We start from the raw sequence: 56,908 nt of genomic DNA, 5'->3' as shown, positions 1-56,908 counted from the left end.
GAGCCGTTCGACCGGCGAGGTGAAGCCGGCCTGCGGGGCGAGCACGCCCAGCAGGCCGCCCGCGACGGTCGTGACGAACAGCACGCCGAGCATCCGCACCAGGGTGAGCTGCGGCAGCTCCCGCTCGGTCAGGTTGCCCAGGTAGAGCACCATGACCATCAGGGAGACGTAGAGGAGCAGGCGCATCAGGTAGCCGATCACCCGCCCGGCGCCGAGCTCGCCGTAGGTGCCCGGCGGCATCTCGCCGAGCATGAGCGCGCTGACCAGGTAGCCCGCCAGCAGCAGCAGCCAGAGGCCGGACCCGCGCGGCGCCCTGATCGGCCGCCGCCGCCACAGGACCAGCGCCATCGGCGGGGCCAGCACGATCACCGACAGCCCGCCGAAGCCCAGCGCCCACCAGAGGGGGTAGCCGACCAGGAGCGCGGCGACCGGCCAGGCCGCCGGGTGGAGGCCCCGCACGAGGGTCACGAGGGGAAGACCATCTTGTCGGCCGCGGGCGGGTGCGGCGGCAGCGGCGGCCGGGGGGCCTGGGCCGGGGCCGGCGCGGGCCGTCCCCCGGTGACGGGGTAGGCCGTCCGGTCTGAGGGGCCGGGAGCGACGGCGTGGGCCGTGCCGTCGGCGGAGGTGGAGACGGGAGCGGAGGCGGAGGTGGAGGTGGAGACGGGAGCGGAGGCGGCGGCGGGGCGGGTCCGGCCGGCCTTGGAGACCCGGCCGGACTTCCGGACCCGGCCGGGCTTCGGGGTCCGGCCGGGCTTCGGGGCCTTGCCGCTCTCCGCCGCCCGGTCGCCGGATCCGGCCGGCGGGCCGTCCGGCGGGGTGGCGACCGCGCCGATCACGGGGATCCCGCGCTCGCCCAGCCGCCGTACGGCCTGCGCCACGTCGCGCGAGGACGTCCCCGGCACGGTGACCAGCAGCACGGCGCTCCCCACGCCCGCCAGCTCGCCGATCTCCTCCCCGGTGACGAGGTCGAGGCCGGTCAGGCGCTTGACGTCGGAGCGCCCGCGGATCCTGGTGTCGAGCCGGTCGCGGAGCCAGGCGGCGCCGGTCCCGGCGAGCAGGCCGATCATGAGGCCGCTGCCGAGGTGGAGGGGCGGGCTGGGAGCGGTCGGCTCGGCCGGGGCGACCGCGTCGCTGATCACCGATCCCGGGGTGACGGCGATGGTCTTGAGCGCGTCGTATCTGAGGGTGAGGCCGGAGATCTGCCGGCTGAGCACGTTCTGCCGCTGCAGCGCGACGGTCCGTTCCGCCGTGCCCCTCGCCAGCGCGGGCAGCGTGTCCGCCACCGTGACCAGCGACGCGTTGACCTGCTTGAGCTTGGTGAGGAGTGCCTTGAGCTGGGCGTCCAGCGCCTGGGTGGCGGACTCGCCCCGGTAGGCCAGGTAGGCCCGGGCGTAGGCGCCGGCCCCCGCCGCGGCGGTGTGCGGGTCGGCGGCGGTGTAGGAGATCACCAGGACCGAGGTGTTGGGCGGCACGGAGACCTCGACGGGGCCCGGGGTGTTCTTGAGCGTGGCCCTGGCCTTCCCGGCGACCACCGCGGACTGGGCGATCTGGGCCTCGGTGTCGAGGTTGAGCGGCTCGCGCTGCCGGCTGGTGACCTGGTTGGTCTGCTCCAGCAGGCCCGTCGGGGAGACCAGCACCTGCGCGGAGGCGGTGTAGGAGGGCGGGGTGAGCCGGAGCAGGGCGGCGCCGCAGCCGGTCCCGGCCGCGAGGAAGAACAGCAGGATCGGCCACCTGCGGCGGATGAGGGAGGCGTAGTCCGCCAGCTCTCCGCCGGAGCGGTGGACCGGGGCGTCCGGCGGCAGGCTCATACGGTGAGGTCCCTTTCGGGCGGCATCGGCGCTTGAGAACCCTAGGAACTATAGGTCGGTCCGCCATTTCCCCGGTCCAATACACAAGATTTTCTTCAGATTGATCCAGCTAATCACGGCACGATAACTAGCGTTTATCCGATATTTCCCCCCACCTTTCGGGCGGGCTCCGGCACGGAGTGGCAAAGTGCGTGACGTGGCACGTCCAGGAGGTGGGAAAGTGGGCTCCGGGTAAAGTCGGGAAACCGTGCATGGGAGCATCAGTGAGGGACCGTTGCATCGGATAAATGCCGCTTTAGGGATATTGTCCCGCAAGGACAGAATCGCCGGTGCGGCGCTGGCGCTGGCCCTGGGAATGGGCGCGTGCGGCCGGCCCCCGGTGGTCTCCGAAGAGCCGTCCGAGCGCGTCACGGCCCGGACCGGCGGCCTGCCGGCCATCCGTCCGTCGGCGTCCGCCTGTGAGGTGACCGCCAAGCTCATACCCTCGTGCGGGGCGTGGTGGGGGGTCGCGCCGGAGATCTTCACCGGCCGGCCTCCCCGGCGGGCGCTGGAGCGGGCCGAGGAGCGCATGGGCCGTCCGGCCGGCATCATGCACCTCTATCACCGGGGCCCGGAGCTCTTCCCGACCCCGGAGGAGCGGAAGATCGCGCGCGACCCCGGCGGCCGCAGGCTCCTGCTGATCAACTGGAAGCCGTCCTCCGACCACACCTGGGCGGAGATCGCCGCAGGCGTGCTGGACCGGCGGATCGACCGGCTGGCCGGCCATGTCAGGAAGACCTTCCCCGAGAGGTTCTTCCTGACCGTCCACCACGAGCCGGAGGACGACGTGCGGGAGGACCCGGACTCGGGGATGACCGCCGAGGACTACTCGGCGATGTTCCGGCACGTGGTGCTGCGCCTGCGGCAGCGCGGCGTCACGAACGCGGTCACGGTCATGACCTACATGGGCGCGCCCAACTGGGCGGCCAGGCCCTGGTTCGAGCGGCTCTACCCCGGTGACGACGTGGTCGACTGGGTGGCGATGGACCCCTATGTCGACGGCCGGGTGCACACCTTCGACGGGCTGGTCAACAAGACCCGCGAGGAGTCCGCCGGGTGGCCCGGGTTCTACCGCTGGATGCAGTCGCGCTTCCCGGGGAAGCCCATCATGATCGCCGAGTGGGGCGTGTTCGAGCGCCGCGGCCAGCCCGGGTTCAAGGAGTCGTTCTTCTCCTCGGTCCGCCGGGAGATACGCGACTATCCGCAGATCAAGGCGCTGGTCTACTTCGACTCACCGCGTGCCCCGCGAGGGGACACCCGTTTCGACACCACCGCCGGCGGCCTGAGGTCCTTCTCCGACCTCGCCGGCGACCCCTACCTCCACGCCACCGCGGTCCCTGAGCAGTGACCATCCGGCGGCCCCGGCCGCCACGGCGCCGGCCAGGATCCAGAGCGTGGCGGTGTTGCCCACGCCGAGGAGCTTCAGCGCCGACGCCAGCAGCACCACCGCCAGCAGCGCCCGGATGACTCCGCCGGGCGCCCAGGCCGAGATCCGCGCGCCCAGATACACGCCGGGGATCGAGCCGGCCAGCAGCGAGGCGGTGACGTCGAGCTGGAAGTCGCCGAACAGCAGGTGCCCGAGCGCGGCCGAGACGACCAGCGGGACGGCCTGGACCAGGTCGGTGCCGACGAGCTGGTTGGCCTTCAGCGCGGGATAGAGCGCCAGCAGCGCCACGATGATCAGGGACCCCGAGCCCACGGACGAGATGCCGACGACCAGACCACCGACCATACCGACCAGTAAGGTCGGAAATGGGCGCACGACGATCTCACCGAGGTCCGCCGAGACGCCCCCTTCGCGGCGCGCGAGCCAGGCCTTGGCGACCAGCCCCGCGACGGCCAGCAGCAGCGCGACGCCCAGGGCGTATTTGATCGTCTGCTGGATCTGCTCGCCGTCGCCGAAGGCCCGGGCCACCAACACCCCGCTGAAGGCCGCCGGCACCGAGCCCGCGCACAGCCAGCCGACCAGCCGCAGGTTGACCGTGCCCCGCCGCATGTGGACGGCCCCGCCCACCGGCTTCATCACGGCCGAGGCGACCAGGTCGCTGGAGACGGCCGCCAGGGGCGGCACGTTGAAGAACAGCATCATCATCGGCGTCATCAGCGCGCCGCCGCCCATGCCGGTCAGACCGACGACGATCGCGACGAGGAACGACCCCGCGGCCAGGGGGAAGTCGATGTCCACGGGCCGTTATCCCTTCTCTTCTCGTCTCGCTCGCCGTACCGGTCTGTCATCTCGGCGGGCCCGTCTCCGCGACGGGCCCGTCGTCTCAGCGGGTCCGCCGCCTCAGCGGACCCATCCGCCCTGGACCAGGGGGTCGAGCACCTGCTGGACGGCCCGCTCCACGCTGATCGAGGTGGTGTCGATGACCAGGTCGGCGTCGTCGGGCTCCTCGTAGGGGTCGGAGACGCCGGTGAACTCGGGGATGAGCCCGGCCCTGGCCTTGGCGTAGAGCCCCTTGCGGTCGCGGCGCTCGCACTCGGCGAGCGGGGTGGCCACGTGGACCAGCAGGAAGTCGGCGCCGACGGCCTCGACCATCGCGCGGACCTCGTCGCGGGTGGCGGCGTAGGGGGCGATGGGGGCGCAGATCGCCAGCCCGCCGTGCCTGGCGGCCTCGGCGGCGACGAACCCGATCCGGCGGATGTTGAGGTCGCGGTCCTGCTTGGAGAAGCTCAGCCCCGCCGACAGCAGGTGACGGACCACGTCGCCGTCGAGATAGGTGATCGTGCGGCTGCCGCGCTCCAGCAGCGCGTCTCGCAGGCCGCGGGCGACGGTGGACTTGCCGGAGCCCGACAGGCCGGTGAAGAAGACCACCAGCCCCCGCCGGTGCGGCGGCCCGGGGAGCGTCACGGGCTCGGGGCCGGCCAGGTGCTCGGTCGCGCCGTAGGCCTCGGCCACGTGCTCGCGCAGCTCCAGGTCGATGCTGGGCTCCTCGCGGGGGGCGAGCGGCACCACGGCCACCACGGTGCCGTCGGGCAGCAGGTCGCGGGCCTTGAGCGCGGCGCGGACCACCGCGGGGCCGCCCTCGCCGAAGGCCAGCGGGAGCAGCAGGACGGCCGCGCCCAGCTCCTCGGCGGTCGCCTTGATCTCCGCCAGGTCGTCCAGCGGTCCGCGCATCGTGACCGCCAGCACCTCCCGGCCGGCCAGCTCCGCGCGGACCTCCGCCGGGGTGCGGCGCAGTCGGGCGAACGGCCCGTGCTCGGGCGCGTCGAGGGCCTCCACCGGGCCGGCGACGTGACCGTCGCGCCGGTCGGTGACGGTCAGCACGGCCAGTGCCGCGCCCTCGGGGTCGCGCAGCGTGATCCGGTCACCGGGGACGGCGGGGTGGTCGTCGGGCAGGGCGAACGTCACGGGCGCGGGCCACGGGGTGCCGTCGGCCAGGGTGCCGTGCTCGGCCACGGCGTGCGCGTCCGCCGAGCTCAGGAAGCCCGTCAGCGGTTGGAAGGCGCCAGAGAGCAGCAGCTCCAGATCGGCCAGCTCGCGCGCGTCGGGGGTCCACTCGAAAGGCGCCGTCATCTGCTCCACAATCCCGATCGAATTAGTCGGATTTCGTCAGCTTACCCACTCCGTCTCCCCCGCACCAGCCCGCCGACTCTCAGATCAGCCGGGCGAAGTGGCTGTGGGGTTTGCGGATGACCATGATGATCTCATCGTGCGAGGCGGGCCACCGCCCCCTGGAGAGGGTCTCCATCGCCGAGCAGGCGGCGCGGGCCAGCCTGCTCAGCGGCCCCCTCAGCGCCGGTCCGCTCGTGGCCGAGGTGTCGTCGGTCACCATGAGCCCGCGCGTCAGGCAGAAGGAGTGCATCCCCTCGCGCGAGGTGACCTGTCCGTAGAAGGGGGGCAGCGGGCCCACGGTGCCGGAGGGGGCGAACCTGTGCCACAGCGTGCGCCGCAGCGCGGCGGGCAGCAGCCGGTCGCACGCCCCGTAGGCCGAGGCCCGGTCGCGCATCTGCAGCAGCAGCAGCCCGCCCGGTCGCAGCCCGGTGAGCAGCCGGTCGAGCACCAGCTCGGGATGCTCGATCCGCTCCAGCAGGAACGACACGTGGACGATGTCGAAGGAGCGTGGCGGCACCGGCACCGACCGCAGGTCCCCCAGCGCCCAGGAGTCGAGATCCTTGCGCGCGGACGTGCTGGCCCGCAGCGCCGGCAGGTCCTCGTCGATCCCGATGACCCGCGCCTCCATCTGCTCCAGCTCCAGCTCCAGCGGCTCGGGCCACCCGCATCCGGCGATCAGGACGTCGAGTCGCCGGCCCGACTGGCCCGTCCACTGCTCACGGATCCGCCGGCTGAACATGTCGTCTCGCGCGACGACCGACCGTACCTCTGACATGTGACTAAGAGTAGTCAACTCAACACGATTCGTCGTGCATTTCCCCCTCCTCGCAGAAGTGATCTCCCTACGGGAGAGGGTCTCCGGGCAAGTAGCCTTGGGAGGTAACCCCCGTGCCTCACCGGCCGGGGGCCTGTCGTGTTGCCGTCGTGGGGCTGTGGGCGAATCTGATGAGCCTTTCCGGACTGCTGGACCTTGTCGCCGGGGAGCCGAAGCTGGCTTCCGTTCTTGAGGACGTCCGAGGGGGAGACTCCTCCGACGTGTCGATGATCGCGCCGCCCGCGCTGCGGCCGTTCGCCGTGGCCGCGCTGGCCCGGGAGGGGGCCAAGAACGGAGGCCGGGCCGTTCTCGCGGTGACCGCCACCGGGCGCGAGGCCGAGGATCTCGCCGCGGCGCTCACCAGCCTCCTCGACCCCGGAACGATCGCCGTCTTCCCGGCCTGGGAGACGCTGCCGCACGAGCGCCTGTCGCCGCGCAGCGACACCGTGGGCCAGCGGCTCGCCGTACTGCGCAGGCTGGCCCACCCGGTCGAGGGCGACGCCGCGGCGGGCCCGCTGCAGGTGATCGTCGCGCCGGTCCGGGCGGTGCTCCAGCCGATCGTGCGGGGCCTGGGCGACCTGCGGCCGGTACGGCTGCGCGCCGGGGACGACGCCGACCTCGAAGACGTCGTCCACAGGCTCGTCGAGAACGGCTACAACCGGGTCGACATGGTGGAGAAGCGCGGCGAGGTGGCCGTCCGGGGCGGCCTGCTGGACGTCTTCCCGCCCACCGAGGAGCATCCGCTGCGGCTGGAGTTCTGGGGTGACAGCGTCGAGGAGATCCGCTGGTTCAAGGTCGCCGACCAGCGGTCGCTGGAGGTGGCCGAGGAGGGGCTGTTCGCGGCCCCCTGCCGCGAGCTGCTGCTGACGGAGGAGGTCAGGGAGCGGGCGCGGGAGCTCGCCGAGCGGTATCCGGCGCTGGCGGAGATCCTGGACCAGCTCGCCGAGGGCGTCCCGATGGAGGGCATGGAGGCGTTCGCGCCGGTGCTCGCCGGGGAGATGGACCTGCTCGTCGACCACCTGCCGGCGCAGGCGGCGGTGTTCGTGTGCGATCCCGAGCGCATCCGCGGCCGCGCCGACGAGCTGGTGCGGACCAGCCAGGAGTTCCTGGAGGCGTCCTGGATCAACGCGGCCTCCGGGGGAGAGGCGCCGATCGACCTGGAGGCGGCGGCGTTCCGCACGCTGGAGGAGGTCCGCGACCACGCCCGGGAGCTCGGCCAGCCCTGGTGGTCGATCGCGCCGTTCGGCGGCGACGGCCCCGGCGACGGGCTGGTCCTGCAGGCGCGCGAGTCGGAGGCCTACCGCGGCGACACCCAGCGGGCCCTGGGCGACATCAAGGGCTGGCTGGAGGAGGGCAAGGTCGTCGTGCTGCTCAGCGAGGGCCACGGCCCCGCGGAGCGGATGGTCGAGCTGCTCAAGGGCGTGGACCTGCCCGCCCGGCTGGAGCGCGCGCTCGACCGGGCGCCGGACGCGAAGGTCGTCCACGTCAGCACCGGCCTGATCGAGCACGGCTTCGTCAGCCCCGGGCTGGCCGTGCTGACCCACCTGGACCTGGTCGGGCAGAAGGCCTCCACCAAGGACATGCGGCGGCTGCCCTCCAAGCGGCGCAACATGGTCGACCCGCTCCAGCTCAAGGTCGGCGACCACGTGGTGCACGAGCAGCACGGCGTGGGCCGCTACATCGAGATGGTGCAGCGGACCGTGCAGGGCGCCACCCGCGAATACCTGGTGATCGAATACGCCAAGGGCGACCGGCTCTACGTGCCGACCGACCAGCTCGACGAGGTCACCCGCTACGTCGGCGGCGAGTCGCCCACGCTCAACCGGATGGGCGGCGCCGACTGGGCCAAGGCCAAGACCAAGGCGAAGAAGGCGGTCAAGGAGATCGCCGGGGAGCTGATCCGGCTCTACTCCGCCCGGATGGCCTCGCCGGGGCACGCCTTCGGGCCCGACACGCCGTGGCAGCGGGAGATGGAGGACGCCTTCCCCTACGCCGAGACCGGCGACCAGCTGGAGGCCATCGACGAGGTCAAGCGCGACATGGAGCGCGGCGTCCCGATGGACCGGCTGATCTGCGGCGACGTCGGCTACGGCAAGACCGAGATCGCGGTGCGGGCGGCGTTCAAGGCGGTGCAGGACGGCAAGCAGGTGGCGGTGCTGGTGCCGACCACGCTGCTGGTCCAGCAGCACCTGTCCACCTTCGCCGAGCGGTTCTCCGGGTTCCCGCTGAACGTCAGGCCGATGTCGCGTTTCCAGACCGACTCCGAGGTCAAGGCGACGATGGAGGGGCTGCGCGAGGGCTCGGTGGACGTGGTGATCGGCACGCACCGGCTGTTCTCGCCGGAGGTCAGGTTCAAGGAGCTGGGCCTGATCATCATCGACGAGGAGCAGCGCTTCGGCGTCGAGCACAAGGAGGCCATGAAGCACATGCGGACCCAGGTCGACGTGCTGGCCATGTCCGCCACGCCGATCCCGCGCACGCTGGAGATGGGTCTGACCGGCATCCGTGAGATGTCGACGATCCTCACCCCGCCGGAGGAGCGGCACCCGATCCTGACCTTCGTCGGCCCCTACGACAACAAGCAGATCGGCGCCGCGATCCGGCGCGAGCTGATGCGCGACGGTCAGGTCTTCTTCGTCCACAACCGCGTCTCCAGCATCAACAAGGTCGCGGCCATGCTGCGCGAGCTCGTGCCCGAGGCCCGGATCGCCGTCGCGCACGGCCAGATGAACGAGCACCAGCTCGAAAAGATCATGGTGGGCTTCTGGGAGCGCGACTTCGACGTGCTGGTCTCCACCACGATCGTCGAGTCCGGCCTCGACGTGCCCAACGCCAACACGCTGATCGTGGACCGGGCCGACAACTACGGCCTGTCCCAGCTCCACCAGCTCCGCGGCCGGGTCGGCCGGGGCCGCGAGCGCGGCTACGCCTACTTCCTGTACCCGCCGGAGAAGCCGCTCACCGAGACCGCCCACGAGCGCCTGGCCACCATCTCCCAGCACACGGAGATGGGCGCGGGCATGTACGTCGCGATGAAGGACCTGGAGATCCGCGGCGCGGGCAACATCCTGGGCGCCGAGCAGTCGGGCTTCATCGCGGGCGTCGGCTTCGACCTCTACGTGCGGATGATGGCCGAGGCCGTGCAGGAGCAGAAGGCCAAGCTGTCCGGCGGCACGGCGGAGGAGGAGCGGCCGGAGGTCAAGGTCGAGCTGCCGATCAACGCGCACATCCCGCACGACTACGTGACCTCCGAGCGGCTGCGCCTGGAGGCGTACAAGCGGATCGCCGGGATCGACGCCGACGTCCAGATCACCGAGGTGCGCGACGAGCTCGTCGACCGGTACGGCAGGCCGCCCCAGGAGGTGGAGAACCTGCTGGAGGTCGCCCGCTTCCGGATCCGCGCCCGCCGGGCCGGGCTGACCGACGTCACGCTGCAGGGCCAGCACATCAGGTTCGCCCCGGTCTCGCTCAGGGACTCCCAGCAGGTCAGGCTCCAGCGCCTGTACCCGAAGGCGCTGCTGAAGCAGGCGAGCGGTACGTTGCTGGTGCCCGTGCCCAAGACCAGGCCGCTCGGCGGCCAGCCGCTGCGCGACCTGGAGCTGCTCAAGTGGTGCGGCGACCTGGTCCAGGCGATGTTCCTGGAGAACGTGCCGGTAAAATGAGCCGCGTTGTCGTGAAGGGATCGCATGTGAAGTCGACTCGAGTGCGTGTCATCCTGGCGGTCGCCGCCGCGGGTGTCGCGCTGACCGCCTGCTCTCCGGAGCAGGCCGGCGCCGCCGCCATCGTGGGCGGGGAGCGGATCAGCTCCAGCCAGCTGGACAGCAACGTGCGGGAGTTCGAGGCGGCGCTGGCCAAGGCCAACGTCTCCGCCTCGCAGCTGCAGTTCCCCGGCAGCGTCCCGCAGGTCGTGCTCTTCCAGCTGGCCACCGCCAAGCAATACACCAAGGTGGCCGAGAGCAAGGGCATCACGGCCACCGAGGCCGAGGTCGACCAGCTCATCACCTCCACCGGCGGCCTGGCCCAGTACGAACAGCAGATGCTCCAGCAGGCCGTGGCGCCCTCGCACCTGCGTGACTTCACCCGGGCGAAGCTGATGATCACCAAGCTGATGGCCAAATACGGCGGCGGCAGCGACCAGGCGGCCCTCCAGCGGGGCCAGCAGCAGGCGATCAAGGACCTGGAGTCCGTGAAGATCACCTGGAACCCGCGCTACGGCAAGATCAACGCGCAGCCGAGCCAGGAGCAGCCGAGCCTCTTCCTCGACAGCGGCCGCTTCGGCGCGAGCTCCGCCGTGGCCGCGCCGCAGCAGTAACCTCGGTGGCATGCCCCTGATCGTCGTCACCACCTCGCCCCGGGTCGCCCCGGGGCTGCTCAGCCGCCGCGCGTGGCAGGTTCTCGAGGAGGGGCCGGTGCGCACCGGGTCGGCCGGCCATCCGCACCTGCCCTACCTCGCCGAGGCCGGGGTCGCCGTCGAGGTCGTGACGCCGGATCCGGCCGCCCTGGTCCGGCAGGCGTGCGCCGGGACCGTCGTGTGGCTGGAGGCCGACGAGGCGCTGATGCGCTCCATCGGCTACGCGGCGGTGGCGCTTGAGGACCCGCCGGTGATCGAGGTCGTGCCGGGCTCCTACGACCTGCCGGGGGCGAGGCTGCTGGATCTGGTCGCGGTGATGGACCGGCTCCGGACCGAGTGCCCGTGGGACGCCAGGCAGACCCACGAGTCGCTGGTGCCCTACCTCCTCGAAGAGGCCTACGAGGTGCTGGAGACCATCGAGGAGGGCGACTACGCGGCCCTGCGCGAGGAGCTGGGCGACCTGCTCCTCCAGGTGGCCTTCCACGCGAGGGTCGCCCGCGACCGCGACGGCGGCTTCGACATCGACGACGTCGCCGAGGGGATCGTCGCCAAGCTCGTCCGCCGCCACCCGCACGTGTTCGCCGACACCCGGGTCGAGGGCGCCGAGGAGGTCAGCGACAACTGGGAGACCATCAAGGCGGCCGAGCGCGCGGCCAAGAACGACGGCGACTCGGGGTCGGTCCTGGACGGCGTCCCGATGGGCCAGCCCGCGCTCTCCCTCGCCGCCCAGCTCCTGCGGCGCGCCGAGCGCGCCGGAGCCCCCGCCGACCTCCCCTCCGGGCCGCCCGCCGAGGACCTGGGGGCGCGCCTGTTCGAGCTCGTACGGCAGGCGCGCGCGGCCGGTCTCGACCCGGAGGCCGAGCTGCGCGCCGCCGCCCGGGCCTACCGCGACCGGGTCCGCGCCTGGGAGACGGGCGGCGCCTCCTGAGGCCGCCGGGGCCGGGGCCCGGTCAGGCCAGGCGGCCGCTCACGAACTGGGTGAGCCCGTAGACCCGGTGACGGATCCCGGAGAGCCCGAGCCGGGCCAGGGCGTCGGTCACCTCGTGGTCGCCGAACATGCGCACCCCCGAGACGGCGCCCGCCACGTCGTTGAGCGGGCCGGCCAGCGGCAGCCGCCGGGTCGTCATGACGGCGATCCGGCCGCCGGGCCTGAGCGCCCGGGCCATCTCCGTGAGGGCGTCGAAGGGCCGGGCGAACAGGTAGAGCGCGGCCAGGCAGCACACCGCGTCGAAGCTCGCGGGCCGGAAGGGCAGGTCGACGGCGTCCGCGCGCACGTAGCCGACACTGCCCGACCTGGTGTCGCGGACCGCGCGGGCGAGCATCGGCGCCGAGGCGTCGATCCCCACGACCAGCCCGTCGTCGATGTCGCGGGCCAGGGCCCGGGTCACGTTGCCGGGGCCGCAGGCCACGTCCAGCACCTGGTCGGCGGGCCCGAGCGCGAGCATCCCCCGGACCAGCGCCACCTCCTGCCGGGTGTCGGGCCCGAGCGGGCCCTTCATCGCCCCGATCAGCGCGGGCCGCCAGACCCGCTCGTAGATCCTCGGCAGGAACCCCGAGCGCATGAGCCGCTGGGCCGGTGACGCGTCGACGCGCTCCTCGCCGAGCAGGTCCAGATAGCCGTGCTCGATGGAGGGCTCGGGCAGGGCGGGGTCCAGCAGCCCGCGGATCCGGTCGAGCGCGGTGAGATCGCTCATGCCTCTGATTGGATCACACGGCCCGCCCGGTGGGGACGGCGGCCGCCGTACCGACAGGTAGTCCTCGGTAGGCTTCTGAGGCAAACTGTCCTGCGACTTTAGGAGCGCTTCGTGGCTTCCATCGAGGGCGTCACCGCCCGCGAGATCCTTGACTCCAGGGGCAACCCGACGGTCGAGGTCGACATCCTGCTGGACGACGGCAGCGAAGGTCGCGCCGCGGTCCCGAGCGGCGCCTCCACCGGCCAGTTCGAGGCCGTGGAGCTGCGTGACGGCGATGAGCGTTACGGCGGCAAGGGCGTGGAGAAGGCCGTCCTCGGCGTGACCGACGAGATCGCCGACGAGATCGTCGGGTTCGACGCCGCCGAGCAGCGCAGCATCGACCAGGTCATGATCGACCTGGACGGCACGCCCAACAAGGCCCGGCTGGGCGCCAACGCCATCCTGGGCGTCTCCCTGGCCGTGGCCAAGGCCGCTGCCGAGAGCGCCGAACTGCCGCTGTTCCGCTACCTCGGCGGCCCCAACGCGCACGTGCTGCCGGTCCCGATGATGAACATCCTCAACGGCGGCGCGCACGCCGACACCAACGTGGACATCCAGGAGTTCATGATCGCGCCGATCGGCGCCGGATCGTTCCGCGAGGCCGTGCGGATGGGCACCGAGGTCTACCACGCGCTCAAGGCCGTGCTGAAGGAGAAGGGCTACGCCACCGGCCTGGGCGACGAGGGCGGCTTCGCGCCGAACCTGCCCTCCAACCGCGACGCCCTGGACCTGATCCTGGTCGCCATCGAGAAGGCCGGCTACGTGCCCGGCGAGGACGTCGCGCTGGCGCTCGACGTGGCCGCCTCCGAGTTCCACAAGGACGGCGTCTACACCATCGACGGCAAGGGCCTGTCGGCCGCCGAGCTGATCGCCTTCTACGAGGACCTGGTCGCGAGCTACCCGCTCGTCTCCATCGAGGACCCGCTGAACGAGGACGACTGGGAGGGCTGGAACGCCATCACCAAGGCGCTCGGCGACAAGGTCCAGCTCGTCGGCGACGACCTGTTCGTGACCAACCCCGAGCGGCTGTCCCGTGGCATCGCCGAAGGCACCGCCAACGCGCTGCTGGTCAAGGTCAACCAGATCGGCACCCTGACCGAGACCCTCGACGCCGTGGACCTGGCCCACCGCAGCGGCTACCGCTGCATGATGAGCCACCGTTCCGGCGAGACCGAGGACACCACGATCGCCGACCTCGCCGTGGCCACCAACTGCGGCCAGATCAAGACCGGCGCCCCGGCCCGCTCCGACCGCGTGGCCAAGTACAACCAGCTCCTGCGGATCGAGGAGCTCCTCGACGACGCCGCCCGTTACGCGGGTCGCGCGGCGTTCCCGCGTTTCCAGCGGTAGTTTCGCACCCTACGGCTTGCGCCCGATTCGGCCGGGCGCGAGCCGTACCGCGGAGGAGACCGCCCGGTGCCGGAGTCCGGGCCGCGGCACGGGGAAGCCCACCCGGTGGCAGCCGGCCGTGGCGCGGCCCCGGCCGGGCGCCCGGGCCGTCGCGTACTACGGCACGGCGGAGAGCACAGACGGGAGAGGCGCATGGCGAAACGGCCGCAGCTGACGGGGCGGGCCGCGATCCTGGCGATCGTGGTGTGCGCGATCGCGATGAGCCTCGCCTACCCGGTCAGGGAATACATCGCGCAGCGCCGCCAGATCGCCCAGCTCCAGCAGCAGCAGACCAGGGAGCTGGAGGCCATCAAGGCCCTCGACGACCGCCGCAAGCAGCTCCAGGACCCCGGCTACATCAAGCGGCAGGCCAGGGAGCGGCTCTACTACTGCGACCCCGGCCACAAGTGCTTCGTCGTCATGGGCAGGGAACCCTCGGCGGGTAAGGGCACGGCGGGGGAGAAGAAGGCGGTCGGGCCCCCGTGGTACGAGACGCTCTGGGAGTCGGTTGAGGCGGCCGACACCGGGAAGGGGCAGAAGGCGGCCGGAGCCGCGGGGTGACCCCGATAGCCTGGGTGTCGTCTTCTCAGGGGGTGTGTCACTAATGGTGGATGAGCGCGACGTGGCGGCGGTGGAGCGGCAGCTCGGCCGGACGCCGCGAGGTCTGCGGGCGGTGGCGCACCGCTGCCCGTGCGGGCTGCCCGACGTGGTGGAGACCGCGCCCCGGCTGCCCGACGGCTCGCCGTTCCCGACGCTGTTCTACCTGACCTGCCCGAAGGCCGCCTCGGCCATCGGCACCCTGGAGACCTCCGGGATGATGCGGCAGATGCAGGCGAGGCTCGCCGAGGACCCCGCCCTGGCCCAGGCATACCAGGCCGCCCACGACGACTACATCGCGCGCCGCGACAAGGCCGCCGCCGAAGACGGCCTGGAGCCGCTGCCGAGGGACATGCAGAGCACCGGGGGCATGCCCACCCGGGTTAAGTGCCTGCACGCCCTGGTCGGCCACGAGCTGGCGGTGCCCGGCGGCAACCCCTTCGGCCGCGAGGCCCTCGACGCGCTCGGTGAGTGGTGGGCCGACGGGCCCTGCTGCGCCGTCGGGACCGAGGAAAGACACGAAGAGGAGACCAAGTGACCCGCGTCGCCGCCATCGACTGTGGCACCAATTCCGTCCGCCTGCTCATCGCGGACATCGAGGCCGACACCCTGACCGACGTCGAGCGGCTGATGGAGATCGTCCGGCTCGGCGAGGGGGTGGACCGGACCGGCCGGCTGGCCCCGGAGGCCCTGGAGCGCACCTTCGCCGTGATGCGCGGCTACGCCGAGCTCATCGACCGCCATGGCGCCTCCGCGGTCCGCGTGGTGGCCACCAGCGCCACCAGAGACGCCGCCAACCGGCAGGAGTTCGTGGACGGCGTGCGCGAGATCTTCGGCGTGGAGCCCGAGGTGGTCACGGGGGCCGAAGAGGCGGAGCTGTCGTTCGCCGGCGCCACCCGCGATCTGGTCCGGCTCTCGCCCGAGACCGGCCTGCCCACCCCCGACGGCACCCGCCCGCCATACCTCGTGGTCGACATCGGCGGCGGTTCCACCGAGTTCGTGCTCGGGTCCACGCACGTGGAGGCCGCGCTGTCGGTGGACATCGGCTGTGTCCGGCTGACCGAGCGGCACCTGCGCGAGGCGGGCAGCCCGCCGCCGGCCGAGGTGGTCGAGGCCGTGGTCGCCGACATCGACGAGGCACTCGACCGGGTCTCCGGGGAAATCCCGGTGGAGCGGGCGCTCACAATGGTCGGTCTGGCGGGTTCTGTCACCACCGTCGCCGGAATGGCTCTTGACCTGCCTGGATATGATCCGGATAAAATTCATCACTCACGAATTCCGGCAAATCAGGTGCAGAAGGTTTCCGGGCGCCTACTGGAGATGACCCACGACGAGCGGGCGGCCATCGGGGTCATGCATCCGGGCCGGGTCGACGTGATCGGTGCCGGGGCCCTGATTCTGGCCCGAATTATGGAAAGGTACGGTTTCACTGACGTTGTTGTCAGTGAACACGACATTCTGGATGGAATCGCCTGGTCTGCGGCTAAACCTTAACAACATCTAGACATTTCCCATGCCGAGGGGGTATTGAGAGATCGTTCCGTTTTATGGTTAGGTAAAGAAGCTTTAGCGAGGCTTTGCCGTGGGGCCCGGCACAGCTGGTGTCGGGGCGGCAACCGTCTCCGGAGCGCACTCTCGTTCCTAACGAAACGGAGCATCCCCTCATGTCCGGACTAGCTCGTAAGCTAGCCGCCGTAGGAGCCAGCGCGGCCATGCTGGCGACCATGGCGGCAGGGCTTCTGGCCTCGCCCGCAGCGGCGGCCAGTGGTTCCAACCAGGCGGGGGCGGCGGCAGCCACCCCCAGGCCCGCCGTCTCGGTGAGCCAGACCAAGGCCTCCCCGTCGCACTCCGACGAGTGCCCCACCCGGGTGACCTTCTCCTCCAGGATCAAGGTCAAGGCCTACGGGGGCAAGACCAAGGTCGCCTACCGCTTCCTGCGCGGCAACGGCACCAAGAGCGCGGTCAAGACGTTCACCCTCACGGGCAAGGGCGTCAAGACCGTCACGGTGAAGGAGTCGTCGACCTTCAAGGGCGGCGACCTCAAGGGCTGGGAGGCCGTCCAGGTCCTGGCCCCGCGCAAGGTCACCTCCGCCAAGGGTTACTTCAAGATCTCCTGCGGTGACGACTGGGACGGCGGCAAGGAAGTCGTCAACACCGGCAGCGTCGGCGCCCGGATCTGGGTCGACGAGGGCAACTGTGAGGCCACCCTCATCGGTCGCATCTCCTCCTCCAGCTCGCGCTGGGTGCGCTACCAGTGGGTCGTCAACGGCCACGTCGTCGACCGCGACGCCGTCCGCGTCGACGGATCGCGCAAGGTCTACCACGTGATCAGGCCGCGCGAGAGCCTGCGGGGCTGGGCGGCTCTGCAGGTCATCGACCCGGTGGAGACCTCCTCCGGCCGCGCCTACTTCAAGATCTGGTGCCGGGACTCGTCGCCGAAGGTCTCGGCCTCCGTCGACGCTCCGGCGAACTACGAGGGCACCTGCCCGGTCACCCGCTCCTTCACCGGCACGATCAGCGCTTCGTACGGCCGCGGCCACGTGAAGTACCGCTGGGTCCGTGACGGCGTCCCGGGTAGCTGGGAGAGCGTCTACTTCGGCGGTCACGGCTACCAGAGCCGCAGCGTGAGCGACCCCTGGAGCGCCTCGGCGTCCGGGACCAGCAGGCGCTCGATCGAGATCTACGATGGCCCGAGCAGCGGCACCGTCCAGGGCAAGGTCACCTGCAAGGTGCCGGCCCCGGACTCCAAGGCCTGGATCCAGGACGGCACGTCGGCCAAGCAGGTCGCGGCCGGCTGCCCGGCGGGTTCGGTCACCGGCACCGGCAGCATCTACGCCACCGGTCCGATCAAGGTCACCGTCACCTGGAGCCTCAACGGCACCGTGGTGAAGTCCGAGGAGCTCGACTTCACCTCGGAGGGCACCAAGTCCAGCTCCTTCACCGGTGCGTCGAACGGCCTCAAGGACGGGACCGTCAGGTTCGGGATCGTCGGCGGCGGCTCGACGACCGTCAGCTACGACGCGGTCTGCGCCGAGGCCGGCGACAAGTCCGCTGACAAGACCGGTGCCTGACACCGAGTCTCGTCTGAAGTAGCACATCCGAAGTAGGACAGGCGGCGCCCGCTCCCAGCGGGCGCCGCTTCTCCGTTTTCCCGCCCTCCCTCTTCCTTCCCCGCTCTCCGTCTCCCCCGCGGTCTTCTCCGGGTTCCCCGTCTCTCCCGGCTCCCCGGGTGACTCTTCCGGTCGATCGGCCTGCTCGGATCGGGCACCATCGAGGGCATGACCTGTGTTCCTCCCGGATCCGGCTGGCCGGACGACCCCGCGCGGCCGGACACCCCCGTCGCCCATGACCCCTCGGAGGTGAGCGCGCTCGCGGGGGCGAGCCGTACGCTCGCCGAACTCACCGCCCGGCAGTCGGTCTGCCGGGCCTGCCCGCGCCTGGTGGAGTGGCGCGAGGAGGTCGCGGCCGTCAAGCGGCGGGCGTTCGCCGCGGAGACCTACTGGGGACGGCCCATCGCGGGGTGGGGTGAGGAGCGGCCGGAGGTCCTCATCGTCGGCCTGGCCCCGGCCGCGCACGGGGGCAACCGCACCGGCCGCATCTTCACCGGCGACCGCAGCGGGGACTGGCTGTTCGCCTCGCTCCACCGGACGGGCCTGGCCGCGAAGGAGACCAGCGTCCACGCCGGCGACGGGCAGCGGCTCATCGGCGCGCGCATGGTGGCGGCCGTCCGGTGCGCCCCGCCGGCCAACAAGCCCGAGCCGTCGGAGCGGGCCGCCTGCTTCCCCTGGCTGAGCCGGGAGGTGGCGCTGGTGGCCGACAGCGTGCGGGTGGTGGTGGCGCTGGGGGGCTTCGCCTGGCAGGCGGTCTGGCCCGCGTTGAAGGAGGCCGGATACGACCTGCCGCGCCCGAGGCCGCCCTTCGGACACGGCGCCGAGGTGGAGATCACCCGTAACGGAACTCCGGCCCGTCTTCTCGGGTGCTACCACCCGAGCCAGCAGAACACTTTCACCGGCCGGGTGACCGCCGAGATGCTTGACCAGCTCTTCACCAGGGCAAACGTCCTACGTGGCTTGTGAACTCGATCACAAAGAGAATCTTGGCCAGTTTTTTGGGGAGAAGGGAGATTGTTTCTCCTGATTTGGAAAAGTTTCGCGTAAGTTGCCCTGGGGGCGCCTGGTGCGATCCCGGAGGCGGACGTATGCTTGTGAAAGCTTTCACAAAGCCTTGGACCTAAGGATGGCGCCGAAGTGAACCGCAACTCCAAGCACATCGTGGTCGTCGGTGGGGGCTACGTCGGTCTCTACACCGTGCTGCGTCTGCAGCACACGCTCCGCAAGGAACTGCGCGACGGCAGCGTTCGCATCACTGTCCTCACCCCCGAATCCCACATGACCTACCAGCCCTTCCTCCCCGAGGCGGCGGCGGGAAACCTCTCGCCCCGGCACGTGGTGGTCCCGCTCCGCCGGGTTCTCAAGAAGGCGACGATCCTCAACGGCAAGGTCTCCAAGGTCAACCACGCGGACAAGTCGCTCACCTTCGCGCCGAACGTCGGCACGCCGCACGAGATCGGCTACGACATCGTCGTCATGGCGGCCGGCTCGATCTCCCGCACGCTCCCCATCCCCGGCCTCGCCGACGCCGCGATCGGCTTCAAGACGGTCGGCGAGTCGATCGCGCTCCGCAACCGGGTGCTCGAACTCCTCGACCGGGCCGAGTCCGACGACGACGACGCCCTGCGCCGCCGGGCGCTGACGTTCGTCGTGATCGGCGGCGGCTTCGCGGGCGTCGAGGCGCTCGCCGAGCTGGAGGACATGGCCGTCGACGCCGTCCGCTACTACCGCAACGTCTCCCGCAAGGACATGCGCTGGATCCTCGTCGAGGCGACCGACCGCATCCTCCCCGAGGTCGGCCCCGAGATGGGCAAGTGGACCGCCGAGCAGCTCCGCGAGCGCGGCATCGAGGTCAAGATGAACACCCGTCTGGAGTCCTGCGAGGGCGGCCTGGTCAAGCTCTCCGACGGGGAGGAGTTCGAGTCGGCGACCATCGTGTGGACCGCCGGCGTGAAGCCCAGCCCCGTCGTCAACGCCGGTGACCTGCCACTGGACGAGCGCGGCCGGATCAAGACGACCACCCGCCTGACGGTGGCCGGGGTCGAGGACGCCTTCTCCGCCGGAGACGTGGCCGGGGTGCCCGACGTGACCAACCCCGGCCAGTACTGCGCGCCCAACGCCCAGCACGCCGTACGGCAGGCCAAGGTCCTCGCCGACAACATCACCCGCCGGCTCCACGGGCAGGAACTGGTCGACTACCGGCACAAGTACGTCGGATCGGTCGCCGGTCTGGGCCTCCACAAGGGCGTCGCCAACGTCTACGGGGTCAAGCTTCGCGGATTGGCTGCGTGGTTCATGCACCGCACCTACCATCTGTCGCGGGTGCCTACTCTCAACCGCAAGGTCCGTGTGATGGCGGACTGGACCTTGGCGCTGTTCTTCAAGCGGGAGACCGTCTCGCTCGGAGAGATCGAGGCTCCGCGCACGGAGTTCCGCGAGGCGGCGACGACCTGAGTCCCGGGCGCCCGCAGGTGGGAAACCGCTGGGTCCTCGTCAGGGTCTGTTGCTGACCGTCATGCTCGCCCCTTGAGCCCCAGCCCGAGCCGGGAGGGGGCCGGGGGTGGGCTTGTCTGCGATCACCGTGCTGGGAGTGGACAGACCGGGAACGGTCGCCGAGGTGACCGCGGTGCTCGCCGGGTACGGGGCGAACGTCGAGGACTCGGCGGTGGCGCTGCTCGGCGGCCACGTCGCGATGATGCTGCTGGTCTCCGGCCGGCTGCCACCGCCCTCGGCCTTCCCCGGGATGGCCGTCACCGTGACCGGGGTCGAGTCCCGCCGTGACCCCGGCCGCGCCCCGGAGGGTCTCGGCTACGTCCTCACCCTCCACGGCCCCGACCGTCCCGGCGTCATCTCCGCGGTCAGCGCGGTGCTCGCCGACGCCGGCGGCGACATCACCGGGATGACGACCCGTCTCTGCGGCCGGCTGTACGTCCTGGCCGCGGACGTGCGGCTGCCGGAGACGGTGGACGTGGCCGACCTGATGTGCCGTCTGGCCGCGGTGGCCGCCGACCTCGGCTCCCGGATGGCCTTCCGCCCCGCCGAGCCGGAGGTGCTGTGACGGGCCGGAGGCGCTGTGCCGGATGCCCCCGCGCGGCGGGAGGCGGCGGCGCCGTACGGCGGGCCGGGGACCGCGGCGCTGTGCGGCGGGGCGGTGCCGCCGGTGTCGTGCGACGGGCCGGGGACCGCGGCGGCGTGCGGCGGGGCGGCGCAGGGGCATGACCGGCACCGCCCGGGAGCTGATCACCGCCCCGCACCCCGTGCTGACCGCCCAGGCGCTCCCCGTCGACCCCGCCGACCCCCTGGTCGTCTCCGCGGCGGCCGATCTCCTGGCCACCATGCGCCGGGTGCGGCACTGCACGGGCCTGGCCGCTCCCCAGATAGGGCTGGGCTGGCGGCTGCTCTCCGTCGACGTCTCCCTCCACCCCGGAGCCCGCTCCTGCGCGGGGGAGCTGGTCATGGCCAACCCCCGCCTGGTGGCCGCCTCCCGATGGGAGCCCACTCGAGAGGGGTGTCTGTCCGTGCCCGGCCTGGCCGGGGACGTCCTGCGGGCCACCCGCATCACCGTCCGGGGCGAACGCCCCGGCAGCGGCGCTCCCGTCACCGTCGACGCCGACGCCTTCGAGGCCCGCTGCATCCAGCACCAGCTCGACCATCTCGATGGTGTGCTGTTCCTCGACCGCCTCGTCCATTCATGGGCGATCCACCGTACGGGACCGATGGTGGAGCAGGCCAGAAGTGGATGACATGTGCGTTCTGCGGTTATTAAGGTTTTTTCGGCTTAAAACGGTATTCCATCCGCCCACTCCGCCGTCACCTCCGCGGCCTGAGAGGGCAGGCCGCGGACATGATCCGTGTGACGCCTGATACGAAGTTGTGCTCCTCGGATGAGTGGTCCGTTACGTATGATTACGGCGTCCCCGTAGCCCAACGGCAGAGGCAAACCCCTTAAAAGGGTTCGAGTGAGGGTTCGAGTCCCTCCGGGGGCACTGACGGTTATCAGTTGGTTCAGGCCCGTGACCGGATGGGGTCGCGGGCCTGTCCGTGCATCGATCTTCCGGGGCCGCTCAGGCGGCCGCCCGCCGGAGGGGTCGACCACCCCTGGAGGCCGGGGCCGACCCGGCGGACGGGCGGCGATTGCGGTGCGAGAGGTGGGAACCCGGCGGACAGGCCGTTCGTTGGATCATTCGGCGGTAGCCGTACGGTCACATGGACCAGGCAGACATGGATATCAACACGATACGGCCGTGTGACAACCGATCTAATACGCTGATCGCGTAGGTCGCAGCGTGGAGGCAGCGATGGAGAGTAAGAACCCCGTATTCAGTCGGCAGTCCAAGGGGTACCAGCAGGCATGGGGATCGCCGACCCCCACCCCTGACCAGCTTCAGGGCATGTACGACAGGCCGGCGTACGCACCCCCCGCACAGCGGACCATGACGATCGACGACGTGGTGGTGCGCGGCTTCATCACCCTGGGCACCCTGACCGTCTCGGCCGCCGTGGCCTGGGCGCTCAACCTCGGCGTCGGCGCGATGATCGCCGGTGTGCTCGTCGGCCTGGTGCTCGGTCTGATCATCTCGTTCAAACAGAGCATGAACCCGGCGCTGATCCTCGGTTACGCGGTCTCCTACGGTGTCGCCGTCGGTGTGGCCAGCCACATCTACAACGACCGGTTCAGCGGCATCGTCTTCCAGGCGGTGGTCGGTACGGCTCTCGCCTTCGCCGCCACGCTCGTCGTGTATTCGCTGCGCATCATCCGCGTCACGCCGAAGTTCACCAAGTTCGTCGTGGCGGCGGGCCTGGGCCTGATGGGGCTCATGCTCGTCAACTGGGTCGCGACCTTCTTCATCGCGGACGGCATCGGCATCCGCTCCGGTGGCGCCCTGGCCTACGTGTTCAGCATCGCCGCGATCCTCGTCGGGTGCTTCTTCCTGCTGCTCGACTTCGACTCGGTCGAGCAGGGCGTGCGCGCCGGCGCCCCGGAGAAATACTCCTGGCTGATGGCCTTCGGCCTGACGGTCACCCTGGTCTGGATCTACCTGGAGATCCTCCGTCTGCTGAGCTACTTCTCCAGCAGCGACTGAGCGTGGACGAGAGCCCCCGCCGGAGTGTCTCCGGCGGGGGTTTCTCCTTGCTCAGGAGGCGGGGGTTTCTTCTTGCTCAGGATGGGAACGCCGGTGAACGAGAAGCCACCAATGAGCGACGAATCATCACCGATGACCAGCTAGTGAGGGCTTGCTATCTGCGGACTCGTGATGCACTGTCGAGCAAAGGAGCCCTATCCGTGGAGGTGCCCATGTCGTTGAACCACTCAATGGAGACGCAGAGCAAGCTGATCGCAAGGGTCCCGGACATCACGGGACGCGCACTCCCAGAGTGGTTCCAGGCTATCGACAACGGCCCGTCTTTCCTGCGCTGCGATGAGCGTGCCAACTGGCTCGCCGACGAGCACGGGCTGACCCATGGCTACGCCGCCGCCATCGTGCACGAGCACGAGCGCTACCGCCGCAGCCGTCACCTGTAAGCCGCCTACCTTCTGAAGGGCCCGCGCCCCGTCCAGCGGCGCGGGTCCTCGCACGCGCGAGCACGGCCTCCACATACCTGATCTTCGCGTGGGCGAGCGTGCATGATGGTGCCATGGATCTCGACAAGGCACGTAACTTCATCCGCGACAACCATCACGCGGTCCTGCTGACCCGGCACGCCGACGGGCGGCCGCAGATGTCCCCGGTCACCGTCGGGCTCGACGCCGAGGGACACGTGATCGTCAGCACCAGGGAGACCGCGGCGAAGGTCCGTAACCTCCGCAGAGACCCTCAGGTGGCGCTCTGCGTGACGACCGACGCCTTCTACGGCGAGTGGATCCAGATCGAGGGCACCGCGGAGATCGTCTCGCTGCCTGAGGCGATGGAACCCCTGGTCAGTTACTACCGTGACATCTCCGGCGAGCACCCCGACTGGGACGACTACCGCAGGGCCATGGAGCGGGACAGGCGGGTGATCCTGAGGATCGAGATCACCCGCGCCGGTCCCGACGTCCACGGGTGACTAGCTGAGGCGCTCCAGGACCATCGCCATGCCCTGGCCGCCGCCCACGCACATGGTCTCCAGGCCGATCGACCTGTCGTGGAACCGGAGGCTGTTGATCAACGTGGAGGTGATCCGGGCACCGGTCATGCCGAACGGGTGGCCCACCGCGATGGCGCCGCCGTTGACGTTGAGCCGGTCGAGGTCGATGCCGAGGTCCTGGTAGGACGGGATGACCTGGGCGGCGAAAGCCTCGTTGATCTCGACGAGGTCCACGTCGCCGATGGACATGCCCGCCCGGGCCAGGGCCTGCCTGGAGGCCTCGACCGGGCCCAGACCCATGATCTCGGGCGACAGGCCGGTCACGCCGGTGGAGACGATCCGGGCGAGCGGGGTGATGCCGAGTTCGGCGGCCCTGGTGTCGCTCATCACGATCACCGCGGCGGCACCGTCGTTCAGCGCGCAGCAGTTGCCGGCGGTGACCGTCCCGTCCGGGCGGAAGACCGGCTTGAGCTGCGAGACCGCCTCGTAGGTGGTGCCCGCGCGAGGGCCGTCGTCCTTGCTGACCACGGTCCCGTCGGGCAGGGTGACCGGGGTGATGTCGCTCTCCCAGAAGCCGTTGGCGATGGCCTTCTCGGCCAGGTTCTGGGACCGGACGCCGAACTCGTCCTGCTCCTGGCGGGAGACGCCCTTGAGCCCGGCCAGGTTCTCCGCGGTCTGGCCCATCGCGATGTAGACGTCGGGCACCGCGCCGTCCTCGCGCGGGTCGTGCCAGACACCGCCGCCGCCCTCGGCGGCCCTGGCCGAACGGGCGCGGGCCTCGTCGAACAGCGTGTTCTGCGTGTCGGGCAGCGAGTCGGAGTTGCCCGTGGCGAAGCGGGAGACGCACTCCACACCCGCCGAGACGAACACGTCGCCCTCGCCCGCCCTGATCGCGTGCAGGGCCATCCTGGTGGTCTGCAGCGAGGACGAGCAGTAGCGGGTGATGGTGGTGCCGGGCACGGTGTCCAGCCCGAGCAGGGTGGAGACCACGCGGGCCATGTTGAATCCCTGCTCCCCGCCCGGCAGACCGCAGCCCAGCATCAGGTCGTCGATGGTGGCCGGGTCGAGCTGCGGGACCTTGGCCAGCGCGGCCTTGATCATCTGCACGGTCAGATCGTCGGGGCGGATGTCCTTGAGGGACCCCTTGAAGGCGCGTCCGATCGGCGAGCGCGCGGTTGCGACGATGACTGCCTCGGGCATATGGCTCTCCTGGGTTCGTTGGTCGCTCCTCATGCGGAGGTTACCGCGCGGTAGCTCGGATGCCACGCCCCGGGGCGGGATGAAACAGAACTTTGTACGGCGCGCACAGGGGGCCCGCCCGGAGCGGGGCCCCCGTCACGGGGAGCGCCGCCTCCGCCCGGCCGCTCGGCCGCCCGGTCCGGAGTGCGCCGGCCGTGCCCGCTCCGCGCGTCAGCCGTACATGCCCGGCGCGGTGCCGGTGCCGTCCTTGATCCCGTGCAGGCCGCCCCGCTCGTCACGCCACGTCCGCCAGCCGTCCTGGCTGCCGGTGAACCAGGCCGGTGGGGCGCCGGAGCCCGAGACCTTCCTGCCGTCGGCCAGCTCGAACTCGCACAGCGAGGCGACCGAGTAGAAGCCCGGGTTCTGGCCCTTGAGCGCGAGAGGCTTGGGGTCGGTGACGCAGAAGGACCAGCCCCGCGCGTCCTTGATCTCGGCGTTCTGGCCGGTGGCCAGGTCGAAGGCGCTGCCCGGCCTGTCGTGCTTGAGGAAGCCGAGCTTGTCCATCCGGGCGGGGAAGGCCAGCCACCAGCCCGAGTCGGGGACCTGGGTGGCGGGGATCTGGCCGAGGACCCGGCCGCTCTCGGCGTCGAGCCGGGCGAAGCCGCCGTACTGGCCCTGCTGGTCGACCGGGCGGACCACCGGTGCGTAGCCGGGGCTGCCGCTGGGGTAGACGCGCACCACCGAGGGGCGGATCCAGTTGACCGTGCCGTCGGCGAGCTTGACGGAGAACAGACCGAAGGCGGAGACCTTCTCCGTCTCCGGGTGGGTGTAGGGGGCGACGTAGCCGATGAGGTTGTCGGCCGTCGCGCCGAACGACCAGCCGCCCGACATGTCGACCCCGGTGCCGAGGGGCTGCTCGACGGGGAGCCGCCAGCCGGCCTTCCCGGTCTTCAGGTCGTAGGCCTCCAGGACGGGGTGCTGGGCCAGGCGCAGGAGGACCACGCGGGAGGCGTCGGACCACTCGACCTCGGCGATGCCGGGGAGCTTCCACCTCAGCCCGCCGGTGGCGGGGTCGAGCACGACGACCCGGGCCGTGGCGAGGGCGGTCTGCTCCGACAGGCACACGAAGGCCCCGCACCGCTGCGGCCCGAAGGTGGAGTGCACCGGGCGGGTCCACTTCTGCGCGCCGGTCCTCGCGTCACGGGCGACGAGCGTGGCGTTCCAGCGGCCCCGCCTGGCGGGGTCGATCGCCACCGCGACGGCCTGGCCCGGCCCGGTCTCGACGATCGCCGGCGCCGGGATCCCCATCCCGGGCAGACGGCCCGCCATGGTCGCGGGATGGGCCCACAGCTTCTTGCCCGAGGCGAGGTCGACGGCCACCGTCTCCAGGGTGCCGTCGGGCCTCATGGAGGTCGTCATGGCGACCCCGCCGGCGGCGGTGGTGCGGCTGACCGCGTTCACCTCGGTGTTGTGCCAGGTGGGATGGGCCGGTGTGGCCGCTTCACTGCCGGAGCAGCCGGCCAGGGCCAGGGCTCCGGCGAGCACCAGGGCCGGTTTCGCGTGAGGCCAGATGACGGGCATTCCACTCCAAGGTCGGCGAGAGGTCACGACTTCGCCGCGGAGGGTAACCGGGTTCAGGCGTCGTGAGGCGGCGCCCCTGGCCTCCGGCGGAACATCGTCACCCACCGTCCGTGGGGTCCGGTTGCCCGGCCGGCGACGCGGGTCGCGGAGACCTCGGTGCCGGGTTCCTCCGCGGCCATAGCCGCCGCGAGGTAGATCGACTCACTGCGCCGGACCCGTGGTTCGGGCCACAGTCCCAACGCACTGCCTACAGAAGGTAGCACCGCGTAAGCAACCTGTAGATAACCTTGGGCAGATGGATGGAAACGATCCGGTCCGAACATTTCGGCTGGGTTTGCATCGAATTCCGCCCCCAGCAGGTCCGCGAAGGCCACCGTCCGCCCGCCCGCCTCGACCACGGCGACCGTCTGCGCGGCGGCGAGCTGGCGGCTCCAGCGCCGGGTCACCCAGCGCAGCGGCTGCACGATCGGCCGGACCGTGCCGAGGTCGGGACAGGTGCCCACGACGACCTCGGCCCCCGCCTCGCGCAGCCGCCGCACGGCCTTCTGCAGATGCCGTACGGCCTGCGCGGGCAGCGTCTGGGTGGTGACGTCGTTGGCGCCGATGAAGATCACCGCTATCTCGGGGTCGGCGTCGAGCGCCTGGTCCACCTGCTCGCCCAGCTCGGCGGAGGCCGCCCCCGACTTGCCGACCACGGTCAGCCGCACCGGCCGCTCGGCGACGACGGCCAGCCCCGAGGCGATCAGCACGGCCGGGGTCTCCGCGGGGTCGGTGGTGCCCAGGCCGACCGAGGTGGAGTCGCCGAGCATGACCATCCGGATCGGCTCGCCCGGGAAGTCGCCGTAGAGCCCGTCCGACGGCGGCCCCTCCATGCCGTGCGGGCGGCCGACGATCCGGCGGGCCACCAGCGCCTCGGCGAGCAGCACACCGTAGGTGGCCACTCCGAGCACGGTGAGCCCGCCACCGCCCACGGCCGCGGCGGCCGCTATGCGCCGGGCGGCCCGCGCCGCCCCCGGTGTCCAGGTCACGTGGTGTTGCTCCCTCGATGCGGCGCGGCGGTAGCGTTGCCTTGAAACTAGCCGAGCCCCACCCACCCCCAGGGGATCTCGGCGCCCAACACAACAAGCTGACAGAGCTTTGGTATTTCGAGGTGATCACCCGGTGCGCGTACATGATTCACTCGTGGAGCTGATGGGCAACACTCCACTCGTCCGGCTGCACAAGGTGTCGGCGGGGCTGCCGGCCCAGGTGCTGGCCAAGGTGGAGTATTTCAACCCGGGCGGCTCGGTGAAAGACCGGATCGCGGTGCGGATGATCGACGCCGCGGAGAAGTCGGGCGAGCTGCGCCCCGGGGGCACGATCGTGGAGCCCACGTCGGGCAACACGGGGGTCGGCCTGGCCATCGTCGCGCAGCAGCGGGGCTACAAGTGCCTGTTCGTGGTACCCGACAAGGTCGCCCAGGACAAGATCGCGGTCCTGCGCGCCTACGGTGCCGAGGTCGTGGTCTGCCCGACGGCGGTCTCGCCCGACCACCCGGACTCCTACTACTCCGTCTCCGACCGGCTGGCCAGGGAGACGCCGAACGCCTGGAAGCCGGACCAGTACTCCAACCAGAGCAACCCCGACAGCCACTACCACTCCACCGGCCCGGAGATCTGGGAGCAGACCGAGGGCCGGATCACCCACTTCGTGGCGGGCGTCGGCACGGGCGGCACGATCAGCGGCACCGGCCGCTACCTCAAGGAGGTCTCCGGCGGCCGAGTGAAGATCATCGGCGCCGACCCGGAGGGATCGGTCTACTCCGGCGGCACCGGACGGCCCTACCTGGTGGAAGGGGTCGGCGAGGACATCTGGCCGACGACCTATGACACCACGATCTGCGACGAGATCATCGCCGTCTCCGACAAGGACTCCTTCGGCATGACCCGCCGCCTGGCCCGCGAGGAGGCGCTGCTGGTGGGCGGGTCCTGCGGCATGGCGGTGGTCGCGGGGCTGCGCGTGGCCAGGCAGGCCGGGCCGGACGACGTGGTCGTGGTGCTGCTGCCCGACGGCGGCCGGGGCTACCTGTCGAAGATCTTCAACGACGACTGGATGGCCGACTACGGCTTCCTGACCACCTCCAGCGACGAGGGCCTGGTCAAGGACGTGCTGACCCGCAAGGGCTCGGGCATGCCGGAGTTCGTGCACACCCACCCGCACGAGTCGGTGGACACGGCCATCTCCATCATGCGGGAGTACGGCGTGTCGCAGCTCCCGGTGATGAAGGAGGAGCCGCCGGTCATGGCCGCCGAGGTGGTCGGCTCGATCCTGGAGCGCGACCTGCTCGACGCCCTCTACCGCGGCCGGGTGCGGCCGAACGACCCGCTGGCCGGTCACATGTCCCAGCCGCTGCCGATGATCGGCGCGGGCGAGCCGGTCTCCATGGCGGTCGAGGCGCTGGAGAAGGCCGACGCCGCGGTCGTCCTCGACGACGGCAAGCCCGTCGGGCTGCTCACCCGGCAGGACCTGCTGGCCTTCCTCGCCAACCACTAGTCAGACGGGAAACTCCGCCAGCACCTCCCAGGCTCCCTCGGGGGTGGGGCCGGCGACCAGGCGGCCGCCGAGCGCCTCGACGCGCTCGGCCATGCCCACCAGGCCGAACCCGCCGCCCAGCCGGGAGACCCTGGTGTCGGAGGCCGAGCCGTAGTTGCGCACGCGCAGTCGCACCGTGCCCGTCGCGCGGCCCGGCCGGATCCGCGGATCCGGCCTGCCGTTCGGGGAGCGCCGGCCAGGTCCGGCCGGCCCGTCGGAGGCGGCGACCAGCCGCAGGTCCGCCTCCACCCAGCCGGTGCCCGGGGCGTGCCGCCGGACGTTGGTGAGCGACTCCTGCAGGACCCGGTGGAGGGTGGTCATCACCTCCGGGGCCAGGGTCTCGTCGTCGATGCCCTGGCCGATGTCGAAGGCGACCCGGGGGCCGCCGGCGGAGAAGCGCTCCACCATCGTGCGCATGTCGACGAGCCTGCTGCCGGGGGAGCGGGCGGCCTCGTCCTCCGCCCGCAGCACGCTCACCAGGCGGCGCATCGAGGTGAGCGCGTCGGCGCCGGCGTTGGCGATCGCCTCCAGCGAGGGGACCACGGCCTCCGGCTTCTGCTCGGCGACGACTTTGGCCGCCTGTGCCTGGACGACGATCCCGGTGATGTGGTGGGCGACCAGGTCGTGCAGCTCCCTGGCGAGCTCCAGGCGTTCGGCCCGCCGTACGGAGTCCACCGCCTCCCTGCGCCGCTCCAGCTGGAAGCGGAGGTAGGCGCCGACCGCGGCGGCGACGGACCAGCCGACGAAGATGAGGAAACCGGCGGCCACGGACTCGTTGCCATGGCTCGTCCGCCCCGCCGCCGTCTCCAGCACGATCATCGAGGCGACGGAGAACAGCGCGGCCCGCTTGATCGGCTCGATCCAGCGCAGCCCGCCGATGGTCAGGATCAGCAGCGATCCCGTCTCGGCCACTCCCGGGAACCCGCGGCCGCCGGTGGCCCCGATGACCAGGGTGCAGGTGAGCGACAGCACCAGGACGGCGACGAACCCGCCGACCCGCCTTGTGCGGCGCCACAGCACGGCCAGGATGCCGGCGAGGCCGCACAGCGGGCTCAGCCACATCGCCCAGCCGCCGTCCGACACCGCCGCCGCGAGGTCGATCATGAGCAGCAGCGAGAGCCACCCGATGAGCGCGAACTCGCTGAGCCGCTGGATCCAGTAAACGACGCGATGTGTTTCACCCACGGCCCCCGAGCCTAAGCCTCCCGGCTGAATGACATATCAACCGTTCGGCCGACCTGCCCGCCCCCGGACCGGCCCTTCAGCGGAGGCGGGGCGGGGGGCCCGCAACCGATGCTTGAAGTGTCGAAGGGGAGAGGGAAATGACCGTCATCGGGATCATGTTGCTGGCCGCCGGACTCGTGGTCGTGGTGTCACTGGCACTCGCGGACCCCGTCCTGCTGTCGCGCATCAACGGGGAGCCCGCCGAGGGCGCCAGCGGCCGCCACATCCATGCCCCGCAGGCGGACGCCGGCGGAGAGGTCGTGCGGCTGCGGCCGCGCCCGGTGGACAACCGCGAGCCCCAGGCGGCCTGACCGGCGGACCGCCGCCCGGCCCGGCCGTACGGCGGGCCGTCCGGCCGGAGCGGTGAATCGCGAGTCCCGGGCGGCCCGATCGGCGGCCGCCCGGCCCTGTGGCCCCCTCATGCTGCCGCATGGCGCCTGCGATTTTACGAGTAGCGTTGGCGGTATGAGTGAAGGATTCGAGACGCTTGCCATCCACGCAGGTCAGGAGGCCGAGCCCCACACGGGGGCGGTCGTCCCGCCGATCTACGCCGTGTCGACGTACAAGCAGGACGGTGTGGGCGGCCTGCGCGCCGGGTACGAATACAGCCGGTCGGCCAACCCGACCAGGACCGCCCTTGAGGAGGCCATGGCCGCCGTCGAGGGCGGCACCAGGGGCCTGGCCTTCGCCTCCGGGCTGGCGGCCGAGGACGCCGTGCTCCGCACGGTCTGCAAGCCGGATGACCACGTCATCATCCCGAACGACGCCTACGGCGGCACCTACCGGCTGTTCTCCAAGGTGCACGCGCGCTGGGGCCTGCGCTACGACCCGGCGCCGCTCGGCGACCTGAGCGCGGTCGCGGCCGCCATGACCCAGAAGACCAAGATCGTATGGGTGGAGACGCCCACCAACCCGCTGCTCGGCATCGCCGACATCGCGGCCCTGGCCGAGCTCGCGCACGACAACGGCGCGCTGCTGGTGGTCGACAACACCTTCGCCTCGCCCTACCTTCAGCAGCCGCTGTCGCTGGGCGCGGACATCGTGGTGCACTCCACCACCAAATATGTGGGTGGCCACTCCGACGTGGTCGGCGGCGCGCTCGTCACGGCCGACGCCGAGCTGGGCGCCGAGCTCGCCTTCCACCAGAACGCGATGGGCGCGGTGGCCGGGCCCTTCGACGCGTGGCTGACGCTGCGCGGTCTCAAGACGCTCGGGGTGCGGATGGACCGCCACTCCGACAACGCCGAGCGGGTGGTCGACCTCCTGCTGGCCCACCCGCGGGTGACCTCGGTGCTCTACCCGGGGCTGCCCGATCACCCCGGTCACGAGGTCGCGGCCAAGCAGATGAAGCGTTTCGGCGGCATGGTCTCCTTCCGGGTCGCCGGAGGAGAGGCCGAGGCGGTCGAGGTGTGCAACCGGGCCAAGCTTTTCACCCTGGGCGAGTCGCTCGGCGGCGTCGAGTCGCTGATCGAGCACCCCGGCCGGATGACCCACGCCTCCGCGGCGGGCTCGCCGCTGGAGGTCCCCGGTGACCTGGTCCGCCTGTCGGTCGGCATCGAGTCGATCGACGACCTGCTCGCCGACCTGAGCCAGGCGCTGGGCTAGCCGTACCCGGCTCTCAGGCCAGTACGGCTCAGGCCAGTACGGCTCAGGCCAGTACGGCTCAGGCCAGTACGGCCGGCGGGCCGGAAGACGCCGGGCTGGACGGCGCCGGGCCGGGGCGGCGGGTACGGGCCGCCCCGGCGCGGGGCCGGGCCGGTCTGGGGCGCCCCGATCAGTACGGGTCGCCCCAGACCATCAGCGCCAGGATGACCAGCCAGATCAGCGCCACCACGCCGGAGAACGCGGCGATCCGGCCGGTCTGCATCTTCGCGTCGTCGCCCGGGTTCTCCTCGCTGAGGACCCGGATGGCGCTGAGCTGGTCCCGGTCCACGAGGACCAGGAGCACCGCGGCGACGATGAAGAGCGTCATGGAGACCGACAAGTAGGGCTTGCCCAGGAACTCGCGGCCCAGCAGCAGGCCGAACACGAACACGCCGACGGCCGCGATGGCGTAGACGCGCGTGGTCTTGTGCAGGTAGCGCAGGACGTTGACGTCCTTGGCGCGGATGAACCTGGGCGTGGACATGGTGGCGGCGGTGACCGGCCCCAGAGCGAAGATCGCGAAACCGATGTGCAGCCAGAGCAGCAGGTCTGTCATGCGCCAGACATTAGCCCTCGATGATCTCGCATGGGTATGGCGCGCGGGAGTTCTCCGGATGTCGCCGGTCCCGGGGCGGGGCCGGGGTCACTCCGTCCTGAAGGCGTCGCGCCTGTCGCGGGTGCGGGAGAGCGCGCACAGCTCGTAGCAGACGCAGGCGATGAGCATCAGCGCCACGAGAATCGCCGTGACCATCGGACAGCCTCACTTCCGTTCCCTGATGGCGAGCGCCATCGATGAGTAGAGACCGATCGGATGGAGAAGTGGTTGTCACGGAGAGGTCACATTTTCGGATGGTCCCGTTCCAGCCGTCGCGCGACGGTAGATCTTCGCATTTCGGCCCTGAGCATCCCGGCGGAGTGAGTAGGATCACTGGCGAGCCTGTTCCTGTGTGATGAGGTCGTCGGCGGTGAGGTCGCGGCCGTGCCGGGCGGGCGCCGGAACGGACCGTGCACGACGGCACAAGGGAGTGCCCACTGTGGGTGTGAAACATGTCGAGCCCTACACCGACGAGTGGCTGAGGCAGCCGGCTCTCTACGTGAGCCGCGTCGTCGAGGCGCTGGGCGCCGAGGCCGTCGACTGGTGGGAGGGTCCCTGCGACCCGCGCACCGTCACGATCCTCCTGGCCGGCGGCGAGGCACTGGTGTGGGACGAGGAGAGCGGCTGGCGCCGCGGCCGTTACGTGTCCGGCGACCGCGAGACCTGCACGGTGCTCGCCGAGGGCCGCTATCTCGGCGGCGGCCTGCTGCTCCGCCCGGAGCGGGTCCCCTCCGCCGTCGCCGACGCCCGGGCGGGCGTGGGCAACAGCACGGCCTGGCGGCCCTGCTACCGCTCCTACCGCCACTACCGCGACGGCTTCGACCTCGCGCTCAACGGCTACCTCGCCTACGCCGACGCGTGAGACGGGCCTGCACCGACGCGTGAGACGGGCCGCGGCGGCGTGTGAGACGGGTCCGCGGCGCGTCCCCGCCGGGGAGACCCGCAGCGCCCTCTCCCGCTCCTGAGCCGCGGCCGCCCCGCCCGTGGTCAGCGTGTACGGCGGGTCCGCAGGAAGTCGCTGACGACGTATTCGCCCAGGCGGTCGGCGCCGGAGGAGAACACCCGGCCGCCGTTGCGCCGGGCGACCTCGTTGACGAACTCCTTCAGCCGCTCGTCCTCGGCGAGCATGAACACGTTGAGCGTCGCCCTGCGCCGGGTCATCTTGTCGACCTCGGCGAGCGTCAGCTCCAGCGTCTCCTGGGTGGGGGGCCACTCGAAGGCCGCCGAGCCGTTGCGCCGCAGGTGGGCGGTGGGCTCGCCGTCGGTGACCACGAGCACCACCGGCTCGAAGTCGGGGTGGCGGTCGAGGTGGCGGCCCGCGATCAGCAGGGCGTGGTGCAGGTTCGTGCCCTGGACCATGTCCCACTCCAGCCCGGCGAGCTCGTCGGGCTGCAGGACGCGGGCGTAGTTGGAGAAGCCGATGATCTGCACCGAGTCTTGCGGGAACTTCGAGCTGACCAGTGCCTGCAGGGCCATCGCGGTCTGCTTGGCCGCCGCCCAGGTGCCGCGCAGGGCCATCGAGTAGGACAGGTCCACCAGCAGGCACACCGCCGCGGCCGTGCGCCTCTCGGTCTCGGCAACCTCGAAGTCGTCGACGGACAGGGTGACCGTGCCGCCGCCCCCGCCGCGCCGTACGCCGTTGACCACCGTGCGCACCACGTCGATGGGCTGCTCGTCGCCGAACCGCCAGGGCCGGGAGGAGCCGGTGAGCTCCCCGGCGGCGCCGGCGTCCACCTGGTCGTGGTCGCCGCGGCGGCCGGAGTCGAGCGAGGCGAAGACGCGGCGCAGGGCGGTCTCGCCGAGACGGCGGACCGCCTTGGGGGTGAGCTCCAGTTTCCCGCGCTGGCGGCGCAGGTAGCCCTGCTGCTCGAGCTCCCGCTCGATCTGCCGGAGCGCCTCCAGGTCGTCGACGGCCGAACGGCCCAGCGCGCGGCGGATCGCCGCCTCGTCGATGTCGTCCAGCCGGGCACCGGGGTAGTCCTGGCGGAGCGCGGCCTCCAGCTGGGTCAGGTCGGCGAGCTCGTCCAGCGCGGTCACCGCGTCGCCCATCCCCATCGGGTCGTCGCCGGTCAGCCGCTCCGGGGTGTTCCAGGCGAGGTCGGGGCGGCGGGAGTAGAGGGACTCGCCCAGGCGGCGCATCTGCTCGCCCATCCCGGCCTGCTCCAGCGTCTGGTTGATCAGCGCGTTGAGCTCCTCGCGCTGGCGGGGGGTGAGCGAGGCCAGCAGGCGCTGGGTGGCGGCGGCCCGGCGCGCGAGGATGTCGACCAGCTCCTCCAGGTTCCGTGGAGACTCCGGGAACATGTCCCCGTAGTCCGACATGAACTCCTCGAAGTCGTCCTGCGTGTGCTCGCCCCGCGCGTCCCGGTCGAGCATGTCGTTCAGCGCGGACATCATCTGCCGGACCCGCTCCATCGCGGCGGGGTCGGGGTTGGCCAGCGCCTCCCGCATGCCGCGGAACTGGCTGTCGAGCACCTCCCTGCGCAGCAGGTCGCGCAGCTCCTCGAAGGTCTGCCGGGCGGCGGCCGAGCGCCATTCGTAGCCGCTCAGCTCCTGGATGGCGCTGGCGGTGTCGTCCGGGAGGCCGTCGAGCTCCGACTCGCGCAGCCGGGCCTCGTCCGACGGGTCGGGGAACAGCTCGCTCCGCTCCTGGCCGATCGCCTTGTCCAGCAGCGCCCTGGCCCGTTCGAGGGTGCCGTCGAGCCGGCCGCGCTCGCGCAGCTCGCGGCGGCGCCGCCGTACCTCGCGGAGCAGGTCGTCGAGCCCGCGCCGGTCCTGCGCGCCCGGCAGGCCCTGCTTGAGCAGGTCCCGCAGGGCGTGTCCGGGATTGGAGCCGGCCAGGACGGCGTCGCCCATCTGGTCGAGCGCCGAACGGACGTCGTACGGCGGGGCGAGCGGGTCGGGCCCGTCCCGGTATTCGCCATAGCGATAGCTCATGCTGACACCTCAGGTGCGGTAGACCGCCGTGCCGTCCACTTCGTCCTTGGACAGGCGGCGCAGGAGGTAGAGGCCCTCCAGGGCGAACTCCAGCGCGGCCGCGGCGTGCCCGGGGGACTCGTCGCCGATGCCGAGCCTCGACATGATCTTGGCCAGGCCGGGCACCGGGCCGATCCTGCGCAGCAGCTCGGCGGCGGGAACCATGGGCCCGGACTCGACCTGGACGCCCTCGGCGAACCTCTCCAGCAGCGCGGTCAGGTCCGCGCCCCCGAGCGTGCCCCGGAACGTCTCGGCCACGGCCCGGCGGAGCAGGTGGGCGAGGACCTCGGTCTCCCGGCCCTCCTCGCTGACCTCGAACTCCACCTTGCCGCGGAGCGTGTGGACGATGCCCGGCAGGTCCGCCACACGGGTGACCGCGTGCTCCTCGCCGGTCAGGGCCGCCCGCCGCACGGCGGAGGCCGCGGCGGTCTCGGCCGCGGCGATGGAGAAGCGGGCCGACACCCCGGAACGCGCGTCCACCGCGGTGGACTCGCGCACCAGCCGGGTGAACCGGGCGATCACCTCGACGAGGTGGTCGGGAAGGTCGGCGCCCACCTGGCCGAGGGCCGCCTCCTGACGGATGAGGGTGAGCTCGGCCTCGATCGACAGCGGATAGTGGGTGCGGATCTCGGCGCCGAAGCGGTCCTTCAGCGGGGTGATGATCCGGCCGCGGTTGGTGTAGTCCTCCGGGTTGGCGCTGGCGATCAGCAGGATGTCGAGCGGGAGCCGCAGGTTGTAACCCCGGACCTGGATGTCGCGCTCCTCCAGCACGTTGAGCAGCGACACCTGGATCCGCTCGGCCAGGTCGGGCAGCTCGTTGACCGAGAAGACGCCCCGGTTGCTCCGCGGGACCAGGCCGTAGTGGACGGTCTCCGGGTCGCCGAGCGTGCGCCCCTCGGCGATCTTGATCGGGTCGATGTCGCCGATCAGGTCGCCGACGGAGGTGTCGGGGGTGGCGAGCTTCTCGCCGTAGCGCTCGTCCCGGTGCTTCCAGGAGATCGGCAGGTCCTCGCCCGTCTCGTCGGCCAGCCGGCGGCAGCGGACACAGGAGGGCTCGTAGGGGTGGTCGTTGATCTCGCAGCCGTCGACGACCGGGGTCCACTCGTCGAGGAGGCCGGTGACGGTGCGGATGAGCCGGGTCTTGCCCTGGCCGCGCTCGCCCAGCAGGACCAGGTCGTGCCCGGCGAGCAGGGCTCGTTCCAGATGGGGCAGGACGGTGTCGTCGAAGCCCACGATGCCGGGGAACCGCGTCTCCCCGGCCCTGAGGCGGGCCAGGAGGTTCTCGCGGATCTCGGCCTTTACCGTACGGTGGATATGGCCGCTCGCGCGTAGCTCGCGCAGAGTACGTGGCTCTGGGATTTGAGGCACGGGATCGAGCCTACGTCCCCGACGCCGAAACCGGCACTCTTATCCCGGTTTCGGATCTTGCCATTGAGTGACGTTCGGTGCGCGTGCTTGTTCCCACAGTGGGGAGAATCGCACCAAGACAAGGCTTCGGAAAAGAAGGAGAGGCGAGACGAGTGGTGCTTTTGACAAGTCGTTTCGCCGATGGTCTCGCGGTGGGGGCCGACCTGGTCACCGCCGCCGAGACCGCGGTGCGTCAGGCCCTGGCGGGTCTGACCGCACCCCCTGACCTGGTCTGCTTCTTCATCTGCGGCGAGGATCCCGACGAGGTCTCCCGCGCGGGACTGCGCGTGATGGACATGACCCTCGACGCCTCGGTGCTCGGCTGCAGCGCCACGGGGGTGATCGGTGACGGCCAGGGAGTCGAGGTGACCCCCGCGGTGAGCGTCTGGGCCGCCACCCTGGCGGGCGCCCGGTTGACGACCTTCGCGCTGGACACGTTACGGACCGAGGACCGTTTCGTCGTGGTCGGCCTGCCGGAGCGCCACCCCGACGACCACGCGGCGATCCTGTTCACCGATCCTTACAGCTTCCCCACCGACGGGTTCGTCGAGCGCTCCAAGGAGGTGCTGGGCAACCTCCCGCTGATCGGCGGGCTGGCCAACGCCCTGCGCGGCCGGGGCGCGGTGCGGCTGTTCGCCGACGGGGAGGTCTACACCGAGGGCGCCGTCGGGGTGCTGCTCAGCGGCCCCGTCAACATCAGCACCGTGGTCAGCCAGGGGTGCCGCCCGATCGGCCCGACGATGGCCGTCACCGCCGTCGAGGACAACCTGCTCCTCGAACTCGCCGGCCAGCCGGCTCTGGCCCGGCTGGAGGAGATCGTCAGCGCGCTGGACGAGGACGAGCGGGACCTGGTCGCCTCGGGCCTGCAGATCGGTGTCGCCATGGACGAATACGCCGAGCGGCACGAGCGCGGCGACTTCCTGATCAGGGGAGTGCTCGGGATCGACCCCGAGAGGGAGGCGGTGGCCATCGGCGACGTCGTCGAGATCGGCCGCACCGTCCGCTTCCAGGTCCGCGACGCGGCCACCGCCGACGAGGACCTCTACGAGCTGCTCGACGCCCACCGCGAGGAGTTCGGCCGGGTGGACGGCGCCCTGCTGTTCTCCTGCAACGGCCGGGGCTCGGCCATGTTCGGCAGCGCCGACCACGACGCGGTCGCCCTCCGCGACACGCTCGGCCCGATCAGCGTGGCCGGGTTCTTCGCGGCCGGGGAGGTCGGCCCGGTCAGCGGGCACAACCATGTGCACGGGTTCACCGCCTCCGTCCTGGCCTTCTCCTCTCAGCCGGCCGCGGGCCGGCCATACGATCGTTAGATGTCCGGATCGGCGCCTGCCGTCGACATCGGCGGGACGAAGCTCGCCGTCGCCCTGGTGGACCTCGACGGGAACGTGCGGGCCACCCGTCCGGCGGCGACGCGCGGACCCTGTGGAAGGCGCTCGGCGAGCTGATCGACTCCGTGCCGGCCGGCTCCACGGCCGACGGCGCGCTCGCCGGCGTCGGGATCGGCTGCGGCGGCCCGACGGCCTGGCCGGAGGGGGCCGTCTCCCCGCTGAACATGCCGGGGTGGCGGGGTTTCCCGCTGCGGGCCCGGCTCGCCGAGCGCTTCCCCGGCGTGCCGGTGCGCGTCCACAACGACGCCGTCTGCCTGGCCGCCGCCGAGCACTGGCGGGGTGCGGGGCGGGGCAGCGCCAACATGCTCGGCATGGTCGTGTCCACGGGAGTGGGCGGCGGGCTGATCCTGGGCGGCCGGCTGCTGTTCGACCCGCTGGAGGCCACGCTCAGGGAGCACACCCGGATGGAGTTCGCCCGGCGGGTCCGGGTCGTGCCGGCCTCTCTCGGCCAGGACGCGGGCCTGGTCGGCGCCGCGGCCCTGATCCTCGGCGCCGACCGCTACTGGATTCACTGACGGTCGCGTACTGGACCCGCTGACGGTCGCGTACCGGACTCACCGACGGTCATGTGCCCACGATCCCGTACGGCCGCGCACCCTTGGCGCGCCCCGCCGTACGGGGCCGGGCTCCGCGGGACGCCGCCCGTCCAGCGCGCCCGGCCGTACCGCCGCCACGCCGTACCGGCGGCGGCTTCAGGGGCGGACGGACCTCGCCGGCATCCTCCAGGCTCCGGAGCCGCCCAGGACGCGAGGTCGTCACCGACCTCCGGCTCCGACCTGTGAAAACAAGCGCCTCAAAGAATCTTGAAAAAGATTCGGCGGACCTGTCGAATCGGCGTGGTGCCGTTCGAAGCGTAGTCAAAGGGCCGAGAGGAACCCGACAACCAGCCCCAGACTCGATAGGAGAAGGCCATGACCCAGCAGATGACCAGGAACGCGAACCCGGTGACCTGCGACCCGCGGACGAGCGTCACCAGGTCGCTCCTGGGCTACGGCGTCATCGCCGGGCCGGTCTACATCGTGGTTTCCCTGGCCCAGGCGCTGAGCCGGGACGGGTTCGACCTCGCCCGCCACCAGTGGAGCCTGCTCGCCAACGGCGGCCTCGGCTGGATACAGATCACCAACTTGATCGTCGCCGCGCTGACGACCCTCGCCTGCGCGGCCGGCCTGCGCCGGGCTCTGACCCCGGGACGCGGCGCGACCTGGACCCCCCGGCTCGTCGGCGCGTACGGCGTGAGCCTGATCGGCGCGGGAATCTTCCGGGCGGACCCGGCGATGGGCTTTCCTGCGGGGACGCCGGAGGGGCCGGGGGCGATCAGCTGGCATGGGATGCTCCACTTCGCCTGCGGCGCCGTCGGCTTCCTCTGCCTGATCGCGGCCTGCTTCGTCATCGGCCACCGGTTCGCCGCCGCGGGCCGTACGGGATGGGCCGTCTACTCCCGGGTCACCGGCGTGCTGTTCCTCGCGGCCTTCACCGCGGTCGCGACCGGTGCCGGCGCCGTCTGGGCCAACCTGAGCTTCGTCGCGGGAGTCGTGATCGTCTGGATCTGGCTCTCGGCCCTGTCGCTCCACCTCTACCGGCACACCACGCCCAAGCGCGTCTGAACCCACCCACCACACCATCCAGGAAACGAGATCGAGGGAGACCCACGATGCGATACATGATCATCCTCAAGGTCACCGCCCAGCCCGCCACTCCGCCGCCCGCCGAGCTGATGGAGGCCATCGCCAAGCTCGGCGAGGAGGCCACCAAGGCCGGCGCCCTGCTCGACACCGCCGGGCTGGCCCCGAGCGCCCAAGGCGCCCGGGTCGAGCTCACCGGGGGAAAGCTGAGCGTCACGGACGGCCCGTTCGCCGAGGCGAAGGAACTGGTCAGCTACGCCCTCTACCAGGTCCGATCGAAGGAGGAGGCCATCGAGTGGACCTCCCGCTTCCTGAAGATCCACCGTGACCACTGGGAGGGCTGGGAGGGGGAGGCTGAGGTCCTCCGCGTCTTCGGTCCCGAGGATTTCGCCGCCCCCGCGTAGCCCCACCGCCAGCCGTGATCTGCGGCACATCGTGACAGCGCCCCCGGCCGGGACCCCCACCAGGGTCCTTGCCGGGGGCGCGCGCATTTGCGGGCACCCTCATCCCAGCCGGTCACTTGTTCGGATGCATGTCAGGATGAAAGGTGCCGCGGGCGGGGATGAGGTGCTTGGATCGGTGGCCATGACGGTTGGAGATCCTCATCGAGTGGTCGAGGCGGTCTGGCGGATCGAGTCCGCTCGGGTGATCGCGGGACTTGCCCGGATGCTGCACGACGTCGGCCTGGCCGAGGAGCTGGCGCAGGATGCCCTGGTCATCGCGCTGGAGCAGTGGCCGGAGTCGGGCGTTCCGGATAATCCCGGCGCATGGCTCATGCTCACCGCCAAGCACCGGGCGATCGACCTGCTGCGCCGCAGGACCCGGTACGAGCAGAAGCTCCAAGAGGTCGGCCGGGACATGGAGATCCGCCAGGAGTCGACCGAGGCCGAGCTGGACGACGCCCTCGACGACCACATCGGCGACGACGTGCTGCGCCTGCTCTTCACGGCCTGCCACCCCGTGGTGTCCACCGAAGGTCGCCTGGCGCTCACCCTCCGCCTGCTCGGCGGCCTGACGACGGAGGAGATCGCGCGGGCCTTCCTCGTGCCTGAACCGACCGTCGGACAGCGGATCGTCCGGGCCAAGCGCGCACTCGTCGACAAGCGAGTACGGATCGAGATGCCCGCGCCGGCTGAGCTGGCCGGGCGGCTCTCGTCGGTCCTGGAGGTCGTCTATCTCATCTTCAACGAGGGCTATTCGGCGACCGCCGGCGACGACTGGATGCGCCCTTCGCTCTGCGAGGAGGCGCTGCGCCTGGGCCGGATCCTGGCGGGCCTCATGCCGAAGGAGGCCGAGGCACACGGCCTCGTCGCCCTGATGGAGATCCAGGCGTCCCGCACCCGTGCGAGGACGGGCCCGAGCGGTGAGCCGGTCCTGCTCCTCGACCAGGACCGGGGGCTGTGGGACCGGCTGCTCATCCGCCGCGGGCTGGACGCGCTCGGACGCGCCGAGGCGCTCGGCACGCTCGGCCCGTACGGCCTGCAGGCCGCAATCGCGGCCTGCCACGCCCGCGCGCTGTCGGCCGAGGATACGGACTGGGAGCGGATGGCCGCCCTCTACCGGCTGCTCGCCCACGTCGCCCCTTCCCCCGTCGTGGAGCTGAACCGCGCGGTCGCGGTGGGCATGGCGTACGGCCCGGCGCGGGGCCTGGAGATCGTGGACGGGCTGATGGCCGAGCGCGCGCTCAGGGACTATCCGCAGTTGCCCGCCGTACGGGGTGAACTGCTCGCGAGGCTGGGCCGCCTCGACGAGTCGCGCGAGGAGTTCGGACGCGCCGCCGCGCTCACCCGCAACGAGCGCGAGCGGACCCTTTTCCTCGCCCGCGCGGCCGCCGCCGGCGGGTGAGCGGTCCAGCGCGGTGAAGCGCGGGCGGGTGGCGTACCGGGACCCGGTCACCCGGGTCCGCGATCGTCGCCGGACTCAGCGCAGGGCGTCCACGGGCTCCATGCGGGCGGCCCGCAGGGACGGGTAGAGGCCCGCGAGGAGACCCACGAGGGCGCCGGCGAGGGGGGCCGCCAGCGCCAGGCGGGCGTCCAGGACGGGGGTCCACTGCTTGGCGGCCGAGATGGCGACGACGGCGACCAGGCCGAGGCCGGCGCCGATCACGCCGCCCGTCATGCCGATCAGCGTGGACTCCAGCAGGAACTGGGCGGCGATGTGGCGGCGGGCGGCGCCCAGGGAGCGGCGCAGGCCGATCTCGGCGACGCGCTCCATCACGGTGACCAGGGTGACGTTGGCGATGCCGACCGCGCCGACCACCAGGGACACCAGGCCGAGGATCAGGAACAGGCCGTTGACGTCGTCCTGGACGCCGTCGCGGGCGCGTTTGGGGCTGGGCGGGGCGACCAGCTGGAGTTCGTCGGGATGGTTGGGGCTCAGCGCGACCGGTGCCTGGCCGGCGATCAGCTCGGCGGCTCCGAGGGTGGTGTTGACCAGGACCCGGGTGACGTTCCTCAGGCCGAAGTCGGCGCCGATCGTGGGCGGCACGACCACGGCGGTGGACAGGATCTGCTCCCGGCGCAGGTCTCCCAGGATGCCGATCACCGTGTAGGCGCGGTCCTCGATGAAGACGGCGGGGGCGTTCGTGAGGCGGGTGACGCCGAGCATCCTGGCGGCCTGGTCGCCCAGGACCACCACGCGGTCGCGCCGTTCGATGTGGCCGACGTCGAAGAAGCGGCCCTCGACCATCCGGCCGCGGGCCGCCCGCGGGAGCTCCGGCCCGGTCGCGATCACGGCCAGGGTCTGGCCGGTGACCCTGGTGGGGTCCACCAGGGTGTTGGAGGTGACCTGGAGGTTGGAGCTCTCGTCGGTCTGGGCGAGCGCGGCGGCCGAGGTGACTCCCCGCAGCCGGGCGAGGGAGGCGGGCGCGTCCCAGGTCACCAGGGGGGCGGGCTTGTCGGGGACCTCGACGGTGATCGCGGTGGCGGTCAGCTCGTCGAACCGGCCGACGATCTGGTTGCCGGCGGTGGCGGCGACGCCCAGGGTGATGACGAGGGTGGTGATGCCCAGGACGGTGCCGAGCGTGGTCAGCGCGGAGCGGACGGGGCGGGCGAGCATGCCCGCGAGGGCCTCGGCCCAGAGGTCGCGGATGTCCATGGTCATTCCTCGGTGAGGACGCCGTCGCTGATGCGGACCCGGCGGCCGGCGCGGGCGCTCACCGCGTCCTCGTGAGTGATGACCAGAAGGGTGAGTCCCTGGTCGCGGAGGTCGTCGAAGAGGTCGAGGACCGCCGCGGTGTTGCTGCTGTCGAGGTTGCCGGTGGGCTCGTCGCACAGCAGCAGCGACGGGCCGCCCATCAGGGCGCGGGCGATGGCCACCCGCTGGCGTTCGCCGCCGGACAGCCGGTCGGGCGGGAAATCGAGACGGTGGGTCATCCCGACCTTCTCCAGGGCCTTCTCGGCGCGTGCGCGCCGCCCCCGCCGGCCGTGCCGGCCGGTGACCGCGCTCACCCGGGCGCCCGCCGGGGCGGTTGCCGCCCCCTCACGCTGAGTACGGCCGTCACGGGTGCCCGGGGCACTCCGGTCGCCCCGGACGCTCAAGACGCCTCTCCCGCCTCGGCCGTAGACCTCGGCGAGCATGACGTTCTCCGCCACCGTCCGATGGGCGAGCAGGTGGAACGACTGGTAGACGAACCCGATCTTGCGCCCGCGGAGCCTCGTCCTGGCGCCGTCCTTCAGGGTGGTCGTCTCGATCCCATCCAGCAGGTAGGAGCCCGAGGTGGGCCGGTCCAGCAGACCCAACGTGTTGAGCAGGGTGGACTTCCCGGACCCCGAGGGGCCCACGATGGCCATGTAGTCCCCCTGCTCAACACGCAGGCTGATCTTGGAGAGCGCGAGCACGGGCGGCTCCGTGGGGAAGACCCGGCTGACGCCGTCCAGGCGGATGACGTCAGGCATCGCCGCTCACCACCACCCGGTCGCCCTCCTTCAGGGCGTCCGGCCTCACGGGCCGCACCTCGACGTCGCCGTCGGCGGTGAGGCCGGTCCTGATCTCGACGTCGCGGACCTCGTCGCCGCCGCCGGGCACCTCCACCTGGACCCGCGGCCGGCCGTCGGCCGAGGTGACGACCGCGGCCACCGGCACGGTGAGCACGGCGCCCCCGGTGGCGCCGACGGAGATCTTCACGGTGACCGGCACGCCGACCAGCTCCCGCAGGCCCTTGGTGACCGCGGGGGTGAGCAGCACCGGCACCGAGCCCAGCTTCTCGTCGGAGGTCCCGCCGGTTCCGGACTTCTTCCCCTCATCCTCGGGCGGCTCGGCCGCCTCCCCGGTCGCGCTCAGCACGGCCGGGAACCTGGTGCCGTCGGTGGTCTCCATCGTCGCCTTCATGCCCTTGCGCAGGAGCTTGGCCTCCTTGCTGTCCACCGAGCCGGTCACCGCGAAGGCCGAGCTGGTCACGGTGGCGACCTTGCCCTCCACGGCGTCGCCGGGTTTCACCGACGCCTTGTCCAGCCGGGCGGGGAGCGAGGGGAGGAAGACGATCTCGCCGGGCGGGACGCCGACGCCGTACGTCTTCATGTATTCAGTCAGGATCGCCTTTGCGCTCGCCACGTTCTCGCGGCCGTTGGCGATCTTCAGCCGGAGCGGGGAGTTCCGGCGGGCCTGGCGCAGCGCCTGCTCGGCGGTGACCACGGACTCCCGGGCCAGCCGCACGGCCTTGCGCAGATCCTCGAGGCGTTTCTCCTTGCCGGCCCCCGCCTGCTCCCCGAAGGCGGTGAGTGCCGCCTGGGCGGACTCCAGGTTCTGCTGGGCGTTGGAGACCTTCATCTCCAGCAGCCGCCTGTCGTCCTCGGGCTTGGCGGCGGCGAGGGCCTGCTCGGCGGCCAGCGCCTCCTCCTCGGCGGCCCGTACAGCCCGGCGCAGGTCCTCCAGCTGACGGGTCTCCTCGGCGGTGAGGTCGGCGGAACCCGCCTCCTCCAGCGCGCCCTCGGCGGTTCGCAGGTCCTCGCGGGCGTTGTCGAACTTGAGCTTCAGCGGCATGACGTCACGCCCGGCCTCCAGGGCCTCGCGGTCGGTGAGCAGGGCCTCCTCGGCGGCCTGCACGGCCTGGCGCAGCTGTTCCCTGGTCTGCTTGGCGGCCAGGTCGGGCTCTTGGACCTTGTAGCCCCGCTTGGTGTACCAGCGCTGGACGGCGCCCGTGGTCGCGGGGTCGAAGACGCCGGTGACCGGCGCGCCGGACCCGAGTCGGCGCAGCGCCGTCTGAAGCTGCCTGACGTCGGCGCCGGCGGTGCCCGGCGCGATGGTCCGGTGCATGGGGACCTTGCCGCGCAGGGCGAACACCGGGCGGCCGTTGACCTCCATCAGCACCGAACCCTCAGCGATCCTGCCGGGGCGCGGGGCCCGGGTGACCCGCTGGGCCTCGGCGGTGCCGCCGACCACCCCGGCGAGGGCGACGGGCAGCGGCGAGCCGTACGCCAGGGTGCCGCTCACGGCGACCGTGCTGGTCAGCTTCTTCCGCACGACGGGGGAGGTGATCAGGGACGGCTTGGGGGGCTGCCGCAGCGCGGCCTCGTCGGCGGGGGAGCGCAGCCGGGTGCCGACCGCCCATCCGGTGCCGGCGACCACGACGACCCCGGCCACGATGCCGCTCAGCACCCGGTTCCTCGATCTCACCACGGTCGGTCCACCCGCCTCATCTTCGCCACGGTCGATCCACCCGCCTCACCACACCTCGCCCGTCCCGGCTCACCGCCGCCCGTTCACCCCGCCGGCCTCACCACGGCAGCAGCCCCTCCTTCCGGCCGAACTGGTCCCAGACCTCGTCCCGGAGCTTCACGCTCCTGGGGAAGTACTCGGCGTAGAAGTCCTTGCCGCACTCCAGGTCGTCGAGCGCGGCCTTGATCTCCTTGGCCAGGTACGGCCTGGCCACGTCGGGCGGCGGCCGCAGGGCGTCGATGCCCGTCGCCCCCGACTCCTTGCGCTTGTCCATCACGGCGGTGCGCTGCTTGGCGAACATGTCCCAGCCGCGGGTCTCCATCGCGGTGGGCTTGAGCGAGGTCACCGGGTAGCCCTTGCCCTTGAGGCAGTCGCCGAAGTCCCTGGCCAGCTCGGCCAGCCGGGGGTCGCCGTCGAGCAGGCGCCGGCTGGTCTTGAGGTAGAGGGCATCTGCCCGCTCGTAGAGGTCGTCCTCGGAGGAGATCTTCTTGCCGGTCAGCTTGGCGAACACCGTCACGTAACAGGCGTCGTCAGCGGCGTTCCAGGCATCGAACTGGGTCATGGAGAACGACTCCGCCAGCTTCATGTTGGGGTCGGGAAGGGGCTGGTTGAGGCCTTCCTCGGGGTCGTCGGGATAGGCGAAGACGAAGAAGATCCCGAAGCCGTGCTTCTCGCGATATTCGCGCATCGCCGCGTAGTCGCCGCTCCGCCGCAGCAGGCCGTCCTTGTCGGCCGGCCTCGGTGGGGAGACGTTCGGGATGTACTTGAAGCCTTTCTGTTTCATGCAGTCGGCGCGCATCGCCTCCGCCTGGCGGCGCTTGCCGAGCGGATCGGCGGGCGCGGACGCCTTGCCGCCGGCGGGCGCGGCGGACGGCGCCGCCCCCGCGCCGCAGCCGGTGAGCACGGCCAGGGCCAGGGCGGCCGCGGGCATGGCGGTGAGAACTCGTGACATCGGGTGACCCCGTTCTGATGTGCGGGCATGCTCGTGAGGGGCAGTGGCGCCGCCCACGGTGAGAGAACTTCCAGGAGGAAGGGCTGAGAGCCGGGAAGAGCCGAGGAGTCAGGAGGGCCGAGCGGCCGTCACAGGGGGACGTGCCGTTTCGCGTGGTACGGCATGGCCGCGGCGGACGCGGTGAGGAGGATCAGCACGGCCAGATGGGCCAGGTCCCGCTCGGAGTGGCTGCCGAGGTTCTCGGCGTACACCGCCAGCACCGGCAGCAGGTAGATGCCGGCGGCCGTCGCCCAGCGCAGGTCCTGTGCCACGTGACCGGCCCGGACGGCGAGCAGGAGCACCCCGATCTCCAGCCCGACCCTGGCCATGGCGTGCGACCCGCCGGCCGCGGGGAAGTCCAGCCCCGCCGGGTCGGCGCCGGCGAGCAGCGGGACCGCCGGCAGCCAGAACCAGGAGCGTCTGCCGAGCCGTCCCCCGTGGGCGGCCAGCACCAGCAGGCCGAGGACGGCCAGCGCGTAGCCGATCATCGGTGCCACCGGGCCACCGCCTCCGTAGAGCGCTCCGGCGTCCCAGAACCGGTCGGGGTCGACGGGCAGCAGGGTCCGGTCCAGCCAGGGCCGGCCCAGCGTGATCGCGCACACCTTCACCGCGACCAGCACCACCACCGGCAGCGCGAGCCGTACCCGGCCACGCATGATCAGCAGGACGGCGAGCGCCGACAGCCCCACCCAGAGCGGGACGGTCGTCGCGTACGGCACCAGCATCGCCAACTGGGCGACCGACAGCGCCAGGACCCCGAGGTGGACCCCGTCGACCCAGGCGGGCCGCGCCGCGGCGTAGATCACCCGCGTCCGCAGTCCGCCGGCGACCAGCGCGGAGGACTCGCGGAGCGAGGGCAGGGTGCGCCCCGGTTCGGCGGTGTCGAGCAGGGTGGCGATGAGCTCGTCGCCGTATCCCGACCGGTAGGCGCGGGGATAGGCCGGCAGCAGCCGCCGGTAGCGCCGCTCCAGAACTCCCGCGCCCGCCCCCGTGGCGGCGCGGTGTTCTGTCACGGCGGTCACGAGAACGCCGATCCCGGGCGCAGGATCCGCCGGGTCACGACCGAGGCGGCCTGCTGCATGCGCAGGGCCTCGGCCGACACCAGGTGCCGGCCCTGGTCGGTGAGCTGGAAATACCTCCTCGGCCGGCCGTCGACGACCTCCTCGCGGTCCACGGCGATCAGGCCGGCGGCGGCCAGCCGGTCGAGCGCGCCATAGAGCGTGCCGACCGGCAGCCTCACCCGGTTCTCCGAGAGCTCCAGGGTCTGCTTGATGATTCCGTGTCCGTGCAGAGGGCCGTCGAGCAGCGAGGCGAGGATGAAGTAGGTCGGCTCGCTGACCGCAGGTGGTCCTTTAGCCATGCGGAGGACCATACTTCGTCGAGCGAAGTATGGTCAACTGTGGCCTTCGGAGGACTTGCCGCGCCTGCCCGGTACGGCCGCGCCGGGCGCGGCCGTACCGGGCGCGGGTGGGAGGATGGCATGCATGTCCCACCCTCAGGTGACCTACGACGACGTGGTCGCCGCCCGTGAGCTCCTGGCCGACGTGGCCCTGCGGACGCCCCTGCTCCACTCGCACGTGCTGTCCGACGCCATCGGCGGGCCGGTCCACCTCAAATGCGAGAACCTGCAGCGCTCCGGGTCGTTCAAGGTGCGCGGAGCCTATGTGAGGATCGCCGGGCTGAGCGAGGGGGAGCGGGCCCGCGGCGTGGTGGCGGCCAGCGCCGGCAACCACGCCCAGGGGGTGGCGCTCGGCTCGGGTCTGGTCGGCGCCAGGGCGACGGTCTACATGCCGGAGGGGGCGCCGCTGCCCAAGGTGGCCGCGACCCGCTCCTACGGCGCCGAGGTCGTCTTCGCCGGCCACACCGTAGACGTCGCGCTGGCCAGCGCCAAGGAGCACGCCGAGCGGACCGGGGCGGTGTTCATCCACCCCTTCGACCACCCGGACGTCATCGCCGGGCAGGGCACGATCGGGCTGGAGATCCTGGAGCAGCTCCCCGAGGTCGGCACCATCGTGATGTCGCTCGGCGGCGGCGGGCTGACCGCCGGGGTCGCGCTCGCGGTCAAGTCGCTCCGGCCGGGCGTGCGGATCGTCGGCGTGCAGGCCGAGCGGGCGGCCGCCTACCCGGCCTCGCTGGCGGCCGGGCGGCCGGTGATGGTCCAGCCCGCCGCCACCATGGCCGACGGCATCGCGGTCGGCCGCCCCGGCGAGCTGCCCTTCGAGCTGATCCACTACCTGGTCGACAGCGTCGTGACGGTCACCGAGAGCGACATCTCCCGGGCGCTGGTGCTCTGCCTCGAACGGGCCAAGCAGGTCGTCGAGCCCGCGGGGGTGGCGGGGGTGGCCGCGATCCTGGCCGAGCCGCAGGTCTTCGAGCCGCCGGTGGTGGCCGTGCTCTCCGGCGGCAACATCGACCCGCTGCTGCTGGCCAAGGTCCTGCGGCACGGCCTGGCAGCGGCGGGACGCTATCTGACCCTGCGGGTGCCGCTGCCCGACCGGCCGGGCGTGCTGGCGCTGCTGCTGACCAAGCTGGGCGGGCTCGGCGCGAACGTGCTCGACATCGTGCACGAGCGGCTCGGCGTGCACCTGGGCGAGGTCGAGGTCCAGCTCCAGCTGGAGACCAAGGGCCCCGCCCACTCCGACGAGGTGCTCGCGTCGCTGCGCAAGGAGGGCTACCGGCTCATCTTCGGCTGACCCGCCGCCGGGCCGTCACCACTCGGTCGGCTTCCCGGCCGTGAACAGCCAGGCCTCGAAGAGGCTGTCGAGCTGCTTGCCGGAGAGCTTCTCGGCCAGCGCCACGAACTCCTCGGTCGTCACGTTCCCGTACTTGTGCTCGGCGGTCCAGGTCTTCAGCAGCTTGAAGAACACCGGGTCGCCGATCCGCTGCCTGAGCGCGTGCAGCGTCATGCCGCCGCGGGTGTAGACCGAGTTGTTGAACAGGTCCTCCGGCTTGGCGCGACCGGGCGGGTATCTCCAGATGGCGGCGGACGGGCCGGCCGCGTAGTGGCCGCGGAAGATCCTCTCGGCGGTGGAGTCACCCTTGTGCTCCGACCACAGCCACTCGGCGTAGGTCGCAAAGCCCTCGTTGAGCCAGAGGTCCTTCCAGCGCCTGATGCTCAGGCTGTCGCCGAACCACTGGTGGGCCAGCTCGTGGGCGATGATGCCCTCGTCCGGGTTGAACCCGCCGTACATGGGCCTGGTCTGGTTCTCCAGCGCGTATCCGGCGGTGAAGTCGTCGATCACGCCGCCGGTGGAGGAGAACGGGTAGGGCCCGAACACCGTGCTCCAGTAGTCGGTGATCTGCCCCGACTGGGTGTAGAGGGTGTCGAGCGCGTCGCGGTAGCGCGGGTCCACCGCCGCCAGGTTGGGGATCCCCGCCGCCGTCTTGCCCTGGCGCAGCTCGAAGCGGCCCATCGTGATGGTGGCCAGATAGCTCGCCATCGGGTGGCTCTCCCGCCAGACGAAGGTCGTCTTGCCGCCGCTGGTCTTCGGCTCGCCGACGAGCTCGCCGTTGGCCAGCACGTTCAGCCCCGCGGGGACGGTGATCTCGAAGTCGTAGAGCGCCTTGTCCGCCGGGTGGTCGTTGCTCGGGAACCAGGTCTTGGCGCCGTTGGGCTGGGCCGTGACGAACGCGCCGTCCTCGGTCGGGATGAACCCGTAGGTGCCCAGGTTGGAGGAGCCGGTGACCGGCTTGGGCTCTCCGGCGTAGGCGACCTCGACGGTGAAGCCGGACCTGCCGCGGATCGGCTCGGCCGGGGCGACGATGAGCTCGTCCTTGACCCGCTCGAACCTGGCGGGACGGCCGTCCACCGTGATCCGGCCGACCTCCAGCCCTCGCAGGTCCAGGTTGAACCTGGACAGGTCCTGGACGGCCCTCGCCTCGATCCCGACCACGCCGGAGAGGCGCTTGGCGGCGGGGTCGTAGGCGAGCTTGAGCCGGTAGCGGTCGACGTCGTAGCCGCCGTTGCCGTCGGTGGGGAAGTCGGGGTCTCCGATCCCGGGGGCGCCGATCGTGCCCGCCGCCCGCGGCGGGGCGGAGCCGAGGGCGCCGGAGGGCGCCGCGCCCTCGGAGCTGACGCTCTCCCCTTGTGACGCCGAACAGGCGACCGAGCCGAGTAAGCCGAGAAGAGTGGCGGTTGCCGCGATAGCCAGCCGACCGGACGCCATGCCCTGAAATCCCCTTTCCGAGCCCGGTCGGACCGGACCACCGAACGGCAGACTACGCCAGACAGGTGCTTGACCTGGGGCGATCAGGCATCTACGACCAATGTCCTGGCGGCGATGTCGTGGATGGCCTGTTTGCGTCGGGTGAAAAGGATGAAGGCGAGGTTGATCCAGCCCAGGCAGCAGGTGGCGTACAGCAGCCACGCCACCAGCTCGCGCACCGCGGCCTGCCCGACCCCGACCCTGCGCCCGCTGTCGTCGACCACGCGCAGGCCGAACAGCTTCTTGCCCAGCGTCTGACCGTTCCAGAAGGCGGTCAGCAGCCAGTAGTAGAGGAAACCGATGAGGGCCGCCAGAAAGGTGTGCTGGACGGGCACCCGGACGAAGATGTCCTTGTCGGTGTCCCAGACGGTGGTGAACGTCTCGTAGGTGAACGGCGAGGAGATCAGGCCGACGATGACGATGTCGAGGACGCCCGCGATCAGGCGGCGCCATCGCCCGCCGAGTCTCACGGGCGCCGGCCCGCCGCCGGGACCCCGCCCGGGGGGCGGGGCGGACCAGGGGGCTGATCCAGAGTCGTCCGGCGGCGGCGGTGGCGGTGGTCCCATGACCCTGTGATCACCAGGGACTCACCTCGGCAAAGCCAAGAGCCGTTACAGGTTGCCCCTGAGGTCCTGCTCGCGCTCGATCGCCTCGAAGAGCGCCTTGAAGTTGCCCTTGCCGAAGCCGAGCGAGCCGTGCCGCTCGATGAGCTCGAAGAACACCGTCGGGCGGTCCTGCACCGGCTTGGTGAAGATCTGCAGCAGGTAGCCGTCCTCGTCGCGGTCGACCAGGATCCTGCGCTTCTTCAGCTCGTCGATCGGGGCGCGGACCTGGCCGATGCGGGCGCGCAGCTCCGGGTCGTCGTAGTAGGAGTCGGGCGTGTCGAGGAACTGCACCCCGGCCGCGCGCATGTGGTCGACGGTGCTGAGGATGTCGTTGGTGGCCAGCGCGACGTGCTGGACGCCCGGGCCGCCGTAGAACTCCAGATACTCGTCGATCTGCGACTTCTTCTTGGAGATCGCCGGCTCGTTGAGCGGGAACTTCACCTTGCGGGTGCCGTCGGCGACCACCTTGGACATCAGGGCCGAGTATTCGGTGGCGATGTCGTCGCCGACGAACTCCGCCATGTTGGTGAAGCCCATGACCCGCTTGTAGAACTCCACCCACTCGTCCATCTTGCCGAGCTCGACGTTGCCGACGCAGTGGTCGACGGCCTGGAACAGGCGGCCGTTCTTCACGTCGGGGGCCGCGACGATGGGCTCCGCGGCGGCGTAGCCGGGCAGGTAGGGGCCGCTGTAGTTGGACCGGTCGACCAGGGTGTGCCGGGTCTCGCCGTAGGTGGCGATCGCCGCGAGCACGACCTTGCCGTGGTCGTCCTCCAGCGTGTACGGCTCGGCCAGGCCCTGGGCGCCCTGGGCCAGCGCGTGGGCGTAGGCCGCCTCCACGTCCGGGACCTCGATGGCCAGGTCGATCACGCCGTCGCCGTGCTCGGCCACGTGACGGGCGACGCCGGTGCCGGGCCGCACCGCGCCGCGGAACTCGAACCGGGCGCTGCCGGAGGTGAGGACATAGGCCACCTCGTCACGGCTGCCGTTCTCCGGACCCCGGTAGGCCACCAGCTTCATACCGAAGGCGCTGGAGTAGTAGTGGGCGGCCTGCTTGGCGTTGCCGACGGCGAAGACCACCGCGTCCATACCGTTCACGGGAAAGTTGTCGCTCATACGCACACCCTCTGTATTGATGGGCTGGTTGTGCAACAGTCACTTGAATTAGTGGACAATTTGTATATCTGTCCGCCTGTTCCACCGGAGTGCCTGTACATCATGACGATTGATCAACTCGACGCCCGGCTCATCGCCCTGCTGGCGGGGGAGCCCAAGCTCGGCGTGCTGGAGTGCTCCCGGCGGCTGGGCGTCGCCAGGGGCACCGTGCAGGCCCGTCTCGACCGGCTGGCCGCCCGGGGTGTGATCACCGGCTTCGGCCCCGACATCGCCCCCGCCGCGCTCGGCTACGACGTGACCGCGTTCGTCACTTTGCAGATCCGTCAGGTCAGCGGGCACGACCCGGTCGCCGACCAGCTCGCGGCGATCCCCCAGGTGCTGGAGGTGCACACGATCACCGGCGGCGACGACATGCACTGCCGCGTGGTGGCGCGCAGCAATGCCGATCTGCAGAGGGTCATCGACCTGATTGTTGACGTTCGCGGGGTGGTCCGGACCTCGTCGGTGATCGCGCTGGACACACCCGTGCCATACCGGGTCCTTCCTTTGGTGGCCGATGTACCGCGCCAGGGGAAGAGCTAGCCGTACTATCCCAAGCGGGGTTCAGACACCGTTATCCATCGTTTACCCTTACGGTCCGCACTGCTCACGGGGGGTGAATGCGGAGTGGATGGGGGTTCGGGCGTGCTGAAGGGCCGGGAGAGAGGCCAGGAGAAGGGGCAGGAGAGGGGCGGTCCGCGGCGGAGAGTCCTGCGGATCGCGCTCGTCGTCGCCGGCGCCGCCGTGCTCTCGATGATCGGCCTCCTCGGGGTGGCGTGGGTCATGACGCCGATCCCGGACAGCACGCAGCCCAGGGCCACCGCGCAGGGTTCGGTGATCTACTATCGCGACGGCAAGACCGTGCTGGCCAAGCAGGGCGTGAACCGCAGGAGCGTCGCCCTGTCGCAGATACCCGAGAGCGTCAGGGACGCGGTCATCGCCGCGGAGAACCGGTCCTTCTACGAGGACAAGGGCGTCTCCCTCAAGGGCACCTTCCGCGCCATGTGGTCCACGGTCACCGGCCAGCAGCTCCAGGGCGGCTCGACGATCACCCAGCAGATGGTCCGCAACTACTACAGCGGCCTCAGCCAGGAGCGCTCCGTCGCCCGCAAGCTCAAGGAGGTCCTGATCTCCCTGAAGGTGGACCAGTCGAAGTCGAAGGACTGGGTGCTGGAGCAGTATCTCAACACGATCTACTTCGGCCGGGGGGCCGACGGGATCCAGGCGGCGGCCGACGCCTACTTCCGCAAGGACGTCGGCAGGCTGACCGTCGCGGAGGGCGCCTACCTCGCCGCGGTGATCCAGCAGCCGTCCCGCTTCGCCGACCCCCGGGGCACCGACCTGGAGGCGGCCAGGGCGCGCTGGCAGTCGGTGATCGACGGCATGGTGCAGACCGGGGCCCTGACCCCCGAGCAGGCCGCCGCCACCGCCTTCCCCACCCTCAAGAAGCCCAGGGCGATCTTCGCGCCCAAGGGCCAGGAGGGCTACATGCTCGACCAGGTGACGGCCGAGCTCAAGCGCATGGGATACACCGACGAGGCCATCAACCAGGGTGGCCTGAAGATCGTCTCGACCTTCGACAAGGGGCTGATGGCCGCCGCCGGGCGGGCCGTCACCTCGGTCCTGCCCGAGGGCACCTCGGCCAAGGTCCGCACCGGCCTGGCCGCCGTCGACCCCGCCACCGGCGAGGTCGTGGCCTTCTACGGCGGGCCCAGCTACGAGGCCAACAAGTTCGACAACTCCTTCTCGGCCAAGGTGCAGGCCGGATCCACGTTCAAGGCGTACGCGCTCGCGGCCGCCCTGAACAACGGCTTCGGCCTCGACACCCGCGTGGACGGCAACTCGCCCCTGCACGTCACCTCGGGCGACAGGGGCATCCCCAACTCGGGCAACTACTCCTACGGCCAGGTCAACCTGGTCAAGGCGACCCAGAGCTCGGTCAACACCGCCTTCGTGGACCTCGGGCAGCGGGTCGGGCTGGACAAGATCGCCAAGGTCGCCAAGGACGCGGGCATCCCCGCCGACCAGCTCGCCCGCCAGGAGGGCTTTCCCACACTGCCGCTGGGGACGGCGTCGGTGAGCGCGGTGCAGAACGCCTCCGGCTTCGCCACGTTCGCCGCCGGGGGCGTCCACCGCGACGCCCACGTGATCCGGTCGGTCACCGACGCCAAGGGCAGGACCACCAAGATCAAGGTCAAGGGCGAGCGGGCCTTCACCGAGCAGACCGCCATCGACGCCACCTACGCGCTGACCCAGGTCGTCGAGGCGGGCACCGGCTCGGCCGCCCGCCTCTACGACCGCCCGGTGGCCGGCAAGACCGGCACCACCGACAAGTCGGCGGCCGTGTGGTTCGCCGGGTTCACCCCGCAGCTGGCGGTCGCGGTGGACATGTTCCGTGACGACAACAGGCCGGTGGTCGTCAACGGCAGCGCCCAGTACGGCGGGACCTACCCGGCCCAGATCTGGCGCGCCTTCATGACCGAGGCGATGTCGGGCAAGCCGGTCAAGGAGTTCGCCGAGCCGTCCAACTACGGTTACTCCACCTATGACGGCTACGACGACGGCTATGACGACGGTTACGACTCCGGCAACCGCGACTACGGCGACGGAGACGACTACGACACCGCCACGCCCACACCGCTCCCCGACGGGACGGCCGACCCGTCCCCCGACCAGAGCCAGTCCCCGGACGGGACGGGCGACGGCACCGGTGACGGCGCGGGCGGCGACGGGACCGGAGACGACGGGACCGGTGACGGCACGGACGACGGCGGCACCGGTGACCAGGGGCAGCCCCCCGGCGACGTCTTCGACAGAGCCCCGGGCCGCTAGCGCGGGGCCGTCAGGACGCCAGCTCGGCCCGTAGCCCGGCCGGGGTGGTGACGGGCATCCTGCAGGCGAACCCCCGGCACACGTAGGCCGCCGGGGCGCCGTCGAGCAGGTCCCGGCCCGCGAGGAGCGGCACCTCGGCCGATCCGGGCGCGCCGAGCGCGACGACCAGGCCGGGGGCGGTGGACAGCAGGGCGGTCCGGTGCAGCGCCGAGGTCGCCGGGTCGCCGGGCGGGCCCACGATCGCGGCCTCGACCGGGCCGGAGACGGCGGCCTGGGCCACCGCGAACCCCCACCCGGCGAACCGCGCGTGCTTGTCGGCCAGGAGGGTCACCGGGCCGAGAGCCGCCTCGGCCGCCTCCCGGTGCCTGGCCGAGCCGGTCAGGGCCGCGTAGGACAGCAGCGCCCCGGCGGCGGCGGACTGGCCCGACGGGGTCGCGTTGTCGGTGGGGTCCTGCGGGCGGCGGAACAGCGGCTCGGCGTCGTCGGCGGTGTCGAAGAATCCGCCGGCGCCGTCGGCGAACCGGTCGAGCACGGTCTCCAGCAGTGTCCCGGCCCGGTGGAACCAGCGGACCTCCCCGGTCACGCCGTACAGGGTGAGCAGCCCCTCGGCCAGGTCGGCGTAGTCCTCCAGGACCCCGGCGTTGGCGCCCGCCCGGCCGTCGCGCGAGGTGCGCAGCAGCCGGTCGCCGTCCATGTGCAGCTCATCGAGCAGCACCGCCGCCGCCCGCGCCGCCGCCACCAGGTCGGGCCGGTCGAACAGGGCCCCGGCCTCGGCGAGCGCGGCGATGGTCAGGCCGTTCCAGGCGGCCACCACCTTGTCATCTCTGCCGGGCCGTACCCGGCGGGCCCGCGCGGCCAGCAGCGCGGCGCGGACCCGGGCGGCCCGCTCGGCGTCGTCGGGGTCCGACAGGAGCTGGAGCACCGAGGTGCCGTGTTCGAAGGTGCCGGTCACCTCGTACAGGGCGACCGCCCAGGCGCCGTCCTCCTCACCCAGGACCTCGTGGATCTCCTCGGGGGTCCAGGCGTAGAACCTGCCCTCCACGCCCTCGCTGTCGGCGTCCAGGGCCGAGGCGAAGCCGCCCTCGGGGGTGCGCATCTCGGCCAGCAGCCAGTCGGCCGTCTCCAGGGCCACCCTTCGCCCCAGCGCCGAGCCGGTCAGGCGCCACCAGTGCGCGTAGACCCGCAGCAGCAGCGCGTTGTCGTAGAGCATCTTCTCGAAGTGCGGCACCACCCATCCGGCGTCCACGCTGTAGCGGGCGAAGCCGCCGCCGAGCTGGTCGTAGATGCCGCCCCTGGCCATGGCCTCCAGCGTCCGCCCGGCCATCGCCGTCGCCGCGTCGGCCCCGGGCTCCGTGCCCGCCTCCGGGCCCGGCCGCTCCGGCCCGCCCCCGGTGCGGGGCCGGGCGGCGGCGTAGCGCAGCAGGAACTCCAGCGCCATCGACGGCGGGAACTTGGGCGCCGTGCCGAACCCGCCGCGCACCGGGTCGAAGGAGTCGCCCAGGGCGCGCACGGCGCGGGCCAGCGTGTCCTGTGTGGGCAGCGGGCCCGAGGGCAGCGACGACTGCTCCCGCAGCGCCTCCACGATCTTCGAGCCCTGCTCCAGCACCGCCTCGCGCTCGCCGTTCCAGGCGTTAGACACCCCGGCCAGCAGCCGCTGGAAGTGCGACCTGGGGAAGTAGGTGCCGGTGTAGAAGGGGTGCCCCTCGGGGGTGGCGAAGACCGTCATCGGCCAGCCGCCCTGGCCGGTCATGGCCTGGGTGGCCGTCATGTAGACCGCGTCCACGTCCGGCCGTTCCTCGCGGTCGACCTTCA

At 71.5% G+C, this 56,908-nt stretch carries 52 protein-coding genes and 1 tRNA gene (2 of these 53 only partly in view); 30 read left to right on the top strand and 23 right to left on the bottom strand.

What is annotated here, in order from left to right; translation table 11 throughout:
- A protein-coding gene (locus ACZ6R6_RS28435; RefSeq protein WP_470098329.1) for an O-antigen ligase family protein crosses the window boundary here: on the bottom strand, positions 1–468 show its 5' end (the start). Its footprint begins 834 nt before the window's first position; the window shows 468 of its 1,302 coding nt (coding positions 1–468); it begins with the start codon at positions 466–468; its stop codon lies beyond the left edge, outside the window.
- Positions 465–1,808, bottom strand: a complete 1,344-nt coding sequence (locus tag ACZ6R6_RS28430) for a YveK family protein (RefSeq protein WP_470098327.1) — start codon at positions 1,806–1,808, stop codon at positions 465–467. Before ACZ6R6_RS28430 ends, ACZ6R6_RS28435 begins: the two co-directional genes overlap by 4 nt.
- Before the next feature lie 304 nt (positions 1,809–2,112).
- Here ACZ6R6_RS28430 and ACZ6R6_RS28425 point away from each other — a divergent pair, with 304 nt between their 5' ends.
- A complete protein-coding gene (locus ACZ6R6_RS28425) occupies positions 2,113–3,195 on the top strand; it encodes a glycoside hydrolase family 26 protein (RefSeq protein WP_470098326.1) in 1,083 nt (360 codons plus the stop codon).
- Here the strand turns inward: ACZ6R6_RS28425 and ACZ6R6_RS28420 are convergent.
- The 3 genes from ACZ6R6_RS28420 to ACZ6R6_RS28410 form a co-directional block, all read right to left on the bottom strand.
- A complete protein-coding gene (locus ACZ6R6_RS28420; protein WP_470098324.1) occupies positions 3,079–4,032 on the bottom strand; it encodes a sulfite exporter TauE/SafE family protein in 954 nt (317 codons plus the stop codon). The two genes, ACZ6R6_RS28425 and ACZ6R6_RS28420, sit on opposite strands and share 117 nt — an antisense overlap.
- 102 nt (positions 4,033–4,134) lie before the next feature.
- Positions 4,135–5,364: an adenylyl-sulfate kinase gene (gene cysC, locus ACZ6R6_RS28415; RefSeq protein WP_470098322.1), complete on the bottom strand. Its 1,230-nt coding sequence runs from the start codon at positions 5,362–5,364 to the stop codon at positions 4,135–4,137.
- A gap of 79 nt (positions 5,365–5,443) precedes the next feature.
- Positions 5,444–6,178: a class I SAM-dependent methyltransferase gene (locus ACZ6R6_RS28410; RefSeq protein WP_470098320.1), complete on the bottom strand. Its 735-nt coding sequence runs from the start codon at positions 6,176–6,178 to the stop codon at positions 5,444–5,446.
- 170 nt (positions 6,179–6,348) lie between these two features.
- Between ACZ6R6_RS28410 and mfd the strand changes: the two genes are divergently transcribed.
- The 3 genes from mfd to ACZ6R6_RS28395 are packed head-to-tail and all read left to right on the top strand — an operon-like array spanning position 6,349 to position 11,496.
- Complete coding sequence (mfd, locus tag ACZ6R6_RS28405; RefSeq protein ID WP_470098318.1) at positions 6,349–9,879, top strand: transcription-repair coupling factor; 3,531 nt, start codon at positions 6,349–6,351, stop codon at positions 9,877–9,879.
- A gap of 26 nt (positions 9,880–9,905) precedes the next feature.
- On the top strand, positions 9,906–10,529 hold the full coding sequence (locus tag ACZ6R6_RS28400; protein WP_470098316.1) for a SurA N-terminal domain-containing protein: 624 nt from the start codon (positions 9,906–9,908) through the stop codon (positions 10,527–10,529).
- A 10-nt stretch (positions 10,530–10,539) separates the two neighbouring features.
- On the top strand, positions 10,540–11,496 hold the full coding sequence (locus tag ACZ6R6_RS28395) for a nucleoside triphosphate pyrophosphohydrolase (RefSeq protein WP_470098314.1): 957 nt from the start codon (positions 10,540–10,542) through the stop codon (positions 11,494–11,496).
- 22 nt (positions 11,497–11,518) lie between these two features.
- On the opposite strand, the gene ACZ6R6_RS28390 is transcribed toward ACZ6R6_RS28395, so the two are convergent.
- Complete coding sequence (locus ACZ6R6_RS28390) at positions 11,519–12,262, bottom strand: class I SAM-dependent methyltransferase (protein ID WP_470098312.1); 744 nt, start codon at positions 12,260–12,262, stop codon at positions 11,519–11,521.
- Between the two features lie 111 nt (positions 12,263–12,373).
- Between ACZ6R6_RS28390 and eno the strand changes: the two genes are divergently transcribed.
- The 13 genes from eno (at position 12,374) to ACZ6R6_RS28325 (ending at position 23,445) form a co-directional block, all read left to right on the top strand.
- Positions 12,374–13,651 carry a phosphopyruvate hydratase gene (eno, locus tag ACZ6R6_RS28385; protein WP_306863739.1) on the top strand — a complete coding sequence of 426 codons (1,278 nt, stop codon included), beginning with the start codon at positions 12,374–12,376 and terminating at the stop codon, positions 13,649–13,651.
- A 192-nt stretch (positions 13,652–13,843) separates the two neighbouring features.
- Positions 13,844–14,251, top strand: a complete 408-nt coding sequence (locus tag ACZ6R6_RS28380; protein WP_306863741.1) for an FtsB family cell division protein — start codon at positions 13,844–13,846, stop codon at positions 14,249–14,251.
- Between the two features lie 43 nt (positions 14,252–14,294).
- Complete coding sequence (locus ACZ6R6_RS28375; RefSeq protein ID WP_470098309.1) at positions 14,295–14,825, top strand: DUF501 domain-containing protein; 531 nt, start codon at positions 14,295–14,297, stop codon at positions 14,823–14,825.
- On the top strand, positions 14,822–15,781 hold the full coding sequence (locus tag ACZ6R6_RS28370) for a Ppx/GppA phosphatase family protein (protein WP_470098307.1): 960 nt from the start codon (positions 14,822–14,824) through the stop codon (positions 15,779–15,781). Before ACZ6R6_RS28375 ends, ACZ6R6_RS28370 begins: the two co-directional genes overlap by 4 nt.
- 230 nt (positions 15,782–16,011) lie before the next feature.
- Positions 16,012–17,358 (top strand): hypothetical protein, encoded by a 1,347-nt coding sequence (locus tag ACZ6R6_RS28365; protein ID WP_470098305.1) that lies wholly within the window; start codon positions 16,012–16,014, stop codon positions 17,356–17,358.
- 207 nt (positions 17,359–17,565) lie between these two features.
- On the top strand, positions 17,566–18,363 hold the full coding sequence (locus tag ACZ6R6_RS28360; protein ID WP_470098303.1) for a uracil-DNA glycosylase: 798 nt from the start codon (positions 17,566–17,568) through the stop codon (positions 18,361–18,363).
- A gap of 171 nt (positions 18,364–18,534) precedes the next feature.
- Positions 18,535–19,851, top strand: coding sequence for an NAD(P)/FAD-dependent oxidoreductase (locus ACZ6R6_RS28355; protein WP_470098301.1), 1,317 nt, complete (start codon positions 18,535–18,537; stop codon positions 19,849–19,851).
- A 106-nt stretch (positions 19,852–19,957) separates the two neighbouring features.
- Positions 19,958–20,455, top strand: a complete 498-nt coding sequence (locus ACZ6R6_RS28350) for a glycine cleavage system transcriptional repressor (RefSeq protein ID WP_470098299.1) — start codon at positions 19,958–19,960, stop codon at positions 20,453–20,455.
- Between the two features lie 157 nt (positions 20,456–20,612).
- A complete protein-coding gene (gene def, locus ACZ6R6_RS28345; protein ID WP_470098297.1) occupies positions 20,613–21,140 on the top strand; it encodes a peptide deformylase in 528 nt (175 codons plus the stop codon).
- 170 nt (positions 21,141–21,310) lie between these two features.
- Positions 21,311–21,383 (top strand) — tRNA-Leu (locus ACZ6R6_RS28340).
- Positions 21,384–21,695: 312 nt separating this feature from the next.
- Positions 21,696–22,481 carry a Bax inhibitor-1/YccA family protein gene (locus tag ACZ6R6_RS28335; protein ID WP_470098295.1) on the top strand — a complete coding sequence of 262 codons (786 nt, stop codon included), beginning with the start codon at positions 21,696–21,698 and terminating at the stop codon, positions 22,479–22,481.
- 212 nt (positions 22,482–22,693) lie between these two features.
- Entirely contained in the window at positions 22,694–22,921 is a 228-nt protein-coding gene (locus tag ACZ6R6_RS28330) for a DUF4287 domain-containing protein (protein ID WP_470098400.1), read from the top strand.
- Positions 22,922–23,034: 113 nt separating this feature from the next.
- Complete coding sequence (locus ACZ6R6_RS28325) at positions 23,035–23,445, top strand: PPOX class F420-dependent oxidoreductase (RefSeq protein ID WP_470098293.1); 411 nt, start codon at positions 23,035–23,037, stop codon at positions 23,443–23,445.
- Here ACZ6R6_RS28325 and ACZ6R6_RS28320 read toward each other — a convergent pair whose 3' ends face one another.
- From ACZ6R6_RS28320 to ACZ6R6_RS28310, 3 genes are all read right to left on the bottom strand, one after another.
- Positions 23,446–24,666, bottom strand: a complete 1,221-nt coding sequence (locus ACZ6R6_RS28320) for an acetyl-CoA C-acetyltransferase (RefSeq protein ID WP_470098291.1) — start codon at positions 24,664–24,666, stop codon at positions 23,446–23,448.
- Positions 24,667–24,876: 210 nt separating this feature from the next.
- Positions 24,877–26,226: an outer membrane protein assembly factor BamB family protein gene (locus tag ACZ6R6_RS28315; RefSeq protein ID WP_470098289.1), complete on the bottom strand. Its 1,350-nt coding sequence runs from the start codon at positions 26,224–26,226 to the stop codon at positions 24,877–24,879.
- A 53-nt stretch (positions 26,227–26,279) separates the two neighbouring features.
- Positions 26,280–27,254: an SGNH/GDSL hydrolase family protein gene (locus ACZ6R6_RS28310; RefSeq protein WP_470098287.1), complete on the bottom strand. Its 975-nt coding sequence runs from the start codon at positions 27,252–27,254 to the stop codon at positions 26,280–26,282.
- Between the two features lie 133 nt (positions 27,255–27,387).
- Between ACZ6R6_RS28310 and ACZ6R6_RS28305 the strand changes: the two genes are divergently transcribed.
- Entirely contained in the window at positions 27,388–28,758 is a 1,371-nt protein-coding gene (locus tag ACZ6R6_RS28305; protein WP_470098285.1) for a cystathionine beta-synthase, read from the top strand.
- Here the strand turns inward: ACZ6R6_RS28305 and ACZ6R6_RS28300 are convergent, their stop codons facing one another.
- The gene (locus ACZ6R6_RS28300) at positions 28,759–29,982 is read right to left on the bottom strand and encodes a sensor histidine kinase (RefSeq protein ID WP_470098283.1); all 1,224 of its coding nucleotides are present in this window, start codon (positions 29,980–29,982) and stop codon (positions 28,759–28,761) included.
- Positions 29,983–30,119: 137 nt separating this feature from the next.
- Between ACZ6R6_RS28300 and ACZ6R6_RS28295 the strand changes: the two genes are divergently transcribed.
- Entirely contained in the window at positions 30,120–30,332 is a 213-nt protein-coding gene (locus tag ACZ6R6_RS28295; protein ID WP_470098281.1) for a hypothetical protein, read from the top strand.
- Positions 30,333–30,486: 154 nt separating this feature from the next.
- Entirely contained in the window at positions 30,487–31,626 is a 1,140-nt protein-coding gene (locus tag ACZ6R6_RS28290; RefSeq protein WP_306863783.1) for a cystathionine gamma-synthase, read from the top strand.
- Between the two features lie 169 nt (positions 31,627–31,795).
- Here ACZ6R6_RS28290 and ACZ6R6_RS28285 read toward each other — a convergent pair whose 3' ends face one another.
- Positions 31,796–32,221, bottom strand: a complete 426-nt coding sequence (locus tag ACZ6R6_RS28285; protein ID WP_470098279.1) for a hypothetical protein — start codon at positions 32,219–32,221, stop codon at positions 31,796–31,798.
- Between the two features lie 478 nt (positions 32,222–32,699).
- Between ACZ6R6_RS28285 and ACZ6R6_RS28280 the strand changes: the two genes are divergently transcribed.
- Complete coding sequence (locus tag ACZ6R6_RS28280) at positions 32,700–33,122, top strand: DUF6292 family protein (RefSeq protein ID WP_470098277.1); 423 nt, start codon at positions 32,700–32,702, stop codon at positions 33,120–33,122.
- A 125-nt stretch (positions 33,123–33,247) separates the two neighbouring features.
- Here ACZ6R6_RS28280 and ACZ6R6_RS28275 read toward each other — a convergent pair whose 3' ends face one another.
- On the bottom strand, positions 33,248–35,194 hold the full coding sequence (locus tag ACZ6R6_RS28275) for a vWA domain-containing protein (protein ID WP_470098275.1): 1,947 nt from the start codon (positions 35,192–35,194) through the stop codon (positions 33,248–33,250).
- Between the two features lie 9 nt (positions 35,195–35,203).
- The gene (locus ACZ6R6_RS28270) at positions 35,204–36,601 is read right to left on the bottom strand and encodes a sigma 54-interacting transcriptional regulator (protein ID WP_470098273.1); all 1,398 of its coding nucleotides are present in this window, start codon (positions 36,599–36,601) and stop codon (positions 35,204–35,206) included.
- A gap of 155 nt (positions 36,602–36,756) precedes the next feature.
- Between ACZ6R6_RS28270 and ACZ6R6_RS28265 the strand changes: the two genes are divergently transcribed.
- The 6 genes from ACZ6R6_RS28265 to ACZ6R6_RS28240 all read left to right on the top strand — a co-directional run bounded on the left by ACZ6R6_RS28265 (position 36,757) and on the right by ACZ6R6_RS28240 (position 41,498).
- On the top strand, positions 36,757–37,953 hold the full coding sequence (locus tag ACZ6R6_RS28265) for an FIST signal transduction protein (RefSeq protein WP_470098271.1): 1,197 nt from the start codon (positions 36,757–36,759) through the stop codon (positions 37,951–37,953).
- Positions 37,954–38,088, top strand: a complete 135-nt coding sequence (locus ACZ6R6_RS28260; protein WP_470098269.1) for a hypothetical protein — start codon at positions 37,954–37,956, stop codon at positions 38,086–38,088.
- An 8-nt stretch (positions 38,089–38,096) separates the two neighbouring features.
- The gene (locus ACZ6R6_RS28255) at positions 38,097–38,546 is read left to right on the top strand and encodes an ROK family protein (RefSeq protein ID WP_470098267.1); all 450 of its coding nucleotides are present in this window, start codon (positions 38,097–38,099) and stop codon (positions 38,544–38,546) included.
- A 396-nt stretch (positions 38,547–38,942) separates the two neighbouring features.
- Positions 38,943–39,635: a DUF998 domain-containing protein gene (locus ACZ6R6_RS28250; protein WP_470098265.1), complete on the top strand. Its 693-nt coding sequence runs from the start codon at positions 38,943–38,945 to the stop codon at positions 39,633–39,635.
- A gap of 47 nt (positions 39,636–39,682) precedes the next feature.
- Positions 39,683–40,057 (top strand): YciI family protein, encoded by a 375-nt coding sequence (locus ACZ6R6_RS28245; RefSeq protein WP_470098263.1) that lies wholly within the window; start codon positions 39,683–39,685, stop codon positions 40,055–40,057.
- A gap of 181 nt (positions 40,058–40,238) precedes the next feature.
- Positions 40,239–41,498 carry an RNA polymerase sigma factor gene (locus tag ACZ6R6_RS28240; protein ID WP_470098261.1) on the top strand — a complete coding sequence of 420 codons (1,260 nt, stop codon included), beginning with the start codon at positions 40,239–40,241 and terminating at the stop codon, positions 41,496–41,498.
- A 75-nt stretch (positions 41,499–41,573) separates the two neighbouring features.
- On the opposite strand, the gene ACZ6R6_RS28235 is transcribed toward ACZ6R6_RS28240, so the two are convergent.
- The 6 genes from ACZ6R6_RS28235 to ACZ6R6_RS28210 form a co-directional block, all read right to left on the bottom strand.
- Positions 41,574–42,749 (bottom strand): ABC transporter permease, encoded by a 1,176-nt coding sequence (locus tag ACZ6R6_RS28235; protein WP_470098259.1) that lies wholly within the window; start codon positions 42,747–42,749, stop codon positions 41,574–41,576.
- Between the two features lie 2 nt (positions 42,750–42,751).
- A complete protein-coding gene (locus ACZ6R6_RS28230; protein WP_470098257.1) occupies positions 42,752–43,549 on the bottom strand; it encodes an ABC transporter ATP-binding protein in 798 nt (265 codons plus the stop codon).
- Complete coding sequence (locus tag ACZ6R6_RS28225; RefSeq protein ID WP_470098255.1) at positions 43,542–45,269, bottom strand: peptidoglycan-binding protein; 1,728 nt, start codon at positions 45,267–45,269, stop codon at positions 43,542–43,544. Before ACZ6R6_RS28225 ends, ACZ6R6_RS28230 begins: the two co-directional genes overlap by 8 nt.
- A 97-nt stretch (positions 45,270–45,366) precedes the next feature.
- Positions 45,367–46,260, bottom strand: a complete 894-nt coding sequence (locus ACZ6R6_RS28220; protein ID WP_470098253.1) for a hypothetical protein — start codon at positions 46,258–46,260, stop codon at positions 45,367–45,369.
- Between the two features lie 128 nt (positions 46,261–46,388).
- Positions 46,389–47,312 (bottom strand): hypothetical protein, encoded by a 924-nt coding sequence (locus tag ACZ6R6_RS28215; RefSeq protein WP_470098251.1) that lies wholly within the window; start codon positions 47,310–47,312, stop codon positions 46,389–46,391.
- A 5-nt stretch (positions 47,313–47,317) separates the two neighbouring features.
- Complete coding sequence (locus ACZ6R6_RS28210; RefSeq protein ID WP_470098249.1) at positions 47,318–47,659, bottom strand: PadR family transcriptional regulator; 342 nt, start codon at positions 47,657–47,659, stop codon at positions 47,318–47,320.
- A gap of 124 nt (positions 47,660–47,783) precedes the next feature.
- On the opposite strand from ACZ6R6_RS28210, the gene ilvA reads away from it, so the two are divergent.
- Entirely contained in the window at positions 47,784–48,992 is a 1,209-nt protein-coding gene (gene ilvA / locus ACZ6R6_RS28205) for a threonine ammonia-lyase (RefSeq protein ID WP_470098247.1), read from the top strand.
- A gap of 15 nt (positions 48,993–49,007) precedes the next feature.
- Here the strand turns inward: ilvA and ACZ6R6_RS28200 are convergent, their stop codons facing one another.
- From ACZ6R6_RS28200 to hppD, 3 genes are all read right to left on the bottom strand, one after another.
- Positions 49,008–50,465, bottom strand: coding sequence for a M1 family metallopeptidase (locus ACZ6R6_RS28200; protein ID WP_470098245.1), 1,458 nt, complete (start codon positions 50,463–50,465; stop codon positions 49,008–49,010).
- A gap of 83 nt (positions 50,466–50,548) precedes the next feature.
- The gene (locus ACZ6R6_RS28195) at positions 50,549–50,974 is read right to left on the bottom strand and encodes an RDD family protein (RefSeq protein WP_470098243.1); all 426 of its coding nucleotides are present in this window, start codon (positions 50,972–50,974) and stop codon (positions 50,549–50,551) included.
- Between the two features lie 141 nt (positions 50,975–51,115).
- Positions 51,116–52,225 (bottom strand): 4-hydroxyphenylpyruvate dioxygenase, encoded by a 1,110-nt coding sequence (hppD, locus tag ACZ6R6_RS28190; RefSeq protein ID WP_470098241.1) that lies wholly within the window; start codon positions 52,223–52,225, stop codon positions 51,116–51,118.
- 102 nt (positions 52,226–52,327) lie between these two features.
- Here hppD and ACZ6R6_RS28185 point away from each other — a divergent pair, with 102 nt between their 5' ends.
- Together ACZ6R6_RS28185 and ACZ6R6_RS28180 are read left to right on the top strand one after the other, a co-directional pair.
- Positions 52,328–52,807, top strand: a complete 480-nt coding sequence (locus ACZ6R6_RS28185) for an Lrp/AsnC family transcriptional regulator (protein WP_470098239.1) — start codon at positions 52,328–52,330, stop codon at positions 52,805–52,807.
- 84 nt (positions 52,808–52,891) lie between these two features.
- Complete coding sequence (locus tag ACZ6R6_RS28180) at positions 52,892–55,096, top strand: transglycosylase domain-containing protein (protein ID WP_470098237.1); 2,205 nt, start codon at positions 52,892–52,894, stop codon at positions 55,094–55,096.
- Between the two features lie 10 nt (positions 55,097–55,106).
- Here ACZ6R6_RS28180 and ACZ6R6_RS28175 read toward each other — a convergent pair whose 3' ends face one another.
- On the bottom strand, positions 55,107–56,908 hold the 3' portion of the coding sequence (locus tag ACZ6R6_RS28175) for a thioredoxin domain-containing protein (protein ID WP_470098235.1). 226 nt of this gene lie beyond the right edge of the window; the window shows 1,802 of its 2,028 coding nt (coding positions 227–2,028); the start codon falls outside the window, past its right edge; its stop codon occupies positions 55,107–55,109.

It is taken from the genome of Streptosporangium sp. NPDC048886, assembly GCF_055586905.1.
Note: the sequence above shows the minus strand (reverse complement) of the source record. Positions and strands in the feature narration are given on the sequence as shown.

Coding starts and splice junctions, on each gene's coding strand:
- ACZ6R6_RS28235 (WP_470098259.1), bottom strand. CDS start 42,749: ATGGACATCCGCGACCTCTGGGCCGAGGCCCTCGCGGGCATGCTCGCC.
- ACZ6R6_RS28230 (WP_470098257.1), bottom strand. CDS start 43,549: ATGCCTGACGTCATCCGCCTGGACGGCGTCAGCCGGGTCTTCCCCACG.
- ACZ6R6_RS28315 (WP_470098289.1), bottom strand. CDS start 26,226: ATGCCCGTCATCTGGCCTCACGCGAAACCGGCCCTGGTGCTCGCCGGA.
- mfd (WP_470098318.1), top strand. CDS start 6,349: ATGAGCCTTTCCGGACTGCTGGACCTTGTCGCCGGGGAGCCGAAGCTG.
- ACZ6R6_RS28200 (WP_470098245.1), bottom strand. CDS start 50,465: ATGGCGTCCGGTCGGCTGGCTATCGCGGCAACCGCCACTCTTCTCGGC.
- ACZ6R6_RS28325 (WP_470098293.1), top strand. CDS start 23,035: ATGGATCTCGACAAGGCACGTAACTTCATCCGCGACAACCATCACGCG.
- ACZ6R6_RS28260 (WP_470098269.1), top strand. CDS start 37,954: ATGTCCGGATCGGCGCCTGCCGTCGACATCGGCGGGACGAAGCTCGCC.
- ACZ6R6_RS28365 (WP_470098305.1), top strand. CDS start 16,012: ATGGCGGCAGGGCTTCTGGCCTCGCCCGCAGCGGCGGCCAGTGGTTCC.
- ACZ6R6_RS28275 (WP_470098275.1), bottom strand. CDS start 35,194: ATGAGCTATCGCTATGGCGAATACCGGGACGGGCCCGACCCGCTCGCC.
- cysC (WP_470098322.1), bottom strand. CDS start 5,364: ATGACGGCGCCTTTCGAGTGGACCCCCGACGCGCGCGAGCTGGCCGAT.
- ACZ6R6_RS28335 (WP_470098295.1), top strand. CDS start 21,696: ATGGAGAGTAAGAACCCCGTATTCAGTCGGCAGTCCAAGGGGTACCAG.
- ACZ6R6_RS28245 (WP_470098263.1), top strand. CDS start 39,683: ATGCGATACATGATCATCCTCAAGGTCACCGCCCAGCCCGCCACTCCG.
- ACZ6R6_RS28290 (WP_306863783.1), top strand. CDS start 30,487: ATGAGTGAAGGATTCGAGACGCTTGCCATCCACGCAGGTCAGGAGGCC.
- ACZ6R6_RS28410 (WP_470098320.1), bottom strand. CDS start 6,178: ATGTCAGAGGTACGGTCGGTCGTCGCGCGAGACGACATGTTCAGCCGG.
- ACZ6R6_RS28320 (WP_470098291.1), bottom strand. CDS start 24,666: ATGCCCGAGGCAGTCATCGTCGCAACCGCGCGCTCGCCGATCGGACGC.
- ACZ6R6_RS28330 (WP_470098400.1), top strand. CDS start 22,694: ATGTCGTTGAACCACTCAATGGAGACGCAGAGCAAGCTGATCGCAAGG.
- ACZ6R6_RS28285 (WP_470098279.1), bottom strand. CDS start 32,221: ATGACAGACCTGCTGCTCTGGCTGCACATCGGTTTCGCGATCTTCGCT.
- ACZ6R6_RS28210 (WP_470098249.1), bottom strand. CDS start 47,659: ATGGCTAAAGGACCACCTGCGGTCAGCGAGCCGACCTACTTCATCCTC.
- ACZ6R6_RS28250 (WP_470098265.1), top strand. CDS start 38,943: ATGACCCAGCAGATGACCAGGAACGCGAACCCGGTGACCTGCGACCCG.
- hppD (WP_470098241.1), bottom strand. CDS start 52,225: ATGAGCGACAACTTTCCCGTGAACGGTATGGACGCGGTGGTCTTCGCC.
- ACZ6R6_RS28360 (WP_470098303.1), top strand. CDS start 17,566: ATGACCTGTGTTCCTCCCGGATCCGGCTGGCCGGACGACCCCGCGCGG.
- ACZ6R6_RS28375 (WP_470098309.1), top strand. CDS start 14,295: ATGGTGGATGAGCGCGACGTGGCGGCGGTGGAGCGGCAGCTCGGCCGG.
- ACZ6R6_RS28240 (WP_470098261.1), top strand. CDS start 40,239: ATGACGGTTGGAGATCCTCATCGAGTGGTCGAGGCGGTCTGGCGGATC.
- ACZ6R6_RS28220 (WP_470098253.1), bottom strand. CDS start 46,260: ATGTCACGAGTTCTCACCGCCATGCCCGCGGCCGCCCTGGCCCTGGCC.
- ilvA (WP_470098247.1), top strand. CDS start 47,784: ATGTCCCACCCTCAGGTGACCTACGACGACGTGGTCGCCGCCCGTGAG.
- ACZ6R6_RS28380 (WP_306863741.1), top strand. CDS start 13,844: ATGGCGAAACGGCCGCAGCTGACGGGGCGGGCCGCGATCCTGGCGATC.
- ACZ6R6_RS28390 (WP_470098312.1), bottom strand. CDS start 12,262: ATGAGCGATCTCACCGCGCTCGACCGGATCCGCGGGCTGCTGGACCCC.
- ACZ6R6_RS28395 (WP_470098314.1), top strand. CDS start 10,540: ATGCCCCTGATCGTCGTCACCACCTCGCCCCGGGTCGCCCCGGGGCTG.
- ACZ6R6_RS28295 (WP_470098281.1), top strand. CDS start 30,120: ATGACCGTCATCGGGATCATGTTGCTGGCCGCCGGACTCGTGGTCGTG.
- ACZ6R6_RS28430 (WP_470098327.1), bottom strand. CDS start 1,808: ATGAGCCTGCCGCCGGACGCCCCGGTCCACCGCTCCGGCGGAGAGCTG.
- def (WP_470098297.1), top strand. CDS start 20,613: ATGACCGGCACCGCCCGGGAGCTGATCACCGCCCCGCACCCCGTGCTG.
- ACZ6R6_RS28185 (WP_470098239.1), top strand. CDS start 52,328: ATGACGATTGATCAACTCGACGCCCGGCTCATCGCCCTGCTGGCGGGG.